Source organism: Priestia sp. FW507-14D1A, assembly GCF_058781295.1.
In genome coordinates this window covers 288,358-343,394 of the sequence record NZ_JBYSWQ010000004.1, presented here as the reverse complement: position 1 = coordinate 343,394, position 55,037 = coordinate 288,358, and the positions used below count along the sequence as shown (strand labels likewise).

Annotated in this window: 65 protein-coding genes and 1 riboswitch (2 of these 66 only partly in view); of the genes, 14 read left to right on the top strand and 51 right to left on the bottom strand. The window is 38.6% G+C overall.

Annotated elements, in window-relative coordinates; genetic code table 11:
• Positions 1 to 164: the beginning of a 3'-5' exonuclease KapD gene (gene kapD / locus AC3WJG_RS17405; RefSeq protein ID WP_013059607.1), read on the bottom strand. It extends 451 nt beyond the left edge of the window; only the first 164 of its 615 coding nucleotides appear in the window; its start codon is at positions 162 to 164; the stop codon falls past the left edge of the window.
• Positions 165 to 508: 344 nt separating this feature from the next.
• Complete coding sequence (locus AC3WJG_RS17400; protein ID WP_028409588.1) at positions 509 to 892, bottom strand: hotdog fold thioesterase; 384 nt, start codon at positions 890 to 892, stop codon at positions 509 to 511.
• Positions 893 to 998: 106 nt separating this feature from the next.
• Here AC3WJG_RS17400 and AC3WJG_RS17395 point away from each other — a divergent pair, with 106 nt between their 5' ends.
• The 3 genes from AC3WJG_RS17395 (at position 999) to AC3WJG_RS17385 (ending at position 2,388) form a co-directional block, all read left to right on the top strand.
• A complete protein-coding gene (locus tag AC3WJG_RS17395) occupies positions 999 to 1,367 on the top strand; it encodes a YuzC family spore coat inner layer protein (RefSeq protein ID WP_060745804.1) in 369 nt (122 codons plus the stop codon).
• Between the two features lie 176 nt (positions 1,368 to 1,543).
• A complete protein-coding gene (locus AC3WJG_RS17390) occupies positions 1,544 to 2,080 on the top strand; it encodes an HD domain-containing protein (protein WP_028409590.1) in 537 nt (178 codons plus the stop codon).
• A 116-nt stretch (positions 2,081 to 2,196) separates the two neighbouring features.
• Complete coding sequence (locus tag AC3WJG_RS17385) at positions 2,197 to 2,388, top strand: hypothetical protein (protein WP_013059611.1); 192 nt, start codon at positions 2,197 to 2,199, stop codon at positions 2,386 to 2,388.
• 51 nt (positions 2,389 to 2,439) lie between these two features.
• Here AC3WJG_RS17385 and AC3WJG_RS17380 read toward each other — a convergent pair whose 3' ends face one another.
• On the bottom strand, positions 2,440 to 3,759 hold the full coding sequence (locus AC3WJG_RS17380; protein ID WP_028409591.1) for a Na+/H+ antiporter family protein: 1,320 nt from the start codon (positions 3,757 to 3,759) through the stop codon (positions 2,440 to 2,442).
• Positions 3,760 to 4,025: 266 nt separating this feature from the next.
• On the bottom strand, positions 4,026 to 5,519 hold the full coding sequence (locus tag AC3WJG_RS17375) for a leucyl aminopeptidase (RefSeq protein ID WP_060745806.1): 1,494 nt from the start codon (positions 5,517 to 5,519) through the stop codon (positions 4,026 to 4,028).
• Between the two features lie 244 nt (positions 5,520 to 5,763).
• Between AC3WJG_RS17375 and AC3WJG_RS17370 the strand changes: the two genes are divergently transcribed.
• Entirely contained in the window at positions 5,764 to 6,240 is a 477-nt protein-coding gene (locus AC3WJG_RS17370) for a divergent PAP2 family protein (RefSeq protein ID WP_013085319.1), read from the top strand.
• A 42-nt stretch (positions 6,241 to 6,282) separates the two neighbouring features.
• Here the strand turns inward: AC3WJG_RS17370 and spsC are convergent, their stop codons facing one another.
• From spsC to AC3WJG_RS17355, 3 genes are all read right to left on the bottom strand, one after another.
• On the bottom strand, positions 6,283 to 6,930 hold the full coding sequence (gene spsC / locus AC3WJG_RS17365) for a stationary phase survival protein SpsC (RefSeq protein WP_028409593.1): 648 nt from the start codon (positions 6,928 to 6,930) through the stop codon (positions 6,283 to 6,285).
• An 81-nt stretch (positions 6,931 to 7,011) separates the two neighbouring features.
• The gene (locus AC3WJG_RS17360) at positions 7,012 to 7,335 is read right to left on the bottom strand and encodes a YuiB family protein (protein ID WP_028409594.1); all 324 of its coding nucleotides are present in this window, start codon (positions 7,333 to 7,335) and stop codon (positions 7,012 to 7,014) included.
• 123 nt (positions 7,336 to 7,458) lie between these two features.
• Positions 7,459 to 8,673, bottom strand: coding sequence for an NAD(P)/FAD-dependent oxidoreductase (locus AC3WJG_RS17355; RefSeq protein ID WP_025752690.1), 1,215 nt, complete (start codon positions 8,671 to 8,673; stop codon positions 7,459 to 7,461).
• Positions 8,674 to 9,165: 492 nt separating this feature from the next.
• Between AC3WJG_RS17355 and AC3WJG_RS17350 the strand changes: the two genes are divergently transcribed.
• Positions 9,166 to 10,158: an NAD(P)/FAD-dependent oxidoreductase gene (locus tag AC3WJG_RS17350; RefSeq protein ID WP_013085323.1), complete on the top strand. Its 993-nt coding sequence runs from the start codon at positions 9,166 to 9,168 to the stop codon at positions 10,156 to 10,158.
• Positions 10,159 to 10,186: 28 nt separating this feature from the next.
• Here the strand turns inward: AC3WJG_RS17350 and AC3WJG_RS17345 are convergent, their stop codons facing one another.
• The 4 genes from AC3WJG_RS17345 to AC3WJG_RS17330 form a co-directional block, all read right to left on the bottom strand.
• Positions 10,187 to 10,705 carry a hypothetical protein gene (locus AC3WJG_RS17345; protein WP_028412618.1) on the bottom strand — a complete coding sequence of 173 codons (519 nt, stop codon included), beginning with the start codon at positions 10,703 to 10,705 and terminating at the stop codon, positions 10,187 to 10,189.
• 149 nt (positions 10,706 to 10,854) lie between these two features.
• Positions 10,855 to 11,220 (bottom strand): HesB/IscA family protein, encoded by a 366-nt coding sequence (locus tag AC3WJG_RS17340; RefSeq protein WP_013059620.1) that lies wholly within the window; start codon positions 11,218 to 11,220, stop codon positions 10,855 to 10,857.
• Between the two features lie 75 nt (positions 11,221 to 11,295).
• Positions 11,296 to 12,150 (bottom strand): diaminopimelate epimerase, encoded by an 855-nt coding sequence (dapF, locus tag AC3WJG_RS17335; protein WP_028409596.1) that lies wholly within the window; start codon positions 12,148 to 12,150, stop codon positions 11,296 to 11,298.
• A gap of 301 nt (positions 12,151 to 12,451) precedes the next feature.
• Positions 12,452 to 12,691 (bottom strand): YuzB family protein, encoded by a 240-nt coding sequence (locus tag AC3WJG_RS17330; protein WP_492588430.1) that lies wholly within the window; start codon positions 12,689 to 12,691, stop codon positions 12,452 to 12,454.
• A gap of 382 nt (positions 12,692 to 13,073) precedes the next feature.
• Between AC3WJG_RS17330 and AC3WJG_RS17325 the strand changes: the two genes are divergently transcribed.
• The gene (locus AC3WJG_RS17325) at positions 13,074 to 14,138 is read left to right on the top strand and encodes an NAD(P)/FAD-dependent oxidoreductase (RefSeq protein ID WP_272801018.1); all 1,065 of its coding nucleotides are present in this window, start codon (positions 13,074 to 13,076) and stop codon (positions 14,136 to 14,138) included.
• Positions 14,139 to 14,181: 43 nt separating this feature from the next.
• On the opposite strand, the gene AC3WJG_RS17320 is transcribed toward AC3WJG_RS17325, so the two are convergent.
• On the bottom strand, positions 14,182 to 14,508 hold the full coding sequence (locus tag AC3WJG_RS17320; RefSeq protein WP_013059624.1) for a YuzD family protein: 327 nt from the start codon (positions 14,506 to 14,508) through the stop codon (positions 14,182 to 14,184).
• Between the two features lie 193 nt (positions 14,509 to 14,701).
• On the opposite strand from AC3WJG_RS17320, the gene AC3WJG_RS17315 reads away from it, so the two are divergent.
• Positions 14,702 to 14,932 carry a NifU family protein gene (locus AC3WJG_RS17315; protein WP_013059625.1) on the top strand — a complete coding sequence of 77 codons (231 nt, stop codon included), beginning with the start codon at positions 14,702 to 14,704 and terminating at the stop codon, positions 14,930 to 14,932.
• An 89-nt stretch (positions 14,933 to 15,021) separates the two neighbouring features.
• On the opposite strand, the gene thrB is transcribed toward AC3WJG_RS17315, so the two are convergent.
• The 5 genes from thrB to yutH all read right to left on the bottom strand — a co-directional run bounded on the left by thrB (position 15,022) and on the right by yutH (position 20,642).
• Complete coding sequence (gene thrB / locus AC3WJG_RS17310) at positions 15,022 to 15,936, bottom strand: homoserine kinase (protein ID WP_028409599.1); 915 nt, start codon at positions 15,934 to 15,936, stop codon at positions 15,022 to 15,024.
• On the bottom strand, positions 15,930 to 16,991 hold the full coding sequence (thrC, locus tag AC3WJG_RS17305; protein WP_028409600.1) for a threonine synthase: 1,062 nt from the start codon (positions 16,989 to 16,991) through the stop codon (positions 15,930 to 15,932). Before thrC ends, thrB begins: the two co-directional genes overlap by 7 nt.
• Complete coding sequence (locus tag AC3WJG_RS17300) at positions 16,991 to 18,292, bottom strand: homoserine dehydrogenase (RefSeq protein ID WP_013059628.1); 1,302 nt, start codon at positions 18,290 to 18,292, stop codon at positions 16,991 to 16,993. Before AC3WJG_RS17300 ends, thrC begins: the two co-directional genes overlap by 1 nt.
• 241 nt (positions 18,293 to 18,533) lie before the next feature.
• A complete protein-coding gene (locus AC3WJG_RS17295) occupies positions 18,534 to 19,523 on the bottom strand; it encodes a 2-hydroxyacid dehydrogenase (protein ID WP_060745809.1) in 990 nt (329 codons plus the stop codon).
• A 117-nt stretch (positions 19,524 to 19,640) separates the two neighbouring features.
• Positions 19,641 to 20,642: a spore coat putative kinase YutH gene (gene yutH / locus AC3WJG_RS17290; RefSeq protein WP_013059630.1), complete on the bottom strand. Its 1,002-nt coding sequence runs from the start codon at positions 20,640 to 20,642 to the stop codon at positions 19,641 to 19,643.
• Positions 20,643 to 20,818: 176 nt separating this feature from the next.
• Between yutH and AC3WJG_RS17285 the strand changes: the two genes are divergently transcribed.
• A complete protein-coding gene (locus tag AC3WJG_RS17285; protein WP_013059631.1) occupies positions 20,819 to 21,319 on the top strand; it encodes a phosphatidylglycerophosphatase A family protein in 501 nt (166 codons plus the stop codon).
• Positions 21,320 to 21,355: 36 nt separating this feature from the next.
• On the opposite strand, the gene AC3WJG_RS17280 is transcribed toward AC3WJG_RS17285, so the two are convergent.
• Positions 21,356 to 22,126, bottom strand: a complete 771-nt coding sequence (locus AC3WJG_RS17280) for a TIGR01457 family HAD-type hydrolase (protein WP_013059632.1) — start codon at positions 22,124 to 22,126, stop codon at positions 21,356 to 21,358.
• A gap of 74 nt (positions 22,127 to 22,200) precedes the next feature.
• Positions 22,201 to 22,638 carry a DUF86 domain-containing protein gene (locus AC3WJG_RS17275; protein WP_013085332.1) on the bottom strand — a complete coding sequence of 146 codons (438 nt, stop codon included), beginning with the start codon at positions 22,636 to 22,638 and terminating at the stop codon, positions 22,201 to 22,203.
• 162 nt (positions 22,639 to 22,800) lie between these two features.
• Between AC3WJG_RS17275 and AC3WJG_RS17270 the strand changes: the two genes are divergently transcribed.
• A complete protein-coding gene (locus AC3WJG_RS17270) occupies positions 22,801 to 23,067 on the top strand; it encodes a DUF3055 domain-containing protein (RefSeq protein WP_013059634.1) in 267 nt (88 codons plus the stop codon).
• 48 nt (positions 23,068 to 23,115) lie between these two features.
• Here AC3WJG_RS17270 and AC3WJG_RS17265 read toward each other — a convergent pair whose 3' ends face one another.
• The gene (locus tag AC3WJG_RS17265) at positions 23,116 to 23,391 is read right to left on the bottom strand and encodes a YutD family protein (protein WP_028409603.1); all 276 of its coding nucleotides are present in this window, start codon (positions 23,389 to 23,391) and stop codon (positions 23,116 to 23,118) included.
• A gap of 196 nt (positions 23,392 to 23,587) precedes the next feature.
• On the opposite strand from AC3WJG_RS17265, the gene AC3WJG_RS17260 reads away from it, so the two are divergent.
• Positions 23,588 to 24,229: a YhcN/YlaJ family sporulation lipoprotein gene (locus AC3WJG_RS17260; protein WP_013059636.1), complete on the top strand. Its 642-nt coding sequence runs from the start codon at positions 23,588 to 23,590 to the stop codon at positions 24,227 to 24,229.
• Between the two features lie 343 nt (positions 24,230 to 24,572).
• Here AC3WJG_RS17260 and lipA read toward each other — a convergent pair whose 3' ends face one another.
• A complete protein-coding gene (gene lipA, locus AC3WJG_RS17255) occupies positions 24,573 to 25,472 on the bottom strand; it encodes a lipoyl synthase (protein ID WP_028409605.1) in 900 nt (299 codons plus the stop codon).
• A 316-nt stretch (positions 25,473 to 25,788) separates the two neighbouring features.
• Between lipA and AC3WJG_RS17250 the strand changes: the two genes are divergently transcribed.
• On the top strand, positions 25,789 to 26,790 hold the full coding sequence (locus AC3WJG_RS17250; protein ID WP_050688958.1) for a M23 family metallopeptidase: 1,002 nt from the start codon (positions 25,789 to 25,791) through the stop codon (positions 26,788 to 26,790).
• Positions 26,791 to 26,820: 30 nt separating this feature from the next.
• Here the strand turns inward: AC3WJG_RS17250 and AC3WJG_RS17245 are convergent, their stop codons facing one another.
• The 22 genes from AC3WJG_RS17245 to AC3WJG_RS17140 all read right to left on the bottom strand — a co-directional run bounded on the left by AC3WJG_RS17245 (position 26,821) and on the right by AC3WJG_RS17140 (position 47,359).
• Positions 26,821 to 26,937, bottom strand: coding sequence for a methionine/alanine import family NSS transporter small subunit (locus AC3WJG_RS17245; protein ID WP_107918137.1), 117 nt, complete (start codon positions 26,935 to 26,937; stop codon positions 26,821 to 26,823).
• Positions 26,937 to 28,451 (bottom strand): sodium-dependent transporter, encoded by a 1,515-nt coding sequence (locus tag AC3WJG_RS17240; RefSeq protein ID WP_492588427.1) that lies wholly within the window; start codon positions 28,449 to 28,451, stop codon positions 26,937 to 26,939. The genes AC3WJG_RS17245 and AC3WJG_RS17240 overlap by 1 nt, the downstream gene beginning before the upstream one ends.
• A 248-nt stretch (positions 28,452 to 28,699) precedes the next feature.
• Complete coding sequence (gene yunB, locus AC3WJG_RS17235; protein WP_013059640.1) at positions 28,700 to 29,452, bottom strand: sporulation protein YunB; 753 nt, start codon at positions 29,450 to 29,452, stop codon at positions 28,700 to 28,702.
• An 89-nt stretch (positions 29,453 to 29,541) separates the two neighbouring features.
• Entirely contained in the window at positions 29,542 to 29,844 is a 303-nt protein-coding gene (locus AC3WJG_RS17230; RefSeq protein ID WP_028409608.1) for a YunC family protein, read from the bottom strand.
• A gap of 132 nt (positions 29,845 to 29,976) precedes the next feature.
• The gene (locus AC3WJG_RS17225) at positions 29,977 to 30,831 is read right to left on the bottom strand and encodes a DUF72 domain-containing protein (protein WP_098779264.1); all 855 of its coding nucleotides are present in this window, start codon (positions 30,829 to 30,831) and stop codon (positions 29,977 to 29,979) included.
• Positions 30,832 to 30,931: 100 nt separating this feature from the next.
• Positions 30,932 to 32,329 carry a Fe-S cluster assembly protein SufB gene (gene sufB / locus AC3WJG_RS17220; protein WP_016765826.1) on the bottom strand — a complete coding sequence of 466 codons (1,398 nt, stop codon included), beginning with the start codon at positions 32,327 to 32,329 and terminating at the stop codon, positions 30,932 to 30,934.
• Between the two features lie 45 nt (positions 32,330 to 32,374).
• On the bottom strand, positions 32,375 to 32,809 hold the full coding sequence (sufU, locus tag AC3WJG_RS17215; protein WP_013085338.1) for a Fe-S cluster assembly sulfur transfer protein SufU: 435 nt from the start codon (positions 32,807 to 32,809) through the stop codon (positions 32,375 to 32,377).
• On the bottom strand, positions 32,799 to 34,019 hold the full coding sequence (locus AC3WJG_RS17210; protein ID WP_013059645.1) for a cysteine desulfurase: 1,221 nt from the start codon (positions 34,017 to 34,019) through the stop codon (positions 32,799 to 32,801). The genes sufU and AC3WJG_RS17210 overlap by 11 nt, the downstream gene beginning before the upstream one ends.
• Complete coding sequence (sufD, locus tag AC3WJG_RS17205; RefSeq protein ID WP_014457887.1) at positions 34,019 to 35,326, bottom strand: Fe-S cluster assembly protein SufD; 1,308 nt, start codon at positions 35,324 to 35,326, stop codon at positions 34,019 to 34,021. The genes AC3WJG_RS17210 and sufD overlap by 1 nt, the downstream gene beginning before the upstream one ends.
• A 17-nt stretch (positions 35,327 to 35,343) precedes the next feature.
• Positions 35,344 to 36,129, bottom strand: coding sequence for a Fe-S cluster assembly ATPase SufC (gene sufC, locus AC3WJG_RS17200; RefSeq protein WP_013059647.1), 786 nt, complete (start codon positions 36,127 to 36,129; stop codon positions 35,344 to 35,346).
• A 239-nt stretch (positions 36,130 to 36,368) separates the two neighbouring features.
• The gene (locus AC3WJG_RS17195) at positions 36,369 to 36,734 is read right to left on the bottom strand and encodes a carboxymuconolactone decarboxylase family protein (RefSeq protein WP_013059648.1); all 366 of its coding nucleotides are present in this window, start codon (positions 36,732 to 36,734) and stop codon (positions 36,369 to 36,371) included.
• A 121-nt stretch (positions 36,735 to 36,855) separates the two neighbouring features.
• Positions 36,856 to 37,692 carry a MetQ/NlpA family ABC transporter substrate-binding protein gene (locus AC3WJG_RS17190; RefSeq protein ID WP_014457885.1) on the bottom strand — a complete coding sequence of 279 codons (837 nt, stop codon included), beginning with the start codon at positions 37,690 to 37,692 and terminating at the stop codon, positions 36,856 to 36,858.
• A 17-nt stretch (positions 37,693 to 37,709) separates the two neighbouring features.
• Positions 37,710 to 38,378: a methionine ABC transporter permease gene (locus AC3WJG_RS17185; RefSeq protein ID WP_013085342.1), complete on the bottom strand. Its 669-nt coding sequence runs from the start codon at positions 38,376 to 38,378 to the stop codon at positions 37,710 to 37,712.
• Positions 38,371 to 39,396, bottom strand: coding sequence for a methionine ABC transporter ATP-binding protein (locus AC3WJG_RS17180; RefSeq protein ID WP_013059651.1), 1,026 nt, complete (start codon positions 39,394 to 39,396; stop codon positions 38,371 to 38,373). The genes AC3WJG_RS17185 and AC3WJG_RS17180 overlap by 8 nt, the downstream gene beginning before the upstream one ends.
• 131 nt (positions 39,397 to 39,527) lie before the next feature.
• A riboswitch (SAM riboswitch) is annotated at positions 39,528 to 39,635 on the bottom strand.
• 180 nt (positions 39,636 to 39,815) lie between these two features.
• Positions 39,816 to 40,115, bottom strand: coding sequence for a thioredoxin family protein (locus tag AC3WJG_RS17175; RefSeq protein WP_328249046.1), 300 nt, complete (start codon positions 40,113 to 40,115; stop codon positions 39,816 to 39,818).
• Positions 40,116 to 40,129: 14 nt separating this feature from the next.
• On the bottom strand, positions 40,130 to 40,480 hold the full coding sequence (locus AC3WJG_RS17170; protein ID WP_013059653.1) for a toprim domain-containing protein: 351 nt from the start codon (positions 40,478 to 40,480) through the stop codon (positions 40,130 to 40,132).
• Between the two features lie 181 nt (positions 40,481 to 40,661).
• On the bottom strand, positions 40,662 to 40,907 hold the full coding sequence (locus tag AC3WJG_RS17165) for a YusG family protein (RefSeq protein WP_013059654.1): 246 nt from the start codon (positions 40,905 to 40,907) through the stop codon (positions 40,662 to 40,664).
• A 79-nt stretch (positions 40,908 to 40,986) separates the two neighbouring features.
• Positions 40,987 to 41,370: a glycine cleavage system protein GcvH gene (gene gcvH / locus AC3WJG_RS17160; protein ID WP_013059655.1), complete on the bottom strand. Its 384-nt coding sequence runs from the start codon at positions 41,368 to 41,370 to the stop codon at positions 40,987 to 40,989.
• A 135-nt stretch (positions 41,371 to 41,505) separates the two neighbouring features.
• Entirely contained in the window at positions 41,506 to 41,862 is a 357-nt protein-coding gene (locus AC3WJG_RS17155) for an arsenate reductase family protein (protein ID WP_028409609.1), read from the bottom strand.
• Positions 41,863 to 41,978: 116 nt separating this feature from the next.
• The gene (locus tag AC3WJG_RS17150) at positions 41,979 to 43,763 is read right to left on the bottom strand and encodes an acyl-CoA dehydrogenase FadE (protein WP_060745815.1); all 1,785 of its coding nucleotides are present in this window, start codon (positions 43,761 to 43,763) and stop codon (positions 41,979 to 41,981) included.
• A 23-nt stretch (positions 43,764 to 43,786) separates the two neighbouring features.
• Complete coding sequence (locus AC3WJG_RS17145) at positions 43,787 to 44,965, bottom strand: acetyl-CoA C-acetyltransferase (protein WP_028409611.1); 1,179 nt, start codon at positions 44,963 to 44,965, stop codon at positions 43,787 to 43,789.
• A 12-nt stretch (positions 44,966 to 44,977) separates the two neighbouring features.
• On the bottom strand, positions 44,978 to 47,359 hold the full coding sequence (locus AC3WJG_RS17140; RefSeq protein WP_176524082.1) for a 3-hydroxyacyl-CoA dehydrogenase/enoyl-CoA hydratase family protein: 2,382 nt from the start codon (positions 47,357 to 47,359) through the stop codon (positions 44,978 to 44,980).
• Positions 47,360 to 47,543: 184 nt separating this feature from the next.
• On the opposite strand from AC3WJG_RS17140, the gene AC3WJG_RS17135 reads away from it, so the two are divergent.
• The gene (locus AC3WJG_RS17135) at positions 47,544 to 47,693 is read left to right on the top strand and encodes a YuzL family protein (protein ID WP_013059660.1); all 150 of its coding nucleotides are present in this window, start codon (positions 47,544 to 47,546) and stop codon (positions 47,691 to 47,693) included.
• Positions 47,694 to 47,772: 79 nt separating this feature from the next.
• Here AC3WJG_RS17135 and AC3WJG_RS17130 read toward each other — a convergent pair whose 3' ends face one another.
• From AC3WJG_RS17130 to AC3WJG_RS17105, 6 genes are all read right to left on the bottom strand, one after another.
• Positions 47,773 to 48,690, bottom strand: a complete 918-nt coding sequence (locus AC3WJG_RS17130) for a proline dehydrogenase family protein (protein WP_028409613.1) — start codon at positions 48,688 to 48,690, stop codon at positions 47,773 to 47,775.
• 173 nt (positions 48,691 to 48,863) lie between these two features.
• Positions 48,864 to 49,121, bottom strand: coding sequence for a YusU family protein (locus AC3WJG_RS17125; RefSeq protein ID WP_028409614.1), 258 nt, complete (start codon positions 49,119 to 49,121; stop codon positions 48,864 to 48,866).
• A complete protein-coding gene (locus tag AC3WJG_RS17120) occupies positions 49,114 to 49,884 on the bottom strand; it encodes an IucA/IucC family C-terminal-domain containing protein (RefSeq protein WP_028409615.1) in 771 nt (256 codons plus the stop codon). The genes AC3WJG_RS17125 and AC3WJG_RS17120 overlap by 8 nt, the downstream gene beginning before the upstream one ends.
• Positions 49,874 to 50,701 carry an ABC transporter ATP-binding protein gene (locus AC3WJG_RS17115; RefSeq protein ID WP_013059664.1) on the bottom strand — a complete coding sequence of 276 codons (828 nt, stop codon included), beginning with the start codon at positions 50,699 to 50,701 and terminating at the stop codon, positions 49,874 to 49,876. The genes AC3WJG_RS17120 and AC3WJG_RS17115 overlap by 11 nt, the downstream gene beginning before the upstream one ends.
• A 26-nt stretch (positions 50,702 to 50,727) precedes the next feature.
• The gene (locus tag AC3WJG_RS17110) at positions 50,728 to 51,777 is read right to left on the bottom strand and encodes a FecCD family ABC transporter permease (protein WP_050688951.1); all 1,050 of its coding nucleotides are present in this window, start codon (positions 51,775 to 51,777) and stop codon (positions 50,728 to 50,730) included.
• Positions 51,774 to 52,778, bottom strand: a complete 1,005-nt coding sequence (locus tag AC3WJG_RS17105; protein ID WP_028409617.1) for a FecCD family ABC transporter permease — start codon at positions 52,776 to 52,778, stop codon at positions 51,774 to 51,776. The genes AC3WJG_RS17110 and AC3WJG_RS17105 overlap by 4 nt, the downstream gene beginning before the upstream one ends.
• 179 nt (positions 52,779 to 52,957) lie before the next feature.
• Between AC3WJG_RS17105 and AC3WJG_RS17100 the strand changes: the two genes are divergently transcribed.
• Positions 52,958 to 53,944, top strand: coding sequence for an ABC transporter substrate-binding protein (locus tag AC3WJG_RS17100; RefSeq protein WP_028409618.1), 987 nt, complete (start codon positions 52,958 to 52,960; stop codon positions 53,942 to 53,944).
• Between the two features lie 111 nt (positions 53,945 to 54,055).
• A complete protein-coding gene (locus AC3WJG_RS17095; RefSeq protein ID WP_337134475.1) occupies positions 54,056 to 54,229 on the top strand; it encodes a YozQ family protein in 174 nt (57 codons plus the stop codon).
• Between the two features lie 33 nt (positions 54,230 to 54,262).
• Here AC3WJG_RS17095 and AC3WJG_RS17090 read toward each other — a convergent pair whose 3' ends face one another.
• Complete coding sequence (locus AC3WJG_RS17090) at positions 54,263 to 54,400, bottom strand: hypothetical protein (RefSeq protein ID WP_014457868.1); 138 nt, start codon at positions 54,398 to 54,400, stop codon at positions 54,263 to 54,265.
• Between the two features lie 36 nt (positions 54,401 to 54,436).
• Positions 54,437 to 55,037: the end of an efflux RND transporter permease subunit gene (locus AC3WJG_RS17085; protein WP_028409619.1), read on the bottom strand. 2,510 nt of this gene lie beyond the right edge of the window; only the last 601 of its 3,111 coding nucleotides appear in the window; its start codon lies beyond the right edge, outside the window — the gene reads right to left on this strand; its stop codon occupies positions 54,437 to 54,439.

The following is a 55,037-nucleotide window of genomic DNA, read 5'->3' as shown; positions in this document are numbered from 1 at the left end:
TGTGTAGGCTGTACGTAAGAGGAGAAACGATCAATGATTTCTTGATTTTTAACAAACACCAAACCAACTTCAATGATTTCCGGAAAAAAGCCTTTTGGAAAACCCTTATACTCTGGCATTGTAAATTCAAAATCAATGAATAAATACTGAGAGTTCTTATCCAATATTATCACCCCTTTGTAAAATAAACCGCCCTACTATATTAATGCTATTATAGCACGATTGAACAATCGGAAGGTCTATTTTCTGTTCTTATTTTTAATATTATGAATATTCTAGTTGCTGAATAAAAAGAATACTTTACTACTACTATATTCTAGAGCATGTCTCTATGCGCAGGGTAACTGTCACGAATAGACATAATTTCGCTTATTTTTTTACCTATTTTTTTACTTTTTTATGTATTCGCTCTTCCACATTCTCTTTAAACTCTAACACGAGTGTGTGAGGTGGCTCCTTCTGACTCCAAAAGCATACCTCACACCTTCTAGACTAAGCATTCTTATATTTAGGCTTTAGGCAGAATAGCAAGGGTACATCTGGATATACAGATTAAATTCTCTTTTTCATCTTGAATTTTCACTTCCCAAACCGCTGTTTTTTTTCCTTTATGTAAAGGAACGCCTATAGCTGTAACGATTCCATCTTTTTTCCCTTTGATATGATTGGCATTAATTTCTAAGCCTACGCAAATTTCTTTTTCGAGATCGACACTTTTAATGGCACCTAGACTAGCCACAGTTTCAGCTAACGCCACCGATGCTCCTCCGTGTAAAAGCCCGAATGGCTGACGCGTTCGCTCATCAACAGGCATCGTCGCTTCCACTCTTTCTTCACTCGCACTAATAATCTCAATTCCTAATGCTTCTAACAGCGTATCTTTTGTTTTCATATCCATACCTCCCTTTGCATCTAGTATACAATAACGGTTTTGCTACAACATATACGAACCCTCTACATATACATAATAAAAATCCGTTTTCTAGGAGGATTCTTATATGAAATCATTTGCTCCCTTGTCTTACTATTGGCCATCGTACTACATGCCTCACCCTTATACATACAGGGTACCTAACTTACCTGAGGCGAACATCGCGACATTTCAGCAATCTCTTAAAGTTATTCCCTCTACCATGCAAAGCGCTACTATCTTTATTCAAAGAGCTAATACTTCGCCAAATTTAATAAAAAAAATAAAAGCTGCTGCTCAAGAATCCAAAATGAGTGAAGTAAAAAGACTCATTCTTTCCACTGGTGTTAAGACAAAAATCGATGTTTTTTATACTCCAGACTATATTAAAATTACGTTTATTCATCCCGATACCCAATTTGACTGCTGTCACGTATCGTTAAATATTAGATGGTAAAATACAAGGAAAAAAGTCTTATTTTCTTCAAAAAAAGATGTACATGTTGTTTCGTTACGAATATTATAATATATGCCATTTTTGTATGTAAAAACAAATTACACGATAATTGTATTTAGGATACAAATATGATATTGTATTTGGAAATATATTTTTTCTTTAGGAGGGATGACATGATGAGACATGTTACGCTAGTAGAAATTTTCACGCATCCTATCGCTCAAAAATATTTAACTCGATCTGGCGTTGCGCATGCTGTATCCGTCGCCTATCATGCGTTTCGTCTATCCGTACAGCATAATGTAAACCCAGATTTAGCTACAAAAGCAGCGCTGCTTCATGATATTGGCCACTACGAATGGTACACAAATGGTCAGTGGGATTATGAGAAGTATCGTCAAAATGATATTCACGCTATTAAAGGGGCTGAACGTGCACATAAATTACTCATTCGTTTAGGTGAGGAACCTCAGGCGGCAAAAGAAATTGCTTTAGCTATTTTACTACACACAGACTCATATTTGCCTGAAGGAACAATTCAACAACGCCCTCTTCAAAAAGTAGTCAAACTAGCTGATGAAGCTGATGAAGAGCCAGGCGGCAAACACCATTACCGTGAATTGGAATATAATCTGGCTGTAAAGAAAATTAAGGAGCTTGATAAGAAAGTGCTTGAACTTCTACATTCCAACCAATTTAAACAGTTAGGCTGACAGGATTAACTCCTTTCATAAGAGTTAATCCTTTTTATTATTTCTCCTCATAATTCCCTGCAAATTACTCATACTACTTATTGATTCTCATTTTTGGTTAGTTAGGAGGAAGAAGAATGTCTAAAAACGCTAGAGGTTACGTGCAAGATTCTTGCACATCATTAAATCAGGCAAAAGCAAGCCTTGAACAAGCTCTTCAAACGGTAGAGAAAGATTCAAATCGTGAACGTATTGAACAATCTCTTCAGGCTGTAGAGCAAGCATTAGGAGCTTGTGACAGCACTGCTTCTACTCTTTCTCAAGCATGAAAAAAGCAGCCGGTTTTGATCGGCTGCTTTTTGTCATTATAGGGCCTCTATTTACAGGATAACTGAGGCTATCCACCCAAAAATAATAAGTGGAATGTTATAGTGAAGAAAAGTTGGTACACACGTATCCCAAATATGATCATGCTGACGATCGACTGCTAATCCAGATGTGGGTCCAAGCGTACTGTCTGAAGCTGGTGAACCAGCGTCTCCAAGCGCTCCCGCTGTACCAACAATACAAATCGTTGCCATTGGACTCATACCAAGTTCTAAGCAAAGAGGAACAAAAATCGTCGCGATAATTGGAATGGTAGAGAAAGAAGAACCAATGCCCATTGTCACTAAAAGCCCGATGACAAGCATAAGAAATGCACCTAGCATTTGGTTGCCGCCAATAAGAGCAACAGAGCCTTTTACAAGCGCTTCTACATCTCCAGTTTCTTGAAGAACTTTTGCAAAACCAGAGGCAGACAGCATAACAAATCCGATGAAAGCCATCATTCTCATTCCGTTCGTTAATACTGGATCTGCTTCATTCCACTTCAAAGCCCCGCTGAAGTAAACGACAACAATCCCTGCAAGCGCTCCGAAAATCATAGAATCTACTAAGAGCTGCACAGTTAAAGCCGCTACAATCGCAAGTAGAGCTACTATAATTCCTCTTGTTGTGTAACCTGTACGCTCCTCTGTGCCTTGATCGATGTCAATGTCTTCATAACTGCGCGGCTTGCGGTACGAAATAAACACAGCAAACAATAAGCCCGCTACCATTCCTAAAGCTGGAAGAGCCATCGCCGTAGTAATATCTCCTTTATCAATTGTTAATCCACTTTCTTTGATGTTAGTAAATAAAATGTCGTGATAAATCTTACCGAATCCTGCCGGCAAATACATATAAGGTGTAACCAATCCAAATGTAATCACTGTTGCGACTAATCGGCGATCGATTTTCAACTGATTAAATACTTTTAATAGAGGTGGAATTAAAAGCGGAATAAATGCAATGTGAACCGGAATAACGTTTTGAGAAAAACATGAAATAATAAGGATGATCAATAAAATCAGTACTTTTGACAGTGACTTCTTTTTCGTTTCTCCTTCTTTCCCTACTATTTTTAACGCTAGCTGAACAACGGCATCAGGCAGCCCTGTCCGCGAAACAGCCATCGCAAATCCTCCAAGCAAAGCATAGCTTAATGCAACAGAAGCACTGTTTCCAAGACCATCTGTGTATATACTTACTGTATCTGTTAGGCTGATACCGCCAACAAGTCCTCCAATTAACGCTCCGACTGCTAAAGAAAAGACAACGTTGATACGCAATAAGCTCAAAATCAGCATCACGAGCACAGCTATTAATACTGCATTCATTTTGAAACCTCCATTTTTCTTTTCACTTTATCTCATTAAAACATTAGAGAGATAAACAACATGTTCATTATATTAGGTATAGAAAAAAAGTCAATCATCTTATTAAATAAACGTTTGTTTAACTTCTCTACACCCTTAACAATATAAGGATTTTTCTAAATAATCTTTTCTTACTAAAAAGAAAAAACATTATGTAAACATATTAAAAAAAGAAGCATCATCGATGCTCCTTTTTACTTTTTTTCTATAAATGCTATATTTTTTCATTAATTGACTTCAAATGAACAAACCATTGCAGCTAGTGTTCGCACCATCACGCCTGTTGCACCTGAAGGTCCTAACTCATGAGAAGCAGCGGATGTTGCAGTTCCAGCAATATCCAAGTGAACCCATGGTGTTTGCTCTGCAAACTCACCAATAAAGGTTCCTGCCATAATTGCGTGCCCCTCCCGTCCAGGAGAGTTATTTAAATCTGCTACCTTACTTCCCCGAACACGCTTTTTGTCTCGTTCTGTAATAGGCAGTTCCCAAATCGGTTCGCCTGTCTCAATGCTCGCTTTCGCTATTTGCTGCAACAAAGCGGAATCATTCGTCATTGCCCCAGTTGTATGTGTACCAAGAGCTACAATTACACCACCCGTTAATGTCGCCACGTCTACTAAATAATTTGCTCCGTGGTGTTTGGCATAGGAGATACCATCAGCTAACGCTAAACGCCCTTCAGCATCTGTATTCAGTACTTCTATTGTCTTTCCATTCATTGCTGTAATTACGTCATCTGGCTTAAAAGCACGCGCGCTAATAACGTTGTCAGTTGATGGAATGACAGCTACTACGTTTTGATGAGGTTTTAATTCTCCAATCGCTTCCATTGCACCAAGAACAGATGCAGCTCCGCCCATATCTGTTTTCATACCTACAATCCCGTCTTTAGATTTAATAGAGTAACCACCTGTGTCAAAAGTAATCCCTTTTCCTACCAACCCAATAACGTCTTCCCATTTTTCTTTTCCTTGATATTTTAGGACAATCATTTTAGGAGGCTCTGCGGAACCTTGATTGACTGCTAACAGTGCGCCCATTCCCAATGTTTCCATCTCTTCTTTTTCTAAAATTTCATATTCAAAACCATATGTATGTGCCATTTCTACTGCATAATTAGCTAAATCTGTAGCCGTTAGCATATTGCTTGGTAAGTTAACAAGGGTGCGCGCTGAGTTTGTTGCTTTTCCATACGTATATCCAACCAAAGCAGATTGTATAACGTCTTTATAAAAAGAAAGCAGTTCAATTTTCTCAAGCTGTTTGTCAGGTTCGTTTGATTTCTTTTTGTAGTTTTCAAACTCGTACATTGCAAGCTGTTGAGCTTCTCCTAACAAAGCTGCAGTTTCTTGCTCTGACCACGCTCCTGTATCAAATGTAGAAAGGGCGACCGATGCGTTTGAAATCTTCGCTTCTTTTAACTTTTTAAATAACAGCCCAAAGCTCTCTTTGAGCCCATTTTTAGTTAGCGCTTGCTTTCGTCCGAGTCCTACAAAATAAAGACGTTTTGCTCCTAATTTTCCTAGTGTATGAATCGTTGAAATACGTTTTTCTTGTACACGTATATCCCCTTCTTTAATCAAATGAATGAGCTGTCCACCTAAAGCTTCATCAATTTCTTTTAGAAGGCCTTCAAACTGTTGGTTTTGATTAAATAACCCGATTACCAGCGCTTCTGTTTGATGATCAACACCAAATGTTTCTACATGCGAAAACATAAAATTCCTCCTTTTACGTATAGAGATTTTATTTTTATTTATCATCTGCTTTGTTTAATCTATTCAGCAAGTGGAATATATATCATATTCACCACTGTTTTCATCTATATACATATGATAGCAGAAATACAATTTTTAATCACAGTTCAAAACCCTTAGTTTCACACATATACTTTCATCTACCGCTTTTTTCACCATACGGGTTTAGCTTTTCAGACATTTTAAGTTGAGGGAGGACGTCTCAATGGAGTTATTCTCAAATTTTCCACTTTGGAGTTCATTAATCGCTATTTTCTTTGCTCAATTTATTAAGATTCCCCTTTCTTTTGTAGCTACTAAGAAAATAGACGGCAGCTTATTTTTTAGTACGGGAGGCATGCCAAGCTCTCACTCCGCAGCAGTAACTTCCTTAGCAACTGCCATTGGGCTAGCAGAAGGTCTTAAATCTCCTATTTTTGCTCTCTCCGCTATTTTTGCCATTATTGTCATGTTCGATGCTAAAGGGGTAAGAAGACACGCAGGAGAGCAAGCAACGGTTTTAAATCGTTTGGTTGAAGACTTTCAGCGCGCGGTAAAAGAGGCAAAGCTGTGGACGACCAATGAAGAAGACGAAAAACAAGTGAAGCTAAAAGAGCTGCTTGGACATAAGCCTATTGAAGTTTTCTTTGGAGCCTTAACAGGGATAGCAGTTGCTTTTGTAACATATTATGTATGGCCATAAAACATAAGAAAACACATGAAGAGTTCTTCATGTGTTTCTCGTTTATTTTACCTGCTGGCGAAAAACTTGCATCGACTTCTTTTCATTCAGCATTGTTAACTCTTCTTCAGTTAAGCGGCCGTCCCCTGATTTCACTACATAGACGTTTAATTCTTTTTTACCCCATATGTTGTACACATCGGAAACAGTCTCAAAATATAAATCAAGATGATTGCCTTTAATAGCCCCACCTTTATCTGCTACCACTCCATAGCCATAGCCCGGAATAAACAAGATCGTGCCGATTGGGAATATGGTTAAATCAGCAGCGATGGTCGAATACAAGTCACGTTTTACTTTAACGCCCGAATATGTAATACCATACCCTGGATGATTGGGATTTTTCCCAGTTGATTCGTAACCAGCTGTGTAACCCGTAGCTAATACATTCTTAGTTGGATAACGCGACCAATCAAATGCTTCTTCAATCGTCAGACGCTCTTTGTCATTGCTAGCCGCTTCAGCTCTTAGTGGTTTTAGAAGTGATGGCAAGAGCCTTTCATTCATTAGAGGATGCCCTGTACTGTTTATAAAAGGCATATATTTGATGACTGTGGTTATTGGGACGCCAGTAATTGCTTCATATGTTGTAAACAGCGCTCCGACCAGTAGTAGGCACATAATGAATCGCTTTGCTATTTTTCCAATCATTGTGATTTCCACAACTCCTCTCACGAATCTATTTGTTTCCAACATAAAAACAAATTATTCGTTTGCGAGAAGAATTTACATTTAAAACATTTGGTACCCTCTTGTTCGTAAAGATTTAATGGTAATGCCTGAAGCTAGTGCACCTATAAAACCAGCCATTAAAATTGTAATGTCAGCTGTGGCTAAAGATAGCACTTTTGTCCCTAGCTGCTGAAAGGAGTAAGCGGGATGTTGAATGTAATCAACCGCTCTTACATCATCAATAATAAAAATAAAAATCACGGGATAAATAATGGCCATAATCCAAGACATACGAAGCAGCATATTTAATAAGAAACCGATTCCAAAAAACAAAACAAAAAACAACAAGATGGAGATAATTAGTACAGGCACACTCATTTCCATTGCTTTTCGCCTCCGTTACTCTTTATACTCTCAGTTTACTTAAGAGTAATGAAGGCGTCAATCACAGAAAAGTAAGTTAATACCAAAAAAAGCAAAAGGCTTAAAGACCTTTTGCTTTTTGTTTTAAAAGAAATTAAATTTTCCTTTTTTCAATACAAGACCTGCTCCGCCTTGAAGGAAAAGCGAGCGATTATCAACAACTTTTTTCATAAAAGATGCGCTTGAACCAAATAGTTTTCGACCATATACAACACCAATTGCGTCATCATGCCCTAACGAACATACCGTTCCTTTAATATCTGGTTTAAACTCACTTAATTCTTTTTGCCCTTTCATCAAACGGCTAATATTTTCAGCGCAGGTACCGCCTTGCTGCATAGCGATTTGAGCTGTTGGTGGATAAGGACGTTCTGTTTCAGGGTTAATCATTAGTGAACAATCTCCAATAACAAACACATCTTCGTGCCCTGGTGCCAGCAAGCTATTACTTACTTTTACACGTCCGCGCATGTTCTCAAATCCAGCTTTTTCAATCACATGACTGCCTCGAACACCTGCAGCCCATACAACTGTTGCTGATTTGATTTCTTCTACTTGGTCATCTTTTGATACAATAATTCCTTCTTCTGTACACTCTTTAATCGCTGTTCCGATCTTGAACTCGATTCCTTTTCGTTCTAGTTGTGTTACCGCATATTCTACAAGTTCTGGATCAAAACCTGGCAAAGCCGTAGGCGCTGCTTCTACACAAATAACGCGTACTTTTTCACGCGGAATATCAAACTCTTTGCAAAGCTGAGGGACTCGATTTGCTAATTCTCCCACAAATTCAATCCCAGTAAAGCCAGCACCCCCAACAATAATGGTCAGAAGTTCGTCTCTTTTTTCCACTTCATTGTTGTACGTCGCAAACACATAATCAATGTGCTCACGAATTTGACGTGCTGCATTAATGCTCGTAATGGTAAATGCATGTTCTTTTAAACCTTTAATTCCGAAAGTTTCTGCTTCATACCCTAAAGCAACAACTAAATAATCGTACGTTAGCTCACTGTTTTCAAGAAGAACACGCTTTTCATCTAACTTAATATCTACGACCGTGTCTTTGATAAATGTAACCTTATTTGTGTTAATTAAATTTTTAACAGGAACACGAGAGCGATCTTGATGAATTGTACCTGCTGATACTTCATGAAGCCATGTCGTTTCGTAATGGTAATCGTTTTTATTTACCAAAACAATTTCCGCATCACTAGCACCCAGTTTCTTTTGTAAATTAACAATTGTCATAATGCCGCCATATCCGGCACCCAAAATGACGATTTTAGGCTTTTTCATAGGAATGTCATCCACCTTTTTTAGTTATAGTCACAAGTATGTCTTACAAATATAATGATAAGAGCAATTTTATTTGGTTTGCTTTTTTATGTTAGTTTGAGCAAGAACGATCATCGCTATCCATTTATTATTCATATAAGAAAAACAATGTGAATCACTTCACGTTCTTTTTTAAAAAAATACATTTTTTCTTTTCAAAAAAATGTAAGCATAAGGCCTAGCTTGATTTACACAAACATCTTATGCTTTTTTAATCGGTTTTTCAACCCTTCACTTTGTATTTACAAGCTTTTAAATTTTCAATTACTTTCCTGTATACCCAGTTTTATATTTGACCAAAACGTGTGGTTATGTTAATGATTACAAATACTGATTTTTAAGTTGAGAAAGTTTCTCAAACATTCCAGCGTGTTTTAATGATATTTTATAATTTACTATGCTATCATAAAGTAGAATATGCATTGGCACAGAACAATCTAGAGGTGATTATAAATGAAAGAAGATAAACAAGTATATGATATTACCATCATCGGAGGCGGCCCTACAGGCTTATTTACAGCATTTTATGGCGGTATGCGTCAAGCGAGCGTAAAAATCATTGAAAGCTTACCACAGCTTGGTGGACAGCTTTCTGCTTTATATCCTGAAAAATATATTTATGACGTAGCTGGTTTTCCAAAAGTACGCGCTCAAGAATTAGTCAATAATCTAAAAGAGCAAATGGATCAATTTAAACCTGCAGTTGCGCTAGAGCAAGCTGTAGAAAAGGTAGAGAAACAAGCGGACGGTGTATTTCGATTAACTACTAATTCTGAAGTCCACTATTCAAAAACAATTATTATTACGGCTGGTAACGGTGCATTTAAGCCCCGTAAAATCGAGCTAGAAAACGCAGAACAGTTCGAGCAAACGAACCTTCATTATTTTGTGGATGATATGAATAAATTCAAAGGCCGCAAAGTATTAGTATGCGGGGGCGGGGATTCTGCTGTAGACTGGTCTCTTATGTTAGAGCCGATCGCAGAAAAAGTAACGTTAACGCATCGCCGAGACAAGTTTCGCGCTCATGAACACAGCGTAGAAAACTTGCATAATTCATCAGTTGATATTAAAACACCGTATGTACCGGTTGAATTTGTTGGAGATGACCGTATTACACAAGTTGTGTTAGAAAACACAAAAGGTGAAGAAAAGACAGTAGTAGACGTAGATGATGTTATTGTAAACTTTGGATTTGTTTCTTCTCTAGGTCCAATTAAAGAATGGGACTTAGATTTAGAGAAAAATGCAATTGTTGTTAACTCAAAGCAAGAAACAAACATTCCTGGCATCTATGCAGCAGGTGATGTCTGCACATATGATGGAAAAGTAAAACTCATCGTGGCAGGATTTGGCGAAGGTCCGACTGCCGTTAATAACGCTAAGGCATACATTGATCCAAAGGCTCGCTTACAGCCTATGCACAGTACGTCAATGTTCTCATAAAAAAAAGCAGGCTCTCGCCTGCTTTTTTTTATTGCTGGATTGGTGTAACCATTCGATGAATGATTTCACTCATCATTTCCGCATCACTGCTTATTAAACAGATTTCATAAAAGGAATGGTTTCCTTCTTGACTAGTTACGGTCATTCTGTAGGCCTTCAAACCTTCGAGCTTACTTAAATATTTTACTACCTCTGATTGACCGGCAATACGTTCAATCAGCAGAATATGCTCTCCTTCAACTGCTCCGTAGCTTTCAGCCAGAGAGGCAGTAGCATTTTCATAATAGCGAATGTAAGGTTCAGAATGGTTAAGAGGCGCAGAGGACGAGTTTTGATGACAGGCTTCACCTGAGGAAAAAGGCAAATGCTGAACGAATAAATGCGATTCACTGAAGTGAATACTTTTTGCATTCTTAGACTCCATTTTGCTACTTTCAAGTTTTAACCAGTTTATAAACCCCTTCCATAGAATAGGCAGGGTGTTTTTTTTGCGAAAACTTCCGTAACCTCCTACTTGTTCCGCGTCGTAACGAGTCGCATCTATCAAATCCGTTCATCTCCTCTTTTTTATTGAGTATAAAAAAGACTGATTATTCAGTCAACAGTTTTGACAGATGATGTAACATACAAAAATTCCTCACTAAAAAAGCTTTCTTCACCGGATGAGGTGAAGAAAGCTTCTTGATAAAAATATATTTAGCACTCTTCAGGAGCACCTGCGTTGCTTGCTGTACGGAAAGAAGAGCCGCAGCCGCATGCTGCAATGGCGTTTGGGTTATCAATTGTAAACCCTCCGCCTAGCATAGATTGCTTGTAATCAATTTTTACATCTTTTAAAATTGGAGCACTTTCGCTATCTACAAGAATTTTAATGCCATGTTGTTCAAACAGCGTATCGTTTTCATTTACTTCGTGAGCAAAACCCATGCCGTATGAAAGACCTGAACAGCCTCCTCCATTTACATTAACACGTAAATAGGCATTTTCTTCTTCATGTTCTTTCATCATATCTTTTATTTGAAAGCTTGCAGCTTCTGTAATTGTTAGGATATCTTGACTCATTTTTAAACAGACCTCCTTTTTTGTTTAGTATACGACGAAATGGCTGTGACGACAAATCGTCTGCTTCTTCATTTTTTAATAATAATACGTACCGTCACAAATCACATTGGCTGGACCTGTCATTAATACATTGCCTTTATTTTGCCAAACAATCGTTAAATCTCCTCCAGCGAGGTGTACGACGGTAGGGACATCTTTTTTCGTCTTCTCATTTAACACAGATGAAACAACGGCAGCGCATGCTCCTGTTCCACATGCTTGAGTGATACCCGAGCCTCTTTCCCACACACGAAAATTCAGCTCTCTTTCGTTCACTACCTCGACAAATTCAACGTTCACTCCTTCTGGAAAACGCGAATCTTTTTCAACCACGGGCCCTAATGTAGTAAGTGGCGCTTGTTCAATATCATTTACGTAAAAGACAACGTGAGGATTTCCCATTGATACAGCCGTCCCTTTTAACCGTTCTTTTCCAAATTCCATCTCTTCATTAACGACCTGGTCTTGGCTTGCTCCCGTCATTGGAATTTGTTCTCTAGCTAAAATAGGCGCTCCCATATCGATTGTCACTTCTGGAACTTCATTTCCCTGCGGATGCACCGTTGCTTCTACAACTCCAGAAAGCGTTTCGATAAAAAATCTTTCGCTTGTTACTAAATTATGTTCATATGCATATTTAGCTACACATCTTAAACCGTTTCCGCAGTTTTTTGCTTCCGAGCCGTCATTATTAAATACGCGCATTTTCACATCTGCACGTTCAGATGGACAAATAAGAATCATTCCATCCGATCCAATTCCCGTATAAACATTTGAGACTTTTACAGCAAGCGGTGCTAACTCTTGCTCTTCTATATGTTCTTCAAACATATTTACGTAGATATAGTTGTTGCCAAGTGCATGCATTTTTGTAAACTGAAATTTTTTCATATTATCACCCATTATTTTTTTATGTAGCTCTAGTATAAAGTGATTCTCTTTTGTACACAATAATATCATCCCCCGTTTTTTTAGCTCCTTAATCATAAAGATTAAGGGGTTTTTTATTTTGTCCTCCTTTGGAGTATTAAAAAACAAAAGAAGCATTATGATTGCAAAGAGAATGGTTGAAGCACAGATATTTGCGCAAAACGCATAAAAAAGCACGGCAAGACTAGCCGTGCTTACATCATCTATTCTATTAGCCTCATGTCCCTCTCCTGATAAAAAGAGATACGACAGCGGGGATAGTTTAAAACATTGGATTTTCTTCTAAATGAATGTAAATATTATCTACTAACTGTTCAGGTGTTTCCGCTGTAACAATCTCTCCGTTTACCAAGGCAAATAAAGATTGTGAACATTTCCCGCAATAACCTAAACATCCGTATTCAATAATATCTAGATTTGGATCTTTTTCAAGCTTTTCTAAAGCTGTTTGAGAACCACTGGTTAAATTGCTAACGCAAAATTCAATAATTGGCTGTATCACGTTTCTCACCTCTCTACTATTAGTTTATCCTATCTTCTTTCATTTTCAACGTCAACTTTGGAAATTTACGTCCATTTTGCGCACGCTTTTTAGCTTCACAGACTTTTTCAAAAAAACGTATAAATAAAGCTTTATTACAGGGATAGCTTGAAATTATGTTGAAACATATTGTGGTTTTTTATTAATTTAGTTATACTTTTATGTATAGAAAACCAAACGAGGTTATATTAAATTATTATTTAAGTAAAATATGTTATCTTATATAGCCTTTCATATCTTTTTGGCAACCATCCTTATTAACGGTAATTTGTACTCTCCTATTCTTAAAAGTAAGAATAATAGAGAGAAAACAAAAATGCATGAAGCTAAAGGGGAAATTCACATGAAGAACCTTGTCATACTGGGCGGCGGATACGGTGGTATGCGCGTTTTGCAGCGCCTTTTTCCGAATCAATTGCCTAACGATGTAGAAGTAACGCTTATTGACAAAGCACCTTATCACTCACTAAAAACTGAATTCTATGCACTTGCAGCTGGAACAATCTCTGATCAGCATGTTCGTGTTGCTTTTCCTGAACACCCTCGCTTAAAAATTCGCTACGGCTGTGTAAAACGCATAGACCTAAAAGAGAAATGCGTCTATGTAGATGATCAAATGATCGCTTACGATGACCTGATTGTAGGACTCGGATGCGAAGATAAATATCATGGAGTTCCCGGAGCTCTTGAGCATACATACAGCATTCAATCCATTGATGCTTCACGAGCAACTTATCAGACATTAAACAACTTGCCAGCTCACGCTACTGTTTCAATTGTAGGAGCTGGATTAAGCGGAGTAGAACTAGCAAGCGAGCTAAGAGAAAGCCGCCCGGATTTAAAAATCATCTTATTTGACCGCGGTAAATTAATTTTATCTGCTTTCCCAGAACGTTTAAGTAATTACGTTCAAACTTGGTTTACTTCAAACGGTGTTGAAATCGTAAATAGTGCTAATATTACAAAAGTAGAACCGAACATTCTTTATAATCATGATGAGCCCATTCAAAGCGATGCAATCGTGTGGACAGCAGGTATCCAGCCAAATAAAGTGGTACGCGATCTAGACGTAGACAAAGATCCTCAAGGACGCGTCGCATTAACGAAATACCATAACTTGCCTGACGATGAAAATGTCTACATTTTAGGTGATTGTGCAAGCCTACCGCATGCACCAAGCGCTCAGCTTGCAGAAGGTCAGGCTGAACAAATTGTCCAAGTACTTCTTCACCGCTGGAAAGGCGAAGCGCTTCCAGATGAATTGCCAACTATTAAATTAAAAGGCATACTTGGTTCATTAGGCAAAAAGCATGGATTTGGCTTAGTTGCCGAACGTCCAATTACGGGACGCGTAGCTCGATTATTAAAATCAGGTATTCTTTGGATGTATAAACACCATAGTGGATAAAATAAAAGCCGTTAGATGACTGACAATCTAACGGCTTTTTTCATTATGAAGCGCAGAAACCATACTTCTCCATTTCCTCAAATACGCGCTTTAATTTCGGATTGCCTTCCCCAACAATTTCTCCATTAATAACCACTACAGGATAGAATAAATCTTCTTCAATCACACGCTTGGCAAAGGCTGCTTTTTCCGGATCCGTATGCGGCTCGTTTATATCTACATATGTGATAGCAAACGGTTGGTTCGGATATTTGCGAGAAATCGCTGCCTCTAGCCAATCATAGGTGTCTTTTGAAGACGGCAGATTAACACAGCTTGCACAAACAATTTCAGCTCCATAAATACACACTTCTACCTCAGTTGATTGCATAGCACATCCCCCTTGAATCTTTACATACAAACTGTACGATTATTCACACTTTTACTTCATTATGAATACTATTTTACACAAAACTGATTCATTGCACATCTTTTTCGTTTAAGGTAACATTACGGTGTATACTCCGATAGATTTTTCATGAAAGACCGTTTATAATAAGAGTAGAAGAAAGGAGTCGATAGTTATGTCAGAAATGCACGAGCAAGTTCAAGAAGTATTAGAAAAACTTCGTCCGTTTTTACTTCGCGACGGTGGAGACTGTGAGCTAGTAGACGTAGAGGATGGTATTGTAAAGTTACGTCTTTTAGGCGCTTGCGGAAGCTGCCCAAGTTCAACAATCACGCTAAAAGCTGGTATCGAACGTGCCCTTTTAGAAGAAGTACCTGGTGTAGTTGAAGTAGAACAAGTATTCTAATCTCTTTGATTTTATTATAAAAGCAACCTCCCATTTTAGTGGGGCTTGCGAATGAAAAATCCTCATTCAAATGAATGAGGATTTTTTTATTAACTCGTTGTGACTTCAGCTTCTACAAATACACCTTTGCGATCAATTTGTAAAACATCTATTTCGCAGTTCGGCAGTAAAGCATACATATGTTCAGCAATCGTTTTTCCTTTTCCTTTTGGTGCTAAACATAATACACTCGGACCGGCTCCGCTTAGTGACACACCGTATGCGCCGAGAGCTTTTGCTTCTTTTCGCACAAGAGAAAGCTCTGGCACGAGTCTCATACGATAAGGTTCGTGATATAAATCTTTCTCCATAAATTCGCCTACTAGAGGTAAATCTTTATTTAACAGGGCCGCTACTAGCATGTTCCCGATTGCCCCAGCTTCTACTGCGTGGCGATAATTAATATCCGAAGGCAGCACATCACGAGCATCGGTTGTTTTTAATTCATATTCTGGAATAGCCATCACGATATCGACATCAAATTCAGGTATTTGAGCAATATATGTTTCATTTTCATGATGGTAACCAACAACGATGCCGCCGTAAATAGACGGGCTGACGTTATCAGGATGTCCTTCCATTAAGCTGCTGATGCGAAGCTTTTCTCTTTTTGATAAACGCAAGTCACACAGTACATTAGCCAGCTCGATTCCAGCTACGATAGCCGATGCGCTGCTTCCAAGTCCCCTTGCTAATGGAATGTTGCTCCAAACAGAGACCTTCGCACTTGGAAGAGCAATGTTAAATTGACGAGCCACGTCTTGTGCCACTTCATACATTAAGTTATCTGTACCTGTAGGAATACTTTGTACTTCTTTCGTTTCAGGGATAAAAATCCATTCGTCCTGACGCTCTACTGTTAATCTTAAGTAGCGAGATAAAGCCACTCCAATGGAATCAAATCCTGGCCCTAAATTAGCAGAGCTAGCTGGGACCGTAATGACAAAACGCTCATTTTCTAGCATGAAGCAACGACACCTTGGATATACTCAAATACCTTTTCTTCATCATTTGGTAAAACCACTGGCTTTACATTATGAGCATCGATTGCTACGTTTGGATCTTTTAATCCGTTACCTGTTAGTACAGCTACAACCGTTGAACCTTTGGCAATTTTACCAGAAGCTACATCTTTAAACACACCAGCTATTGAAGCGCAAGAACCTGGCTCTGCAAATACACCTTCTTTGCGTGCAATTGTACGATATGCTTCTAAGATTTGTTCATCTGTTACTTCATCAATTTTTCCGTTTGATTCTTTTGCTGCGTTTACAGCATAATCCCAGCTTGCTGGATTTCCGATTCGAATAGCCGTTGCAATTGTTTCTGGATTTTCGATAACTTGATTACGCACGATCGCCGCTGCACCTTCTGCTTCAAACCCGTGCATGTGAGGAAGAGACGTTTGGTGACGCTCACTGTATTCTTTGAAGCCTTTCCAGTAAGCTGTAATATTTCCTGCATTCCCCACTGGGATAGCTAAAACGTCAGGCGCTTTTCCAAGCTGTTCACAAATCTCGAAAGAAGCTGTTTTTTGCCCTTCAATACGGTATGGGTTTACAGAGTTCACAAGTGCAACCGGTGATGTTTCACTTAGCTTACGAACCATAGAAAGTGCTTGGTCAAAGTTTCCTTCAATTGCTACAATTTCTGCACCATACATAACTGCTTGAGCTAATTTCCCCATCGCAATTTTTCCATTTGGAATAACAACGATACAGCGCATGCCAGCGCGTGATGCATAAGCTGCTGCAGCTGCGGATGTGTTACCTGTAGATGCACAAATAACCGTATTGCTTCCTTCTTCTTTCGCTTTTGCTACAGCCATTACCATTCCGCGGTCTTTAAATGACCCCGTTGGATTTAACCCTTCTACTTTCACATGTAAATCAATGCCTAGCTCTTTTGATAAATGAGCAAGATGAATTAAAGGCGTATTTCCTTCATGTAGTGTAAGCATAGGTGTGTTCTCTGTTACAGGTAAAAACTCTTTATATTCAGCTAATAGACCTTTCCACATCATACTGTGCCAACTCCCTCTACGCGGTAACTGCTTTTTACATTTTCTACAATTGGTAAATCCCGAAGCTGCTGAAGGATTTCCTCATAATCTTTTTGAGATGTTTTGTGTGTAACAACAACAATCTCAGCTAATTCGCTTCCTTTCACAGGAAGTTGAATAATTTTTTCGAAGCTCACGCCACGCTCTGAAAATAGCGTTGTTAATTTTGCAAATGCTCCAACTTGATCTTTAACATGAATACGTAAGAAATGCTTCGAGAACATTTCATCTTCTGCTTTTAACTGTTTTGGATACTGAGGCGTTACCGCACTTTTACCATTCACACCTAAACGCATGTTTTTCATAACACCTACTAAATCTGATACGACAGCAGTGGCAGTTGGCAGGCTTCCTGCCCCCGGTCCATAAAACATCGTTTCTCCAACAGCTTCTCCGTATACATATACAGCATTGTACTCATCGCTTACTGAAGCAAGAGGATGTGTGTCTGCTAAAAGAGTTGGCTGAACACTAACTTCTACATTGTCGCCGTCACGATGTGCATATCCAATCAGTTTCATCGTATAGCCTAATTGTTTACTATATTGCAAGTCTTCTTCCGTTACTTCTGTAATACCTTGAACACGAACATCGTCCAAGTCAATTTTCATTGAAAATCCTAGTGTAGCCAAGATTGCCATTTTGCGAGCAGCATCTAAACCACCTACGTCAGAAGTTGGATCCGCTTCAGCATATCCTAAATCCTGCGCTTCTTTTAACACTTCATCATAAGCGCTTCCTTCTTTTGTCATTTTCGTTAAAATGAAGTTTGTTGTACCATTTACAATTCCCATCATTTTGGTAATACGATCAGACGCTAATCCATCTGCTAATCCACGAAGAATTGGTATACCGCCTGCTACACTTGCTTCATAAAATAAATCACAGTTATTTTCAGAAGCTACTGTTAACAATTCTGAGCCGTAAACAGCCATTAAATCTTTGTTTGCCGTTACAACATGCTTTTTATTACGAAGGGCTGTTAAGATATAATCTCTTGTTTCTTCAACGCCACCCATTACTTCAATGACAACGTCAATCTCCGCGTTATGTAAAACGTCTTCAACATTCGTTGTTAATTTATCTTCACTGATTTCTACGTCACGTTTCTTATCAATATCTTTGACTACTACTTTTTTAACTTCTACAGGACATCCGACTTGATGACTTAATTTATCCTGATGATTTTCAATAATTTTGACTACTCCGCTTCCTACCGTTCCTAACCCTAATAATCCTACTGAAATACTTTTTGTCATATTCCTCACCTCTGTGTTCTTTCTACGTATACATTTGTTCTCTTATAGAGGACATTATAGACCTTATTTTTCTTTTTTACAAGGTTTACTTGCCATCTTTTCTCGTAAACTCGTTAAAAAAATTGGTATATAAAGATAAATGTAAATTTTTAAAATATTTCATTTTATTATCATAACATGGCTCCCACTGTTTTTTAATAAAAAAAAGACAATTTCACCGAAATGAAATTGCCTTTTTCTGTTATGATTTTTTCGCAAACGCTTCTTTATTTACAATTGTAATAGGAGACTCGTTTGTAAGTACTGCTTTAATGTTTTTAACACATAAAGAAATCATTTCCGTGCGCGTTTCGATACTCGCACTGCCGATATGAGGAAGCCCGATAACATTAGGCAACTGAAGAAGAGGATGAGAAGCAGAAATAGGCTCTTGATCGAATACATCCAAGCCAGCTCCAGCAATTTCACCAGATTGAATCGCATGTAATAATGCTTGCTCATCAACCACCGCTCCTCTTGAAGCATTAATAAAAATCGCAGTTTTTTTCATCTGTTCAAATGCTGAAAGATTAAATAAATGTTTGGTTTCGTCCGTTAACGGTGTCAAACAAACAACAAAATCAGATCGTTCAAGCAGCTCATTTAACTCACAGTAAACTGCATCGAGCTTTTTTTCTGCTTGAAGGTTGCGGCTTCGATTGTGGTACAAGATTTCCATATCAAAACCTGTAGCACGTTTCGCAAGCGTCTCTCCAATTTTCCCCATTCCAACAATACCTAATGTTTTATGATGAACATCTCTGCCTGCTAACAAAAATGGACTCCAGCTTTTCCACTGATTTTCTTTCACATATTCAGCAGCTTCTACTAAACGTCTAGCTACACTCATTAATAAACCAAACGTTAAATCTGCTGTTGTATCAGATAAAACATCGGGCGTATTAGAAACGATAACTCCTCGTTCAGTTGCCGCTTCTACGTCAATATTATCGAATCCGACCGCCAAGTTAGCTACAAGCTTTAAATGAGGAGCTTGCGTAAGCAATTCACTGTCAATACGATCTGAAAGCATTGTTAATAGAGCATGTGCGCGCTTAGCTTTTTCACAAAGCAGCTCGTGAGGGACTGCCTCATCTTCTTTATCCCACATTTCCACATTCGCTACTGACTTTAAAGGTTCGATTAATTCATTCGGTATTTTTCTCGTAATAAATACAAACGGCTTGTCCATATGTACGCCACCTCTTTATCCTTTTTAAACTGCATGCACAAAAACAAAATAGAAAAACGGGTTTGGATTATCCAACACCTATTTTTCTATTTTATCATATTCTATAGTAATCGCTTTTTAATGAATCCATGTTAATTCAGGAATGTGATAACGAGACGTTGAAATACCCACCGACTGGTAAAAGCGCTTCAGAAAAGCTTCGTAGTGAGAAGAATGAGCCAATACTCCTTCAAGCTTCTCATAATACTTTTGTTTTTGCCGCTCATCTTGTACACTGTAGTATCCTTCAATGACCTCAAAATAATGAACGGGAAAAAGAAGTCTAGCATATAACAGTCTCCATGAAAAAGAAGAAAGTGGATTTACCTTTTCGTATTCACTTAAAAACTGATGCATGTGCCTTTCATCGACAGCGTATGTTAATAAATATTGTTCCCTTATATATTCAGCTATATCTCTGCTAGGATGGTCGAAGACCCAGTCTGCTGGGAGCTTGTAAACGTAGTCTTCCCCCCATGTTTTTTGCCCGAATCGATGGTGACAAATCGTCGCAGCGTCAACTGAACGAGGCAAATCGTCAATTTCCGTGTCTACTAGGTATTGAATAGCATTTTCCGTTAATCCTAGGTAATAAGGAAAAGTTTCTAAAAAACGTTTTTCCATCTCTTGATTAGGTAAAGCACGTAATCTTCCATACCAAAATTGCTCCATCTGGTCGAGACGCTTCTCCCACATGGACTTCCATTGCCCTAGCCGGTTTGCTTTTTCCACTTCATAAGGAAACAGCCTCCCTTTTTGATGAAAAACAGCTAGCTCATGCCCAGGTGAAAAATTGGGGTTTTTCTCTTCCGCAAGACAGCGGCAAATGATAAATTTTTCAGTTTCAGTTTCTGTAATCATTTCACCATTCAAATTAGGCATAAATGTTGCCACATGGCGATCACCTTGGCCCATCAGAAATTGACTCATTTGATATAGTTCATTTAACTCGTCTTGCTCCATTTGCTTTACATTAATGATTGTATATAAAATATCTCGATACTGAAAACCTTCAAATTTACCAACGGGCATAAATTCATTTGGACGTAATCCGTAATGCTCATAAATGGTTTGTATCATTTTAATCCCTCTCTTCATTCATTCAAGAAATTATATGATGGAAAACAACATTACTTGTCATAATATTTACGGAGGAATGAATAGATTAGAAATACACCATTTATAGTTATTTACTCCGGGTTAGTAGTATGAAACAACTTTAGACTTAAAAATATATAGAAAACAGGTGATGATACTTGGAGAAAAAACATACACAAAGTGAGTTAGAAAAAAAAGCAAGAGAATGGTTAATAGAACGCGGCGTGGCTCTTACAGACATTGCTGAACTGGTCTATTACTTGCAAAAAAAGTATCACCCAAACTTAACAATCGAAGACTGTTTATATAACGTTGAACGCGTCATTTCTAAACGAGAAGTTCAAAATGCTATTTTAACGGGTATTCAACTAGATGTCCTCACGGAAAAAAAAGTGATTGAGCCGCCTCTGTTAGATATTCTTGAGAAAGACGAAGGTTTATACGGTATCGACGAGATTTTAGCATTATCGATTGTAAATGTGTACGGATCAATCGGCTTTACCAATTACGGATATATTGATAAACAAAAACCGGGTATTCTAGAACGATTAAACGATAAATCGACTGGAGAGTGCCACACTTTCTTAGACGATTTAGTAGGCGCAATTGCCGCGGCTGCTTCTAGCCGGTTAGCGCACCGGGCTGCCAGTCAAGAATAGGTTAAAAAACAAAAAAAGCTGTCAATTGACAGCTTTTTAAATTCGCTCCATCCACTCTTTTAGTGAATCTACCGTATAAGTTGGCTTTTTCTCATATCCTTCTAGTAACTCTCTTGTTGTTACTCCTGTATGGACTAATAATGTATCTAAGCCTGCATTCATCCCTGCTAAAATATCTGTATCATAGTAATCACCAATCATGATTGTTTCTTCTTTTGGCGTACCGATGACTTCAAGGGCTTGCTCCATAATAATACTTTCTGGTTTGCCAATAAATACTGGATTTGTTTGAGTAGAAACCGTAATAACGGACGTGATAGATCCATTACCAGGCAGTAAGCCTCTTTCAGTAGGAATCGCAATATCTCCGTTCGTTGAAACAAAAAAGGCGCCGTTCCGAACGTTTAAACATGCTTTTGCTAATTTTTCATATGTAATTTCCTGATCCAAACCAACAACTACGAAATCCGTATCTTCCTCTTCAATGGTAAATCCTTTTTCAAGCAGCGCATGTCGGATTCCTTCTCCACCAATTACATAAGCTGAAGCGTTTGCTTTGCGTTCATGCAAATAATTAGCTGTTGCCTGGCTCGTTGTAAAAACTTGCTCTTCTGTTGCAGGAATGCCAAATGCCTCTAGCTTTTCAGCTACTTTATCGGGCGTTTTTGTTGAGTTGTTTGTTACAAATAAATAAGGAATTCCTTTTTCCTTTAATTTAATAACAAAATCACGCGCCTCGGCAATTAGCTCTGTTCCTTTGTACATTGTTCCGTCTAAATCAATCAAATATCCTTTATATTCCTTCATGTTGTGTGATCTCCTTTCAAGTCTCATACTTGAAATCATAGCTTATTTTTTATACAACTACAACTTGCTTGCCTTTAGTTACGAAAAGCAGACACAGGTCCTAACTCTGTCTCTAGATATGTCCTTACGCGCTCTGAAAATGCTGCCAGTACGTCTTTATGCTGCATCACTTTTTGATAAATATCCTGATGATTAACATCCACATATTCTTGAACAAGGCTTTTACGCAATTGAACAATCTCTTTTAATGGCGTTTCTTCCTCTTTTTTAACCACTTTCTCATCAACTAAAATGTCAATGATATCGTCGTAACTGCCTGGATCTCTCATAATAAACCCATCAATCATTGCATTTCCTACATCTAAAACGTTTTCAATTAAAAGATGTACAATTCTCTCTAATGCCTTTTTCTCTATTTCTGTGTTCCAGCTCGAATGCTCAGCAAACAAACGAACATGTTCATCAAAAAAAACAAGCGTGGCTTCTATTTTTTCACGATCTACAAAGTACATATTATTTCCTCCCTAGTTGTCAGCTCTCTATAAATCTTTTTTTATAAACAAACGGGGTTCCTGTTCTATTTTATCATGACCCATTATCCATTTGATAAATTCATTTTTGTTTTTGACCTTATTTGATATGATAAAAATACAACCTATGAAAGGAGTATACCTATGAGCGAACGCTTTTATCTATATGACGATGTTGTATCTACAAAGACCCGGTTTGTCAGCTTTATGGGCGAAAATCAACGATTTGATTTAGCTATTATCCAAACCGACCGTTATTATGGCAAACAAGTTGTTCTTGATATTCAAGGAGGACGCTTTGCCATCATTGGACAAGATGACCTTGAAGAACCAAACTATCTTGAAGAAGTATTTAAATTAAACAGTGAAGACGGTCAGGAACTTCGCGAATTTTTATATGAAATCATCTAAAAAAAAAGGCAGCGTGAAGGACAATTAGTGTCTTCGGCTTGCCTTTTTTTACTTATGGACTTTTTTTAAAACAAAATACGCACAGCCAAAATTACAATATTCATGTAAATAGTCTTGAAGCGTACTAATCTTCGTATCATACGTTGCCTTTTGATTTCGGTCATCAAAAAAGCCTCGCAGTCGAAGCTGATTGTATCCCCAATCTCCCACAATATAGTCATAGCGGCTCAGCACGTCAATAAAGCGACCTCTAAACGCCTCTTCATTAAATGCCTCACGCTCATCTCTTAATACTTCATAACAAATATTATTGATACAGACCATTGCTCACACCTCTTCTCTTAAAATTTACCATACCATAATTATGATGATGAAACCATCAATTAACATGAAATTTTTCACGTATAAGCAGCACTCTAATCCTGTAGGAGTTTTATCGGTATACCTACTGATTTTTTATGCTCCACATGAAGGTTCGCCGGTTTACCTGGCGCACGATATTTAACTACAGGAGGTGGAAATGGTGAAGAAATCTATTCTTGGAATCGCTTTGATAACAAGTATTTTAACCATTGGCTGTCAAAATAAAAACACAGCTGAAAATGAAAATTTATCACCAAACAACCCAGATGCCATTAATGTAAACGAGCCTAATCATTATTATAATCCAAATAATAATAGCGGCACAAATTATGGATATGTCCGATACACTAAAAACACAAATGAGCAAAATTCCAATATGAACCAAGTAGGAACATTTAATCGAGAGGAAGCAGCCGACAATATTAGTAAACTGAGCACCGCTATCCCAAATATTAAACAAGCCGCTACGCTAGTGACGGATAAAGATGTGCTTGTTGCTTATAAAACAGATGCTAAAAATAGGAATAACGCAGCCGATCAGGTAAAACGTACAGCTATGTCTGTAGTCCCTCGTTATTATCATGTATACGTCTCAGATAATCCGAAACAGATGGACCAAATCGAAAATATCAGTGAAATGAATACACAAACGAATGATGCTAGAAAACGAATCGATGCCGTTATTCAACAAATGCTAAAATCTCCCCAAGGGCGTAAAATGAACGGCGGAGAAGATGCAAATGGAAGAGAGAAAAACGAATTGAATGAACCGATGACGGACAAAGATATGGTGGAATAAACAAAAAAGTTGAGGTGTAACTAAAAGAATGTAATCGAAAGACGAAGAAATGAGACACATGAGCTGAACCGCTTGTGACACCGCAGTTGATTTCCGTGCAAGGCTTCGCTTTCCGCGGGCGGGCGCTGAGCCTCCTCGTCGCTTGCGCTCCTGTGGGGTCTCACCTGTTCCGCTGTTCCCGCAGGAGTCTTCGCCTTGCCCTCCAATCAACTGCTAGAAGGAACAAAACAGATAAATTTTACGTTAACCGTAACAAAAAAAAACGAATCACTAATCAAAAAGTTTGATTAGTGGTTCGTTTTTCACTTCAGCTAAACTACTTTTGTTCCAGCCTCTTTTTACCTTATTTGCTTTCTTGTGCTTTGTTTTTTGCAGCAGCGTTAACTTGCTCATCTGCATGGTAAGAAGAACGTACAAGAGGACCTGCTTCAACATGGCTGAATCCTTTTGATAATGCAATTTCTTTTAGCTCTTCAAATTCATTTGGATGGTAATATTTTTGAACTTTTATGTGCTTTTTAGTTGGCTGTAGATATTGGCCTAGCGTCATAATATCTACATTATTTGCACGCAAATCATCCATCGTTTCAATAATTTCTTCTTTTGTTTCTCCTAGACCAAGCATGATACTTGATTTCGTAGGAATATCCGGCTGCATTTCTTTTGCACGGCGAAGGAACTCAAGAGAACGATCATATTTAGCACGAGCACGAACACGAGGAGTAAGGCTGCGTACTGTTTCAATATTATGATTTAAAATATCAGGACGTGCGTCCATTACAATACGTAAGTTCTCTTCCACACCGCCCATATCAGAAGGCAATACTTCAATTGTTGTCAATGGATTTTTACGACGAATCGCACGAATTGTTTCAGCTAATACGCTTGCTCCTCCGTCTTTTAAATCATCGCGAGCTACTACTGTAATAACCGCATGTTTTAAGTTCATTAGCTGAACAGAATCCGCTACGCGTTCTGGCTCTTCTAAATCTAATTCTGTTGGTAAACCTGTCTTAACCGCGCAAAAACGACAGGCACGTGTACATACTTCTCCCAAAATCATAAAAGTTGCCGTACGACGAACAGCCCAACACTCATGAATATTCGGACATCTTGCTTCTTCACAAACTGTATGAAGGTTTTTCTCACGCATCATTTTCTTTAAGCCTGTGTAATTTTCGTTTGTGTTTAGCTTAATCTTCAGCCACTCGGGTTTGCGGACATGCTCTTCTTTTGTTGCCATATTATCAACTCCACCAATCTAGAAAATGTCTATAACCTATATGCTTAATTTTAACTACATATTAAAAACATAACTATATGTCACTTTATCATAAAAAAGTGAGATTCGACAAGTTGTCTGCTCTTTATTTTCCTCAGTTTTCTTCTATTTCCCATTCAAATGTGTGCGTTTTCATCCTCCGTATAATTTCCATTTATCTTCTGAATAAAATTCTTTAAAAAAGTTTTGAAGCGATTTCCATTAATTAATATTTATGAAATCTTTTTTCTCGCTGCAAACTAGTGTTACACACTATTTTTAGAAAGGGGGAAACACGATGCGCAAAACGATTATCTTACTTTTTATGTTCATGTCTATATTCACAGGATGGCACCACGTAACAGCTGAATCAGCAGCAGATCAAGAAAAAATACTTATTCAAAAGAGATTAGAGCTGTATAAACAAATGGAAGCCGCTACTACGATTCCTTGGTATTACTTTGCTGGGATTGACCAGTATGAACGAAATATTCGACGCTCTCATAAAGATATTCCAAGAGAAAAAGGCGCGATCGCCATTTATTATCCTCCAGAAAAATGGTCAGGTTCTTTAAATCCGAATTTGGAAGATACAAACCCACTTACGATTTCTCTACTGGGGGGAATGGGCAAAGATGGGAACGGAGACAAAAAAGCAGACCAATTTAATGATGAAGATATGCTTTTTACAATGGCAGATTATATTCGGACGTTCGGGGTGTCCGAAGACTATATTAAAATTGCGCTTTGGAACTATTATCACCGGGCTAAAGCAGTTGATATTATTTTAGGGAATGCCAAAATTTTTCGCCATTACGGTCGCATTGATTTAAAAGGTTCTTCATTTCCAGTGCCTCTCCGTGCGAACTACAGTTATCGCAGTACATGGGGAGATGCGCGCGGCTGGGGTGGCAAACGAATTCATGAAGGAACAGACATTTTTGCAGATTACGGAGTTCCAGTAAAATCCCCTTGCTATGGCATTATTGAGCTTAAAGGATGGAATAAATATGGAGGCTGGCGAATTGGTATTCGTGACCTTCACAATAACTATCACTATTTAGCTCATTTAAGCGGATTTGCAAAAAATTTAAAAGTAGGACAAATTGTAGAACCAGGAACACTCATTGGCGGAGTAGGAAGTTCTGGTTATGGACCTCCTGGAACTTCTGGGAAATTCCCTCCTCACTTGCACTATGGAATGTATAAAGATAACGGCAAAAATGAGTGGTCGTTTGATCCATATCCTCAGTTAAGAACGTGGGAACGAAATGATCGTTTAGAACTAAAGAAAAAATAAAAAAACAGGAAGCTGATGCTTCCTGTTTTTTTATCCTGATGCTTTACTTTCTTTTGCTTTTTTCACAGCATGAGCAATACTTGCGGCCAAGCCGCCCCATATGATGACCATCCCTACAACCATCATTGTCATCGAACTTCCATCCATTATTTAGAAACCCCCTTCTCTTTAACTGACAAACGCAGTGTCCCATCTTTCCATCGTGCAAAAGAAAAAGCAATTCCCAAAATAACAGCCAGAGCTGCCACACCCCAACCAAAAGGACCTACAAAAGTCGTTGCATACTGTTCGTAGTTTTCCGAAATATTTTTCCGGAAGTTATCAAACATCATGTATCCAAGCACAAGTGGCGTAACTACTCCTAAACATATTTTCCACCATGAACCGATTCGGATATCAGAAACTTCGTTTGCATGCTGCTGAAGGCTGCTCAACTTCTTAAATACCCAAGCAACTAATACAACTTCTACTAAGCCTGCTAGAGCAACTCCGAAGTTATTAATGAAATAGTCGACCACATCTAAGAAATAAAGTCCTCCTTGTGTTGCAAATAATAGCGAGCAAATTGAAGCGATTCCTCCACCTATTAATACAGATTTTGTACGTGAGATAGTAAATTTATCTTGAATGCCTGCTACAAAGGTTTCAATAATTGAAATAAGTGACGTTAATCCTGCTAATGTTAAGGAAGCAAAGAATAACATTCCAAACAGCTGTTTAAACGCTGGAAATTCATTAATAATTTGCGGGAAGACCACAAAGGCTAGTCCTACCCCTCCCTGAACTACTTTATCAATTGGAATACCTTGCTGAGTAGCCATAAAACCTAGTGCACTAAACACACCGATTCCTGCTAGTAATTCAAAAGCTGAATTACCAAATCCAGTAATGAACGCATTATTAGTTAAATCAGATTTCTTTGGAAGGTAACTGGAATAAGTGATCATAATAGCAAAACCAACAGATAAACTAAAGAAGATTTGACCATATGCTGCGATCCAAACCTTTCCATCTCCAATTGCGCTCCAGTTTGGTTTAAAGAAAGCATGCAGACCTTCCATTGCTCCGTCTAACGTGACTGCTCGAATGACAATGATTAAAAATAGAATAATTAGTGTTGGTAGAAAGATTTTGTTTGCGGCTTCAATTCCTTTTTTGATTCCTTTTAATAAGACACCTAATGTCACAATCCATACAAGTACAAGCGGAATTAAAACGTGTAATACGAGGCTTCCTGTTTGTCCTGGTGCTTCAGCTAACTTTAAGTAATCTCCATATAAAAACGCTTCCGTATCGTTTCCCCAGCTTAACTTAAATGAAAAGATAAAATACGACATCGCCCACGCGATAATGACGGAATAGTAAACCGAAATAAAAAAGGAAATAGCTACTTGCCACCAGCCTAGCCATTCAGCCTTAGGACTTAGTCTTGCTAATGATAAAGGAGAGGAACCTTTATATTTATGTCCAATAGCAAATTCCATGATTAAGATAGGAATTCCTGCCGTCAACAAAGCAAATAAATAGGGGAGAAAAAATGCCCCTCCTCCATTTTCATATGCAGTGGCTGGGAATATCCATATATTTCCTAGTCCAATTGCTGAACCTGCTGCTGCTAAAATAAACCCTGCTCTTGATCCCCACTGCGGCCTATTTTCCACTGTAATTCCCCCTTTTATTCTCTCCCTACTCTCTTTTTATCGTAGATCAACAAGAATTTTTATAATTTTTAGATTATTCATTCTATAACTTCCTATCTCAAATTATAGAAGGGAGAAGATAGTATGTCAAAATATTTTTTATAGAAAATTCAGATAAGTATTCCAATGAATAAAAGCAGATATGAAAGTATTTTTGAACTTCCGCACCTGCTTTTTAAATAACACTTTATCACGTTAATATAATATTGTTAATTTTTCTTCGGAAGTTCAATTGCCGGAGAAGACGAATTTCCACCGTTAAAATAATCAGGAACATTTCCAGGGATAACAGTCCCTCCTACAGGAATTGTAGCCGTAACGGTTGTTTTTCTCGTTGCAAACGGGATGATGATTTGCATGTTTACTTTTACTTTGATGGATACTTCAAGAAACGCATTATTTATTCCATATTCCTCGATTTTTCGCACTACGTCTGTTTGAACGTCACCAATAGCATGAAATTTAACCGGAATCAGCGGACCTAGATTTCCAAGCAGCGCATTATTAGTTGCTTGCCCAAGAGGAACTTGGTATACAATTCCTTGATTCCGAAGCTTTTCATTTTTTTCAATACGAATATCTGTTGGAAGTTCAAGTGCATCTAAATTCCCTTTTTCTGCCTCTTTTAAATTAGCTTGAACAAATGACGTAGTCTGAGCTCTAACCCGATTTACAAGCGCTGTGTCAATTTTAGCTACTTGACCGTTAGGTGTAGATTCAACTTTAATAACATCTACGTCCAGCTGATCAAGTACCTGTTTATTCACCGCTTTATTAATAACTAAAGTTGCAATCTCTTTTGTTTGTGCTTCAGCATATTTCATTAACGTCGGTTCAATCCCTCTATTAATTAGCCATAATCCTACCCCTGTGGAAAGCATAAAAAAAAGAAAGGTGAGCAACAGAACGTAGCGAAAAGGAAGCGGGCCTTTTCTTGTTAATTTCCGACGAAGTTTAACCAAAAAAAATCCCTCCTTACAAGCTATATGTATGCATGTATAAGGAGGTTCACGCTTCTTTTAAAAAGTTTTATCTTAAATTTTTCACTATATTAAAGCATTTTCAATAAAGCATCTTTGCCAATTGTTCCTTTAAAAATCCCTCTTTTTTCAGCTTCAAGCGTTACAGATTCAAGAGGCGCTTCAAGAAGCTGCTCAATTGTACGTACACCTACAGCTCTTCCAGCTATTATTTGACGATCAGCTAATTTATCATTTAATAGACCTACGTCTAGTGCTCCGCACATAATGTACCCTTTATCTGATGAAATGGTTAACAGAGTTGTTTTTGGAAGCAATACGGTAACTGCATTAAACGTATGACCTTCAATTACGATAGGCACTAAGGTGATCATAATAACTCACTCCTTTCTTAATCAATTTATGATGTTGAAAGAAAAAAAGTGAGGTTTTACATATACTTTTCTACCTATTTGACGTTTATATTCCTTCTTCCTTACTTATATAAACTTTTATAGGACTCAGTGCTAAAATTCATTAAAAAAATCTAATTGTTTAGGAGCTAAATTTTCATATTCAATATTTAATAAACTCATGAGCTGTTTGGCATTATGTACAGCATCTCCGGCGGAGTTATTATTAAATAACAGGTAAATGTCCTTCGTTTGTTTTTGCAGCTTTTCAAGACGTTCTTTCCACTCTAGGAGCTCTTTTTCATTGTAACGATACAAAAACCTTACTGCTCGCCAATTGCCTTCTGCGGGCTTGTTCCAACCGTGTACGTTTCGTCCGTGAAAACGGATAAGTGTTTTTTGTTTATCTGTAGCATGAATCACAATTGGAATAGATCCTTCTCCTGCCTGCGGTTCATCACAAATACCATGAATCCACTTCTCTTGTTCCATAAACGTTAACGTTTTATCATAGAAAAATGGCTTAAACCAAGATTGATTTCGAAACTCAAGCGCTACTGGCAAATCGCCAAACTTCTCGCGGCTATATCTCAAATAGGCTACATTTTCTTTTGTACAGTCAAACCAAGGTGGCATTTGAAATAAAATCATACCAAGCTTATTCGATGTTACGTAAGGCTTCACTGATTCTAAAAACGCATGAAACATTTCTTCTTTGCTATCAAACGGATTTCCTTCTCTCATATGGCCTGTCATACCTTGATAGGCTTTTACCACAAAACGAAAAGATTCCGGTGTATCGTTCACCCATTTTTCTACATTTGATGTTGGTTGAATTGCATAAAAAGATGAATCGACTTCAACAATTGGAAAATGGCCTGCATATACGGCAAGCTTGTCTCTTGAAGAAACACCCGCTTCATATAATGAATCATGATCTCCCCAGCCTGTGACTCCAATATAAATCATGCCATTCCTCCTCTATTTTCTTAGCTTCGCTTTTCTTTATTTTAATACAAACGATACAAAAAAACTCGTTTGCATAAACAGCAAACGAGTTTTTCTATTATTAACCGATTGAACCTTCCATTTCAAATTTGATTAGACGGTTCATTTCTACTGCATATTCCATTGGAAGCTCTTTTGTAAATGGCTCAATAAAGCCCATTACAATCATTTCTGTTGCTTCTTCTTCAGAAATACCGCGGCTCATTAGATAGAATAATTGTTCTTCAGATACTTTCGATACCTTCGCTTCATGCTCAAGTGAGATGTTATCGTTTAAAATCTCATTGTACGGAATTGTATCAGAAGTTGATTGATTATCCATAATTAGCGTATCACACTCAATGTTCGCACGTGCACCTTCTGCTTTACGGCCGAAGTGTACGATACCGCGGTATGTTACTTTACCGCCTTGTTTTGAAATTGATTTTGATACGATCGTTGAAGATGTGTTCGGTGCTAAGTGAATCATTTTTGCACCAGCATCTTGGTGCTGTCCTTTACCAGCAAGGGCAATAGATAATGTCATACCACGTGCGCCTTCACCTTTTAAGATAACAGCTGGATATTTCATTGTTAACTTAGAACCAATGTTTCCATCAATCCATTCCATTGTTGCGTTTGCTTCACAAACCGCGCGTTTTGTTACAAGGTTGTATACGTTGTTCGCCCAGTTTTGAATTGTTGTATAGCGGCAATACGCATCTTTTTTGATGATGATTTCTACAACGGCACTGTGAAGAGAGTTTGTTGTATAAACAGGTGCTGTACAGCCCTCTACATAGTGGACGTGTGAGCCTTCATCAGCAATAATTAACGTACGCTCAAACTGTCCCATATTTTCAGAGTTAATACGGAAATAAGCTTGTAATGGTGTATCTACTTTTATGCCTTTTGGTACGTAAATGAATGATCCACCAGACCAAACCGCCGAGTTAAGTGCAGAGAATTTGTTATCCGTTGGCGGGATAACTTTTCCAAAATGCTCACGGAAAATATCTTCGTTTTCTTTTAGCGCCGTATCCGTATCTTTAAATACGATACCTTGTGCTTCAAGATCTTCTTTCATATTGTGATAAACAACTTCAGATTCGTACTGAGCTGATACACCCGCAAGATACTTTTGCTCTGCTTCAGGAATACCAAGTTTATCAAACGTTTGTTTAATTTCTTCAGGAACTTCATCCCAAGAGCGTTCAGACTTCTCAGATGGTTTTACGTAGTACGTAATTTCATCAAAGTCTAAGCTTGCCATGTCTCCGCCCCACTGTGGCATTGGCATGTTGTAGAAGTGCTCTAGAGATTTCAAACGGAAGTCAAGCATCCATTGTGGTTCCTCTTTCATACGAGAAATTTCTTCTACGATTTCTTTTGTTAAACCGCGTTTAGAGCGGAAAATTGATACGTCTTTATCGGAAAATCCATATTTATAATCGCCGATTTCTGGCATTTTTTTAGCCATCTTTTATTACCCCCTACTTGATAGGATTGGGAATGAATGAAGGTCTTATTTTTGTTCGTTAAGACCTTTTTCCATCGCTTTCCACGCTAGTGTTGCACATTTAATACGCGCAGGAAATTTTGCTACACCTTGAAGTGCTTCAATATCTCCTAAATCTATACTATCATCATACTCTTTACCTTGCATCATGTCAGAGAAGATATGGGCCATTTTAAACGCTTTGTCTACTTCTTGACCTTTAATTGCTTGTGTCATCATTGAAGCTGATGACATTGAAATTGAACATCCTTCACCTTCGAACTTTGCATCCACCACTTTGCCGTCCTCTACTTTTAAAGAAAGTTCAATGCGGTCTCCACACGTCGGGTTATTCATATGAATGTTCACAGTATCTTCATTCAACGTTCCACGATTACGCGGATTTTTATAATGGTCCATAATTACTTGACGATAGAGAGTATCTAAATTATTAAAAGCCATTTGTAAAATACTCCTTCGTTTTTATTAATGATGACACCAATTTATCTACTTCTTCTTCCGTGTTATACAAATAGAAGCTTGCACGTGCAGTAGAAGATACGTTTAAATATTTCATCAGCGGCTGCGCACAGTGATGACCTGCACGAATCGCAATTCCATCAGCGTCTACTACTGTTGCAACGTCGTGCGGATGCACATCTTCAATATTAAACGTCACAACACCCGCTCGCTCTTTCGGTCCGTAAATCGTAATTCCATCTACTTGCGATAAGCGATCCAGTGCATACTGCGCTAACTTGTGCTCATGTGCTTGAATGTTATCTAAACCAACTTCTTCTAAGAAATCAATCGCTGCACCTAAACCAATTGCACCTGCAATGATTGGCGTACCTCCTTCAAATTTCCAAGGAAGCTCTTTCCACGTTGATTCGTATAGGTTTACGAAGTCAATCATTTCGCCGCCAAACTCGATTGGTTCCATTTTTTCAAGAAGCTCTTTCTTTCCATAAAGAGCGCCGATTCCAGTCGGTCCGCCCATTTTATGTCCAGAGAAAGCAAAGAAATCACAGTCTAAATCTTGTACATCCACCTTCATATGAGGCGTACTTTGCGCACCATCCACAACCATTACTGCACCGTTAGCATGTGCAATTTCTGCAATCTCTTTTACTGGGTTAATCGTGCCCAATACGTTAGATACTTGCATAATCGATACAATTTTGGTGTTGGATGTAATCGTGCTTTTTACCTCTTCTAGTGAAAGTGCATGATCTTCTGTTAATGAAATATATTTTAACGTTGCACCTGTTTCCTTGGCAACTTGCTGCCAAGGAATGATGTTGCTGTGATGCTCCATATAAGTAATCACAATTTCATCACCAGGTTTGAGATTAGCACGGCCATAGCTTGCAGCTACTGTATTAAGAGCTGTCGTTGTACCGCGCGTAAAGATAATCTCTTCCGTTGATTTTGCATTAATAAACTTACGAACCTTTTCACGAGCGCCTTCGTATCCGTCTGTTGCTCTTGTACCAAGCGTGTGAACACCTCGATGTACGTTTGAGTTATATTCTTTATAATACTTCTCAATTGCTTCAATTACAGCAAGCGGCTTTTGTGAAGTTGCTGCACTGTCTAAATAAACGAGTGGGCTGCCATTTACCTCTTGGTCTAAAATAGGAAATTGTTTACGAATATCAGAGATATTCATTATCGAACTTTCCTTTCAATTAAATCTGTTAATTGCTTTTTAACCGTTTCGATTGGCAACTCGTTTACAACTGGTGCTAAGAATCCGTGGATAACTAGACGTTCTGCTTCTGTTTGCGGAATACCGCGGCTCATTAAGTAGTAAAGCTGAATTGGATCTACGCGTCCAACAGATGCAGCGTGTCCTGCTGTTACATCGTCTTCATCAATTAGAAGAATTGGGTTTGCGTCTCCACGTGCTTTTTCACTTAACATTAACACACGAGATTCTTGCTCAGCGTTTGATTTAGACGCACCGTGTTCAATTTTACCGATACCGTTAAAAATTGAAGACGCGCTTTCTTTCATAACGCCGTGTTTTAAAATGTAGCCTTCAGAATGTTTTCCAAAATGTACGATACTTGTTGTTAAGTTTTGAGACTGCTCTCCACGTCCAACTGTTACCGTTTTTGTATCTCCATATGAACCATCGCCCATTAGATACGTTGTATTTTCTGAAACTGTATTTCCTTCACTCATTAAGCCTAAAGCCCACTCAATGCGACCGTCTTTGCCCGCTACGCCGCGGCGGTTTACATAAGTAGTTGTACCTTTAGCTAAGTAGTCAACAGCCCCAAATGTTACTTTTGCATTGCTGTTAGCAAATACTTCCGTCACGATATTGACAACACCGTTTGACTCTTCAGCAGTAGCAATGTAGTTTTCTACATATGTTACTGAGCTGTTGTCTTCAGCTACAACAATCACATGGTTGAATAAAGCAGCTTCTTCATCTTCACGGACAAATACAGCTTGAAGCGGCTCTTGTACTTCTACATTTTTAGGAACGTACACGAATACACCGCCGTTTAATAACGCTGCGTTTAATGCAGTTAAACGGTGCTCATCTACTTTAACTCCGTCTTTCATGAAGTACTTCTCAACAAGGTCGCTATGCTCTTTAGCAGCTGTTTGAATATCTGTGAAGATAACGCCTTGAGACTTTAGCTCTTCTGTTAATGTTGAATATGCAGCTGTTTGGTCACGCTGAACATATAGATTTTTAACAGCTTCTGTATCAATCAATGCTTTAACCACTTCTGGAAGCTCGTCTACAGATGAGATTGTGCTTGCCTGTGAAGTGTGCTTGTCAAATGCAGTAAAGTTCCATTTCGAAATGTTTGTTTTATCTGGCTTTGGAAGTGCAAGATCTTCTGCTTTCGCAAGAGCTTGTAAGCGAAGATCTAGCAGCCAACTTGGTTCATTAGCTTCTTTTGAAAAGCTGCTGATGTACTCTTGATCAAATGGTAATTTCGTATCAATAGTCATAGAGATCCTCCTAACTCTTAAGCTTCTTGCTCTACAGTTTCGTCTTCAATACCTAATTCTTGTTTGATCCAGTCATAACCTTCTGCCTCTAGACGCTGTGCTAATTCTGGTCCGCCTGATTTTACAACGCGACCTTGCATCATAACGTGAACTTTATCTGGTGTAATGTAGTTTAGTAAACGTTGGTAGTGAGTAATCATTAAGCAACCAAACTCGCTGCCGCGCAGTTCATTAATACCTTTTGATACAACTTTTAACGCATCGATATCTAAACCAGAGTCGATTTCATCTAAAATTGCAATTCCTGGTTGAAGCATCATTAATTGAAGAATTTCATTACGTTTCTTCTCACCGCCAGAGAAACCTTCGTTTAGGTAACGCTGAGCCATATCTTGATCCATTTCTAAGAAATCCATGTTTTTGTCTAATTGACGGATGAATTTCATTAGTGAAATTTCTTCTCCTTCTTCACGACGAGCATTAATTGCTGAACGTAAGAAGTCTGCATTTGTTACCCCGCTGATTTCACTTGGATATTGCATAGCTAGGAATAGACCTGCACGAGCGCGCTCATCTACTTCCATCTCAAGTACATCTTCGCCGTCTAGCGTGATGCTTCCTTGTGTAACCTCGTATTTAGGATGTCCCATGATTGCTGAAGATAATGTTGATTTACCAGTACCGTTTGGTCCCATGATTGCATGGATTTCGCCGCCCTTAACTTCTAAATTAACACCTTTTAAAATTTCTTTACCTTCAATTGCAACATGAAGATCTTTAATTGTTAAAGTTGACCCTGCCATATTAAAACCTCCAGTTATAGACGTATATAGTAAAAAACGATATACCTATATCTTTTTAATTATTCTCATTTTATTCTCATTACAATCTTATAACAAATGAAAACTTATAGCAACCTTTTGACCCAAAAGGTTTTAAACCATTATGTACGTTTTTCAAGACTAAATCCACTCATAAAAAAGTTGCCTTAAAAGACTCCATAGAGCCTTCTAAGACAAGCTTTTTTACTCACTTTATTTACTTAGTGCGTGTGACTAGTCAGTTCTGAAATACACTCTTGGACAAGCGTAACGGACTGACTCATCGCTGCGCCTCCGCCAAATGCTGCTGACACTCCGCATGCTTCTAAAATTTCTTGCTCAGTTGCGCCTTGATCGATGCAGCCTTTTGTATGATAAATCATACAGTACTCGTCTTGAGCTACTACGCTGATTCCTAGCGCGATTAACTGCTTTTCTTTTTTAGAAAGAGAACCTTCTCCAAAACATGCTTCAGTAAACGCATTAAACGTTTTTGTTACTTCCGGCAATTTTTCGCTAAATTTCCCAACACCCATTTTATAATCATGAAGTGCTTGCTCAGTTGAATGACGTGCTTCTTGCTGCATAACGTCAGCTCCCATCATCAGTAAAGTTTTCACGGTTAGTATGCGTGAGAAAAATAAGAGTTATTCGTTTTCCCGCATACAAAAAAGCACTTGCCCAGAGTGGGCAAGCGCTTTTCTTCTATTATTTATTTACCGGCAGTACTCCGCCTTTGTATTTTTCTTTAATGTAGTCTTGAATTTCTTTAGAGTGAAGAACTTTCACTAAAGCTTTCACTGTATCTTTATTTTCGTCGCCTTTGTGAACCGTAATGATGTTTGCATAAGGGTTATTTTCTTTGCTTTCCACTGCGATTGGATCTTTTACTGGATCTAAGCCAGCATCGATAGCATAGTTAGCATTGATAACAACAGCGTCACCTTCATTGTTTTTGTACATCTGAGGTAGCAATCCGCCTTCAACATCGGCTTTAAATTTTAAATTCTTCGGGTTTTCTACGATATCTTTAATTTGTGCATCTGTTTTCTTTACGCCTGGTTTTAATTTGATTACGCCAGCTTTTTCAAAAATTGATAAAATACGTCCTTGCTCTGCTACTGCATCACGCATAATAACTGTGCCGTTTTTCGGAAGATCTTTTAAGCTTTTATATTTTTTAGAGTAGATACCGATTGGTTCAATGTGAATGGCACCGGCACTTACAAAATCATACCCTTTTTCACCCTTGTGATCTTTTAGCACTGAATTCATATAAGGAACGTGCTGGAAGTAGTTTGCATCAATTTCATTGTTTGCAAGAGCTGTGTTCGGTAAGATGTAATCTTGGAATTTTTTAATTTCCAAGTCGATTCCTTGTTTTTCTAAAATCGGTTTTGCTTGTTCTAAAATTTCAGCATGGGGCGTATTAGATGCACCCACAACAATTTTCTTTTCATCTTTTGATCCATTGTTAGATCCACATGCAGCTAATCCTACTACTAGCGCAGATGTTAATGCTAAAGCCGAAAGCCATTTTTTCATAATAAATAATCCTCCCGTTATCTTTTATCAATTTTTGCAGTAATCGCATCTCCAATAAGTTGGATAATAAATACAATAATCAAAATTAAGATCGTAGCAGCTAGCGTTACATCATTATGACTGCGCTGGAATCCTTCTAAATATGCAAGATTCCCGAGACCTCCAGCTCCAATCACACCCGCCATTGCCGTATAACCGACTAACGCAATCGTCGTTACCGTCAAACCAGAAATTAAAGCTGGCAGCGATTCAGGTAACAGCACTTTAAAGATAATAGTGCTTGTTGTTGCTCCCATTGATTTAGCAGCTTCAATAACACCTTTATCAATTTCGCGCAGACCAATTTCTACAAGACGCGCATAAAATGGTGCTGCTCCAACAATTAAAGCAGGTAACGCTGCATTAGCGCCTAAAATACTTCCTACCAATGCTTTGGTAAATGGAATCAGTAAAACAATTAAAATAATGAATGGAATGGAACGAAAGATATTTACAACTGCTGACACAATGGCATATAAAGGTTTGTTTTGCCAAAGCTGTCCTTTGGACGTTAAAAATAAAAGCAAGCCCAATAAAATACCTAGAACAAACGTGGCTATAACTGAAATAGCCGTCATATATAGTGTTTCATTTGTCGCTTGAATAAAATCATCTAAAATAACGTTTGGAAATAGTTTCTCAAGCATTTGTCATTACCTCCACTTCTACCTGCTGCTCATGAATGTATGCAATGACTTTTTCAACTTCTGTTAATTCTCCGTCTAAATGAACGAACAACGTTCCGTATGAACCTGTTTGTGTATGAGAAATCTTTCCTTGCAAAATATTAATCGTTACATCAAACTGTTTTAAAATCGTTGTAATGAGCGGTTGCTCTGCTTTTCCGCCAACAAACGTCAGCTGAATAATTTGCCCGCTTGGATATAACTCCTGTACTTGTTCAATTGTTTCAAACGTTTCTTCTGGTTCAGAAATCTGTTGAACAAATCGCTTTGTAATCGGCTGCTTAGGTTTTCTGAATACTTCTAACACTTGCCCTTCTTCTACCACTGCCCCATTTTCCATAACAGCTACCCGATGACAAATTTTACGAATAACGTGCATTTCATGAGTAATGAGTACAATGGTTAACCCTAGCTTCTCATTAATATCTACTAACAGATCTAAAATAGAATCTGTCGTTTGAGGATCAAGCGCTGATGTTGCTTCATCACACAGCAATACTTTTGGGTTATTGGCTAGCGCTCTAGCAATACCAACACGCTGCTTTTGACCACCGCTAAGCTGTGATGGATAAGCATTTTCACGCCCTTCAAGCCCGACTAGCTTGATAAGCTCGTCTACTCGTTTCATTCTTTTTTCTTTTGAGATCCCTGCTATTTCTAACGGAAAGGCAATATTTTCTCGCACCGTACGCGACCACAAGATATTAAAGTGCTGAAACACCATACTAATTTCTTGTCTAGCTTTTCTGAGTTTTCCGCCTTTAATTTTTCCAATATCATTACCTGCTACTTCGACCGTTCCTGTCGTTGGTGTTTCTAACCCGTTTAGCAAGCGAATTAAAGAACTTTTACCTGCTCCGCTATAACCAATAATTCCGTAAATTTCACCTTGGTTAACGGTTAGATTCACATTATCAACAGCTGTTACTTGACCGCTTTTAGCCTGATAAATTTTTGTAACGTCTGTTAATGTAATCATATTTCTTCACCTTCTTTAGTAAAAACTTAATTATGTTAGGTTGCCCTATAGGATGAAAAAGCCGTAAAACAATTTTCCCCATTAAAAAAGCCTCTCTGCGCATGACAGAAAGGCTCGATATTTAATCCTTTCTCTCATCTTTCAAAGCGCATAGCTTTGCAGGAATTGGCACCATTTCAGTTAGTCTGACGGTTGCCGGGTTTCACAGGGCTCAGTCCCTCCACCTCTCTTGATAAGAGTTCGCAACAATTATTTTGTTTTTGGGAAATATTCATTCATTTATGAACATTCATGAGTGTGATTTTAGCATGTGTCAGATAGGCTGTCAACAGATTTTGTTCTTGGGATAATATCCCAAGATTTCAACAGCCCCAACGGTTTGCTCTCGTTCCATTTCTTCATTTTAAACAAACGTTTGATTATCGAAACTCTTCAAGTACGTGCTCGATGGAATGAAACGCATAGAGTTTTTTTACCATTTCGCCATTTTTCACTTCAATCAAACAAGGTACACTTTCAATTGAAAATACTTCTGCTTTTGAAGGCATATAATTTAAATTGCTCATTCCGATGGTCACACCAGGCAGCATTGCTTCTGCTACGGTTAACATTTTTTTTGCCAGCTGACATGTCCCGCAAAAAGGTGTATGGAAAAAGATAAACGCTCTTTGTCCTTCTTTTAACTGATCGTCAAGCTGTTTTTCGCTCCATTCTTGCATGTTGCTCATTCCTTTTATGTTAAAAATTCTGCATTAACATCGATATTGGCACTCAGTAATACTGTTGCTATGTGATGTCTAGGGGCGGCAGCAACCTCTCGGTACATTTTATCAATATATAGATGCTCTGCTTCCGGAAGCTCTCGTTTAAATTGTTTTCTTAGCTTATTCCCTGAATCATCAGAGTCAACGAGTATGTATACCTCTTTGTTAAACGTAAAGTCAATAATTTCATCCAGCTTTGATAAACTAATCGTACCGTTTGTACAGATAATTTCAATTGGTTCTCGAATGATATCTTGGATACGTTTTTTATCTGATTTTCCTTCGACAATAATTACTTTTTCAATTTCAATTAGCCCCATTTTCATCACCCATAATCGTCAGTTGTATAGTAACATCATTTCTTTATGCTATACAATATTCGTTAATGTATCACAGTTCACCTGTTTTTTAAAAGAAATTTGCAAGAAAGAACTGTTTTAAAAGGCATCTTAAGCCATATTGTTTCCATAAAACAAGAAAAACAGCGGCAGTTGCCACTGTTTAGCACCATCCTGCTTCTTCGTCGCAGTCTGTATATTTTTGCGTTTCACCTTGCTTTTGTACATCTGTATATTGGTAGAATTTATTATTTTCTTGCGAATACCCTTCTTCAAAGCGGTATTCATTGCCGCTTGTTCCGTAACTAACTTCACCAATTGGCTGCTTATCAACATATAATTTCATGCCGCCGTCATGAAATTTAGCTGTAACGCGATCTGTAACGTCCATTTTTTGTTTTTCAAACATAAAAAGACACTCCTTTAGTTTGTTTACTAATAGAGTGTCCAGTCAAAAACTTTTCATAAAGACAATTTATGGAGGAGTATTATCCTTCGTTTGTCATTTCTTCGTATTGCTCTGCTGTCATTAGCTTGTCTACTTGAGAAGCATCAGACGGTTTGATTGTAATCATCCATGCTTCTTCGTATGGAGATTCATTAACAAGTTCAGGGCTATCGCTTAAGTTATCGTTTACTGCTACAACTTCACCGCTAATTGGTGCGTAAAGCTCAGAAACTGTTTTTACTGATTCAACGCTGCCAAACGGCTCGTCAGCTTCTACTGTTGCTCCTACTTCTGGCAGTTCAACGAATACGATGTCGCCAAGCTCAGCTTGAGCGAAATGCGTAATACCTACGCGGACAACGTCTCCTTCTGTTTTTACCCATTCATGCTCTTCAGAATAACGCAAATCTTTTGGTGTACTCATCTTAATCCCTCCAAAATATGTATCGTAATTTGTTTATATAAAAAGCGCCTTCAACGTGGAGAACACTTTCTACAACCTAAAATAACTTCCTATTAACAGTGTAACGTAAAAGGTAAAAATTTTCTATTTGAAAACTTACTTCCACACGTCCTCAAACTGCTCTTCTTTGAAGCCAAGCGTTACTTTTTGTCCATCTGTTAGCAGCGGACGCTTAATTAACATGCCATCTGACGCAAGAATAGACAGCAGTTCGTCTTCACTCGCACTGCTTACTTTATCTTTAAGCCCTAATTCGCGATATTTTTTACCGCTTGTATTAAAGAATTTTTTTAATTCTAAGCCGCTGTTCTGATAATAAGATTGCAGCTGCTCTTTTGTTGGCGGGCTTTCTACAATATGAATTTCTTCATACGCTACTCCGTTATCATCCAGCCACTTCTTGGCTTTTCGGCACGTGCCACACTTTGGATATGAATAAAAAAATAATGACATTTCGTCAACCACCCTTTATTTTAAGCTTTTTTCGTATTTTAACACATCCTTTATCATTTACCTAGATAGAGGCTTCTTAAACAAAAAGGAGCTCGTAAAACGAGCTCCTTTTTCCCTTAAACTGTGAACTTCTCTACTTCTAGAAGCGTTTTTGCAATCTCGCGCTTTACGCTAATCACATTGATTGGTGTATAGCGCGTTAACTTGCGAAGAGACGAAAGCATGACTCTAAGCGTATCACCTTGTTCAACGCCAATTAACGTTTCTTTTGCATCTGCTTCAATTCGATTAAATGCTTCTTGGCAAAATACTTGTGTATATTTTACCTTCAAGCTGTTTTGATCTGCACCTGTTTTGGAAATCGCTTTTTCAGTACGTAAAACAGTGGATTCCATTGCATATACGTTACTAATCATATCGGAAATATTAACGAGAATTTCTTGTTCTTTCTCTAATTCTTTACCGTATTTCTGTGCAGCTAGACCTAAAAGCAAGAGCGCAATTTTCTTCCCATTTTGCACAAGCATTTTTTCTTGATCTAACGGCTCATTGCCTACTTCCTGCGGCATAAGCATCATCAATTCTTCTTGAAGCGTTTGTGCTTTTTGAAGCAGCGGAAGCTCTCCTTTTAGCGCTTTGCGTAAATACGTGCCTGGTACTAAGAGACGATTAATTTCATTTGTTCCTTCAAAAATACGGTTAATGCGGGAATCACGATACAGGCGCTCAATTTCATACTCACTCATAAAACCATAGCCTCCGTGAAGCTGCACCCCTTCATCTACGATGTAGTCAAGAGATTCCGTGGCAAACACTTTGTTTAATGAGCATTCAATGGCATATTCAGCAATGGAAGCGGCAATTTGTTTTCCGTCTTTTTGCTGTTCTTCTGAAAGCTGGCCCATATGGTCTTCAAAAAGTCCTACCGTACGATAGACGGAGCTTTCAGTTGCGTACAATTTAGAAGCCATTGTTGCTATTTTTTCTTGGGTTAATGAAAATTTAGCAATGGGCGTTTTAAACTGCTGACGCTGGTTAACATATTGAGACGTGATTTCTAACGCACGTTTCCCTGCTCCAACTGCTCCAACTCCAAGCTTGTAGCGCCCAATATTTAAAATGTTAAACGCAATCACATGCCCTTTGCCAACTTCACCTAACACGTTTTCTTTTGGAACAAGCGCATCTTCAAGAATCAACGTTCTGGTTGAGGAGCTTTTGATTCCCATTTTCTTCTCTTCCGGTCCAACCGAAACACCTGGAAATTCGCGTTCAACGATAAAAGCAGAAAATTTATCGCCGTCGATTTTCGCATACACCACGAACACATCAGCAAATCCGGCATTCGTAATCCACTGCTTTTCTCCATTTAACACATAGTGTGTGCCTTCTGCGTTAAGGCGAGCTGTTGTTCGAGCACCGAGGGCATCGGAACCAGAACCAGGTTCTGTTAACGCATATGCTGCTATTTTTTCCCCAACTGCTAAAGCAGGTAAATATGCTTGCTTTTGCTCTTCTGTTCCAAATAAGACGATTGGCAATGACCCAATTCCTACGTGAGCACCATGAGTGATGGAAAACCCGCCTGCTCGAGACATTTTTTCAGCAATTAAAGCCGAGGTAATTTTATCTAAACCGAGTCCACCGTATTCTTCCGGTACATCTGCACCAAGCAAGCCTAATTCACCAGCTTGTTTTAATAACTTTACAGAACGGTCAAACTCATGCTTTTCTAAATATTCCACTTGTGGAAGGACTTCATTTTCTACAAATTCATCTGTCGTCTTGGCAATCATCTTTTGTTCAGATGTATAATCCTCCGGCGTGTAGACGCGGCTTGCATCGCCTTCTTCAATTAAAAAGCTTCCACCTTTAATCATTTGTTTTGTTTTATTTGACATGTTCATATCCCCCTTTGAAATGATTATGCTAACAATTCAAATACACCAGCAGCTCCCATTCCTCCGCCAATACACATCGTGACAATTCCAAACTGCTCATTTCGACGCTGCATTTCGTGCATTAAGCTAAGAGTCAGCTTAGCTCCGGTACAGCCTAATGGATGACCTAAGGCAATAGCGCCTCCGTTTACATTTACTTTATCTTCATTAATATTTAATTCACGAATAACGCCAAGTGCTTGAGAAGCAAATGCTTCATTTAATTCAAACAATCCAATATCAGAAAGCTCCAGCCCTGCTAGTTTAAGAGCTTTAGGAATGGCAGCTATCGGGCCAATCCCCATTACTTCAGGCGGAACTCCTCCAACTGCAAATGAGCGAAACTTAAGCAAAGGCTTTAACCCTTCTGCTTCAGCTTGTTCTTTATCCATTAGAAAAACGGATGCAGCTCCGTCACTTGTCTGCGAAGAGTTTCCAGCTGTTACGGATCCTTTAACCGAAAAAGCTGGACGAAGTTTTCCTAATACGTCTGCAGTTGTGCCGGGACGAACTCCTTCATCTTGAGAGAACATCAGCTTTTGTTCACGGAGCTTATTGTTTTCATCCACTTTTCGAAGCGTCACTTCCACCGGAACAATTTCGTCGTTAAACTTCCCTTCTTGAAGTGCTTTTGCTGCTTTTTGATGGCTGCGTACAGCAAACGCATCCTGGTCTTCACGTGAAATGCCGTATTTCATCGCCACTTGTTCTGCTGTATGTCCCATGCCCATATAATATTCCGGCGCATTTTCAACCAGCTGAACATTCGGACGCGCTACGTTTCCAAACATCGGAACAAAACTCATTGATTCTGCTCCTCCAGCTAACACTGCTTTGGCTTGCCCTAGCATAATTCGTTCTGCACCGTAGGCAATACTTTGCAAACCTGACGAACAATAACGATTAATCGTTATTGCTGGCACCGTATAAGGCAAACCCGCAAGAGCGCCAATATTTCGAGCCATATTCAAACCTTGTTCTGCTTCAGGCATCGCACAACCAATAATTAAATCATCAATTGGTCCTTCGTATCCGCCTGCTCGGCGAAGAGTTTCTTTAACCGCGATGGCTCCCAAATCATCAGGTCTAACACTTGCCAGTGAACCTTTTTTTGCTTTTCCGACCGGTGTCCTAGCACCTGCTACAATAACTGCTTCTCTCATTTTTTCTCCCCCTTAATTACGCAGTGGTTTTCCTTTAACTAACATGTGCTGCATACGTTCTTGAGACTTCGCTTCACCAACAAGACTTAAAAATGCTTCTCTCTCTAAGTCCAGCAAATACTCTTCATCAACTTCCGAACCGAACGCTACACGTCCTCCGGCTAACACAAATGCTAACTTGCTAGCAATTTTATAATCATGTTCTGATATATATCCTGAATATTTCATGGATTGAGCTCCTAGCAGCAACGTTGCATATCCTGTTTCTCCAACCACAGGAATTTTAGTTCTTACAGGTGGTTTATAGCCCGTGTCATGTAAAGCAAGGACTGAGTTCTTCGCATCATTCAGCAAATGATCTCCGTTTACGCTGATGCCATCATGGCGATTTAAAAAGTTTAGCTGTCTAGCTTCTGCAGCAGAAGCAGATACTTTTGCAGTAGCAATTGTTTCAAATGTTTTATTGGCAATTTGCTGAAGATCGAGCGTTACACCGTTCGGTAAACCATTTAACTGTTTGATATAAAGCTCCTTATTACCTCCTCCACCAGGAATAAGTCCGACTCCTACTTCTACAAGGCCCATGTAAGTTTCAGCAGAAGCTTGGATTTTAGCTGACGGTAAGCAAATTTCTGCTCCGCCTCCAAGCGTCATCGCAAATGGAGCTGCAACAACCGGCTTTTCGTTGTATTTCACCTTCATCATTGCCTGTTGAAATTGTTTAATGACAAATTCAATTTCAAAATAATTGTCATCTTGTGCTTCCATTAAAATCATAGCTAAGTTAGCCCCAACGCAGAAATTTTTCCCTTGATTTCCTATGACCAGTCCTTTATAGTTCTTATTCACTTCTTCAAGAGACTGATTTAATAAGCTAATAATATCTAGCCCGATTGCATTGTTAGGAGAGGTGAACTGCAGGCACGCCACATCATCTCCTAAATCAATTAAACTCGCTCCGCTGTTTTCTAAAATGACATTATTTTGAGAACGTAAAGATGACAGGTGAATCACCTTTTTATTTTCTTTTACCGCTTTATACTCTTCATCTTCGTAGTAAAGCGTTTGACCTTCCATTTCTTTATAGAAGCTTGTAAATCCATTTTCCTGCATTTGTTTTACCCACTGCGGAACTGCTAAACCAGACTGCTCCATCTTCTCAATTGACTTTTCTAAACCAATTGCATCCCACGTCTCAAAAGGACCCATTTTCCAGCCAAATCCCCACTTCATAGCTTGATCAATGGCCACGATATCGTCGGCGATTTCATTTTTTAACTGTGCTGCATATACAAGAACGGGACTGATCACATTCCAAAGAAGCTGTCCGGCACGATCATCAGAATATATAAGCGCTTTCATTTTATTTTGCAGCCCTTTTGCCTGCTTGCTTAATTCGGTAGAAGCTGTTTTTAACTTCTTTCTCTCAACGTATTGAAGTGTACTAGGATCAAGTTCTAAAATTTCCTTGCCTTTCTTTAAAAAGAAGCCTTGCCCCGACTTGCTTCCGAGCCAGCCATTTTCCTGCATTTGTTTCATAAATAAAGGGACATCGAACACTTCTTTTTCTTTGCCTTCTACTTTGTCAAATACATTGTTAGCCACATGAATAAATGTGTCTAGTCCCACTACGTCTAGTGTTCGAAACGTTGCGCTTTTTGGTCTTCCAATTAAGGGGCCCGTCACAGAGTCAACTTCTCCCACGCTGTAATTACCTTTTAACATTTCTTGAACGGTCACAAGTAAACCGTACGTACCGATACGGTTGGCGATAAAGTTAGGCGTATCTTTTGCAATAACTACTCCTTTACCTAATACATCTTCACCAAACGTTTTCATATATTCAACAATTTCTGATTTTGTGTCATGAGTTGGAATGATTTCTAATAACTTTAAATAACGCGGTGGATTAAAAAAGTGCGTTCCTAAAAAATGCGCTTTAAAATCTTCTGAGCGTCCTTTAGCCATTTCGTGGATCGATATTCCTGAAGTGTTTGAACTTACAATACTTCCTTTTTTTCGTACACTGTCAATTTTTTCAAATAACTGCTGTTTAATATCAAGACGTTCCACTACTACTTCAATAATCCAATCACAGTCGCTTAACTGCTGTAAATGATCTTCAAGGTTTCCTGGCGTAATCAACGATAGTGATGACTTAGACGTTAAAGGCGCTGGTTTTTGCTTCGTTAATTTAGCTACAGCGGTTGTACTCAACCGATTTCTCACTTGCCTATCTTCAAGCGTTAGCTGTTTTTTTTCCTCGTCTGCTGTTAATGAAGTTGGAACCACGTCTAGCAAAAGCGTTGGAATTCCTACATTCGCTAAATGAGCTGCAATTCCAGAGCCCATAACTCCTGAACCTAAAACGGCGGCTTTTTTTATGTTCATAATTATCCCCACATCCCCTTTAATATATTGAATGAATGGTCATTCATTTTATGCGTAAAAAAAGAGAGTCACTGTTAATCTCTGTTTTTACTATAAAACATTTTTTAAATTTTCGCAATATATTCACAATATTATCTCTAACTATTTTTAATGTGTTTGGTTATCTTAATACACAGGAGGTGATTTTGTGAGCAAATTAAAGAAGGATCCATCGTCAGCAGGCGTAAGCGCAGCAAGCGTTAAAGGAAATGCTGGACCGGTTAATGAACCGCACGGCCGCGGCAAAAAGACATCTCAAAACCAACAGTACACAAAGCATAACACTCAAGGACATTAACCTCAAAATCGAACATGAGTAATCGAATCATGTTCGATTTTTGATTATTTCTTACTTTGTCATCACGACCATTTCATTATTATTTTTTTACGATTCCTTTTAAGACAAATGCGACATTTGCAGGTCTTTCTGCAAGGCGCCTCATAAAGTACCCATACCAGTCCGTTCCATAAGGAACGTACACTCTCATTTTATATTGTTCTGCTACGAGCTGAACTTGCCTTTCTGATCGAATCCCGTATAGCATCTGAAACTCAAACTGATTCATTGAAATTCCATGTTTTTTAACAAACTCTTTTGTATACTGAATGATTCGTTCATCGTGAGTAGCAACTGCTGTGTAGTGACCGTTTAATAAGTGAAGTCCAATGATGTTTTGAAAGTTTTCGTCCACGTCTTCTTTATCAGGAAACGCCACGTCTGCTGCTTCTTTGTATGCGCCTTTCACTAACCTTAATTTAGGAGCATACGCATCTAATTCACGGATGTCACTTTCTGTTCGATATAAGTATGCTTGAAGCACCGTCCCTACGTGTTCATACTCATTTTTTAATTGTTTAAATAGCTTAATCGTCTTGCTGCATCGCTTATAGTCCTCCATATCAATCGTCACAAATACGCTATGTTTTTCCGCTTCTTCAAGAATACGCCGCATATGATGAAGGGCCAAATCTTCTGAAATATCCAGTCCCATAGACGTTAATTTTAAAGAAATTTCTGAATCTAATCTTTCTTTGTGTATAAGGTGAATAGCCTTTATGCATTGAGCTGCAGCATGATCCACTTCAACTTCACTTTCCACAAACTCGCCAAGATAATCAACCGTTACTTTTAATCCCTGTTCATTTAGCTTTTTTATCACACTAACAGCTTCATCGATGGTTTCCCCTGCAACAAACCTTGCTGCTCCAAAACGTAAGCCATAGCGCTTAGCCAGCTTTGTTAACTTTTTGCTTTTTGATAACAATAAAAAAAAGTTTCTTATCGTTTGTTCCAAAGCAACCCCCCGCCTTCACTTGTCATACGCCTCACAAAATTTATTTAATTATCATTAATTTTACCATTTTTTAAACTAGATAGGCACCCTTTATTAACGTATGCACACAAAACCAAAAAGCGACCGGGAGCTTTTGGATAAAAAAACATCCATCAGCTTCGTGATGAATGTTTTTATTCTGGTTTTCGCTGTGACGCTCGATGCGCTTCATTCAGCTCTTTGATTTCCTTTACAATCTCGACCATTTCCGCTTTTGCTTCTGGATATAATTGATTCCAATGCTTGGTTAAAGGCGGCATGGATTTTGAGATATGGTTGTAAAGTGCCCACATTTTTACTTTTTCTTGTAGCTGCTCGTCACTTTCACCGACCATTAGTTCTGTATACTTTTCAATCAAACCGTCGAATTGCTCTTGAAAGGTTTTATTCATGCACAATCACTCCTTTCTTTGGTTTACAAATAACCGGACACGTTTGACAATAAGTCTCTTTAGCTCCTGTTTGGTAAGATAAACAGCACGTTTGCCGAACCCTTATCTCCTGCTTTTGCTTCTTTACATATGGAGGAGGTGAACTGTACCGAGAAAGCGGATTATGATGGTATGAACCAAAGTGATGACCCTCAGCTTCTTCCAACACGTATCGTAAATTCTTTTGCACTTGCACATTTTCTATTTCTTCATTTGCTAAAAGCAAATCATAAAGCCAGTGAATATAAACAGCTACGTTTTCCCACAGCGTCAGCTTCGAGATTTTTGTCACTTTATGCAGCGATGACCATATCGGCTCAATGTGATGAGCAAACAATTCATCAAGAAGTTCATCAAGAAGAATCTTCTGATTGTCCTCTGTTACTTCTTTCGTCTCAGTTTCTGAGATGAACACTTTTGGGAGCCACATTGTTTCAGCGTCTTCTGTATGCAACGAAACATTTTTAGTCGATGCATTTATCTTTTTTTGAAACACAATAAATGAATACAAAGCCGCCACCACAACAAAGCTATACCGCTTAGCTAACATGGAGGCAGCTGCTCTCAAGTTATCAGCCTCCATCGTCTGTTGAATCCATAGCAGCTGCATCCGCAGCGTGCTTTCATCCATGCAGCTGGAGGGAGACAACCTGTACAGCGAGTTATCTTTAAACGTACAGCGGAATTTTTCTGCTAACTCGCTTTGCTCTTTCTTATTGAGCATGCTGCGTTTCAACGCGCAGCTTATTCACAATACATCGTCCGCGCCCATGAGGAATACAAAGAGGCGTTCCAAATAACGGATCCACCGTCACTTCACAGTTCATATTAAAGACTCGCTGTACTAAATCGCAGTTAATGACTTCTTCTGGTCTTCCCTGTGCATAGATTTTTTTATCTTGAAGCGCCACAATATGATGAGCATAGCGGCAGGCTAAGTTTAAATCGTGCAGCACCATTACGATGGTACGATTTTCTTTTTCATTCAATTCAAATAACAAGTCCAAGATCTCAATTTGATGTGTCATATCTAAATACGTTGTCGGTTCATCAAGTAAAATAATATCCGTATCTTGTGCTAATGTCATGGCAATCCATGCGCGCTGACGCTGTCCTCCAGAAAGCGAATCAACTTGACGATCAGCCAAGTCTGCTAAACCTGTTGCCTCGAGTGCATTTTGTACTTTTTCTTCATCTTCTTGAGACCACTGACGGAACCAATTTTGATACGGATAGCGCCCTTGTTTAACAAGTTGCAGCACGGTCAACCCTTCAGGTGCAACAGGACCTTGTGGAAGAATTGCTAGCTGCTTTGCAATTTCCTTTGTCGGAAGAGAGGAAATTTTAGAGCCTTCTAGTAAAATAGAGCCGGCATGTGGCTTCAATAACCTTGCTAGTGAACGCAGCAGCGTAGATTTTCCGCATCCATTACTGCCGATAAAGACCGTAATCTCACCCTTTGGGATGGTAACGTCAAGCTCATCTATAATCATCGCTTCTCCATATGATAATGTTAGCGATTTTGTTTCTAACGAATGCATGCGAATCGCTCCTTCTACAAAGAATGCTATACGTTTCTTTGTTTGTATAGTAAATAAATGAAGTACGGTGCGCCAATTGCAGCTGTAAATACACCTGCTGGCACTTCGATTGGCAAGAAAAATGTTCGGCCAATTAAATCTGCTGCTGTGATTAAAATCGCTCCGATTAATGCCGATAGCGGTATTAAAGCGCCGAATGAAGAACCTACCAGCTTTCGGGCAATATGTGGAGCAAGCAATCCTACAAAGCTAATTCCGCCGGCAAATGCAACGGCGCTTCCTGTTAAAGCTGTACTCATCAGCAATAGTGCCAATCGATTTTTTTGAACGCGACTTCCAACGTTAGTCGCAATTTCTTCACCTAATTCTTGAACATTTAAATTTCGAATCATTAAAATCGTGATTATAACCAGCCCTATTGTAACAGGAACTAGTACGGAAACACTGGCCCAATTTGAACCATACACCGTTCCTGTGATCCAAATATTTGCCTGACTGGCGCGATAGATAGGACCCATAATCATAAACAGCGTGGTCATGGCTTTCGTTAACGCTGTTAATCCAATTCCTATTAATACTAGTGTAATAGGAGAGACGCCATTTTTCCAGGCAAACACATAAAGTAAAAGCGCCACTGCCACTGCACCTAAAAATGCGCTAACAGGCATCCAATTAATACTTACGGTTAACGAGTTGCTTTTATCACTAAATAGTGTCAAAAATAACACTACACCGACTGACGCTCCTCCTGTTAATCCAATTAAGTCTGGTGAAGCAAGCGGATTTCTCACAAGCCCCTGCAAGATAGCGCCTGCAATAGCTAGACAAATACCGGCACAAATGGCAACAATAATGCGTGGAAGTCTAAAAGATGTAACAACTAATCGTTCAAACTCCAATCCATGACCCGCTAAAATGTTAATCACACGAAGTGGATTAATAAATAAGTCACCCGTACCTGCACTCAATAAAAAGAGAGCAACAAGTGCAGCTGAAAATCCAATAATGATCAGAGCTGCTTTTATGTTAACCAAAAATGAAATTCTCTTTAAGCGAAGAGATAAGTATGTTTTCATGACGCCTTTGCCCCTTTCCTTGCCATATAGATAAAGAAAGGCGTACCAATAACAGCAGTCATGACTCCAACAGGGATTTCTTGAGGCATAATGACATACCTGGCTGCAACATCGGCTAATAAAATTAAGATGCCTCCGGCAACCGCACTATAGGGAAATACCCAACGATAATCTTGTCCTACAATTGCTCTTACAACATGAGGAACAATAATTCCGACAAAGCTAATCGGACCGGCTACTGCAACGGCTCCACCAGCTAAAATGGCAATAATGATGCCGCTTATAATTTTGACAAGAATCGTTCTTTGACCTAATCCTTTAGCTACATCTTCACCAATCGTTAAAATATTAATTTTTGAAGCGATAAAAAACGTGACAATGATTGCTGGTACTATATAAGGCAGTATGCCATACAGCATTTCCACCTTGCGTCCTTGCACAGATCCAGCCAGCCAAAAAAGAACTTGATCAAGCGAAGATTCATCTACAGCCAGCAGTCCTTGTGTTAAAGAAGAGAAAAAGGCTGCAATAGCCGCTCCTGCGAGCGTCAATTTAATAGGCGTTAATCCTTCTTTTCCGAGGGATCCAAGAAAATAGACAACCACTACGGTTAATGCCGCTCCTACAAATGCAATCCACGTAAAAGCTTGAAGTGAATTGACCGAAAAAATCATCACTGCAACAACAATAAAAAAGCTGGCCCCAGCGTTCACACCAATAATATCCGGTGAAGCAAGTGGGTTTTTCGTTAACGCCTGCATCATTGCTCCTGCAATTCCTAAACAAATACCTACCACAGCACCGATTATAGCGCGCGGCAATCGAATATTTTGAATAACTATGTGCTCATTCGAACCGTTAAACGCTTGAAAAGCTTCAAATGCTGTCTTGATACTTGTATCTGTGTATCCGAGTACGATACTTAATCCAATACAGATTAAAAGCAGCATGATTCCAATGATGAGCCCCATTACTTTCATTTGAACACTGCGTAGCATCATTTTCATTGCTCTCCTCTAAGATGATTCCTATATATATCTAACCTTTAGTTTAGGAAACATTGAAAAAAGTGTCAATGATTTTGAGAATCATTTTCAATTTTTAATTGACACCGCTTAAAAGTTAGAATATTATCTTAATTGTTAATGAAAATCATTATCACTTAAGAGGGGGAAGAGATGTGAATACATATTCTAAAGGCAAGTTGTCATATTTGTTATCCATTCTTACCATTATGACACTGCTTGTGCTGGCAGCCTGCGGTAATTCAAACAGCGCTGACGATGATAAAAAAGAAAAAACTGAGGGTTCTGGCGAAACTTATACAGTAAAACACGCAATGGATAAAACAGAGATTAAAGGAACACCTAAACGAGTTGTCGTTTTAACAAACGAAGGTACTGAGGCTCTTCTTGCAATGGGTGTAAAGCCTGTTGGTGCTGTTCAATCATGGTTAGGAAATCCGTGGTACGACCATATCAAAGGTCAGATGAAAGGCGTTAAAAGTGTGGGTACAGAAAGTGAGCCAAGCTTAGAAGCAATCGCTGCTTTAAAGCCTGACTTGATTATCGGAAATAAAATGCGCCAAGAAAAAGTATACGACCAGCTTAGTCAAATTGCTCCGACTGTATTTTCTGAAGAGCTGCGCGGAGACTGGAAATCAAACTTTAAGCTATATGCAAAAGCTGTAAATAAAGAAGAAAAAGGTAAAGAAGTATTAGCTGACTATGACAATCGCGTAGCAGATTTAAAAAAACGCCTTGGAGATCAGTTAAAACAAAAAATCTCAGTTGTACGCTTTACAGCTGGAGACGTTCGTATTTATCATAAAGATTCGTTCTCAGGCGTTATTTTAGATCAGCTTGGCTTCGCTCGCCCTGAATCTCAAGACAAAAATGATTTTGCTGAAATGAATGCAACAAAAGAACGTATTCCGGCAATGGACGGCGATCAGCTATTCTACTTCTCTTATGAAACGGGAGACGGTGAAGCAACAAAGCTTGAAAAAGAATGGATAAACGATCCGCTTTTCAAAAAGTTAAAAGTAGCTCAAGAAAATCATGTTCACAAAGTAGATGATGCTACTTGGAATACAGCAGGCGGTGTATTAGCAGCTAATATCGTACTTGATGATATTGAAAAAATCTTCTTAAATAAAAAACAATAATAATATGAAAAAAGAGCTTCGACGAATCGAAGCTCTTTTTTCATGTATAATGTATTTCCTTTCATCGCACACTAACCGTGGTCTCACTTTACTTAGATAGGAGTGGTGAAAATGAATTCAAAAAAACAGCCTAAAAAGCAGCCTAATACGAATGAAATGGCTGACCGTCAGTTCGAAACAGATGATTATAACCGACAAGATGCACTCTCACAAGGTCTAGCAGAAACACATGAGCAAGTAAGCGACGCCTATCAAGAAGGATCATTTGAAGATACAGATCGTTAATAAAAAAAGAGCTGACTCTAAGTCAGCTCTTTTTTATTTTGAATGCTGCCATGCTGTTTTAGGCAACGACATGGACATCCACTGCTGGCGCTTTGATTTATCAATCGTTACTTTCTTTGCTTTAATTCCTTGTTGAATCAGCTGTTTCATTAGTTTATCAATTGACTTCATCGCTATTCACCTCAAAAGCGGAAATTTGTTTTGCTTCTACTTTTTTACTTTTTTGCGCTTAAACTTCATAAAAAACTCATAGACAATTGGAACGATAATGAGCGTAAGCAGCGTAGAACTTGTTAGTCCTCCAATTACCGTAACCCCTAGCCCTTTTGAAATAAGGCCTCCACCTTCAAATCCAAAAGCTAATGGAAGCAGTGCACCAATCGTTGCAATAGCTGTCATTAAGATCGGGCGAAGACGTGTCATTCCAGCTTCTAGTAACGCTTCACGCGTCGACAGACCCTCTTGCTCTTTATGAATCACGCGGTCAATCAGAACAATTGCATTTGTTACCACAATTCCAATCAGCATAAGAGCTCCAATCATCGAAGAAATACTGATCGTTTCTCCAGAGATTAAAAGCGCCACTAGCGCACCAATAAGTGTAAACGGAAGTGAGAATAAGATAGCAAATGGTGCTAGCCCTCCACCAAATGTCAGTACTAGTACGAAGTACACGATACCGATGGCTGCGAGCATAGCAATTCCTAATTGACTAAATGAGTCATTGATTTGCTCTGATGCTCCGCCAAAGTTAATATCCATATCACTTGGTAAGTCAATTTTCTTCACTTCTTTTTGGACGTTAGAA

Excerpts from the sequence above, each read along its gene's own strand:
- AC3WJG_RS17115 (WP_013059664.1), bottom strand. The coding sequence starts at position 50,701 with ATGCATTCGTTAGAAACAAAATCGCTAACATTATCATATGGAGAAGCG.
- AC3WJG_RS17355 (WP_025752690.1), bottom strand. The coding sequence starts at position 8,673 with ATGAAAAAGCCTAAAATCGTCATTTTGGGTGCCGGATATGGCGGCATT.
- sufB (WP_016765826.1), bottom strand. The coding sequence starts at position 32,329 with ATGGCTAAAAAAATGCCAGAAATCGGCGATTATAAATATGGATTTTCC.
- AC3WJG_RS17380 (WP_028409591.1), bottom strand. The coding sequence starts at position 3,759 with ATGAATGCAGTATTAATAGCTGTGCTCGTGATGCTGATTTTGAGCTTA.
- AC3WJG_RS17095 (WP_337134475.1), top strand. The coding sequence starts at position 54,056 with ATGAATTCAAAAAAACAGCCTAAAAAGCAGCCTAATACGAATGAAATG.
- AC3WJG_RS17270 (WP_013059634.1), top strand. The coding sequence starts at position 22,801 with ATGAGCGAACGCTTTTATCTATATGACGATGTTGTATCTACAAAGACC.
- dapF (WP_028409596.1), bottom strand. The coding sequence starts at position 12,150 with ATGAAAAAATTTCAGTTTACAAAAATGCATGCACTTGGCAACAACTAT.
- AC3WJG_RS17260 (WP_013059636.1), top strand. The coding sequence starts at position 23,588 with ATGGTGAAGAAATCTATTCTTGGAATCGCTTTGATAACAAGTATTTTA.
- spsC (WP_028409593.1), bottom strand. The coding sequence starts at position 6,930 with ATGATTGGAAAAATAGCAAAGCGATTCATTATGTGCCTACTACTGGTC.
- AC3WJG_RS17090 (WP_014457868.1), bottom strand. The coding sequence starts at position 54,400 with ATGAAGTCAATTGATAAACTAATGAAACAGCTGATTCAACAAGGAATT.
- AC3WJG_RS17145 (WP_028409611.1), bottom strand. The coding sequence starts at position 44,965 with ATGAGAGAAGCAGTTATTGTAGCAGGTGCTAGGACACCGGTCGGAAAA.
- AC3WJG_RS17325 (WP_272801018.1), top strand. The coding sequence starts at position 13,074 with ATGAAGAACCTTGTCATACTGGGCGGCGGATACGGTGGTATGCGCGTT.
- AC3WJG_RS17340 (WP_013059620.1), bottom strand. The coding sequence starts at position 11,220 with ATGAGTCAAGATATCCTAACAATTACAGAAGCTGCAAGCTTTCAAATA.
- AC3WJG_RS17400 (WP_028409588.1), bottom strand. The coding sequence starts at position 892 with ATGAAAACAAAAGATACGCTGTTAGAAGCATTAGGAATTGAGATTATT.
- AC3WJG_RS17350 (WP_013085323.1), top strand. The coding sequence starts at position 9,166 with ATGAAAGAAGATAAACAAGTATATGATATTACCATCATCGGAGGCGGC.
- AC3WJG_RS17320 (WP_013059624.1), bottom strand. The coding sequence starts at position 14,508 with ATGCAATCAACTGAGGTAGAAGTGTGTATTTATGGAGCTGAAATTGTT.
- AC3WJG_RS17165 (WP_013059654.1), bottom strand. The coding sequence starts at position 40,907 with ATGTTTGAAAAACAAAAAATGGACGTTACAGATCGCGTTACAGCTAAA.
- AC3WJG_RS17195 (WP_013059648.1), bottom strand. The coding sequence starts at position 36,734 with ATGCAGCAAGAAGCACGTCATTCAACTGAGCAAGCACTTCATGATTAT.
- AC3WJG_RS17155 (WP_028409609.1), bottom strand. The coding sequence starts at position 41,862 with ATGTCATTATTTTTTTATTCATATCCAAAGTGTGGCACGTGCCGAAAA.
- gcvH (WP_013059655.1), bottom strand. The coding sequence starts at position 41,370 with ATGAGTACACCAAAAGATTTGCGTTATTCTGAAGAGCATGAATGGGTA.
- thrB (WP_028409599.1), bottom strand. The coding sequence starts at position 15,936 with ATGCTAGAAAATGAGCGTTTTGTCATTACGGTCCCAGCTAGCTCTGCT.
- AC3WJG_RS17230 (WP_028409608.1), bottom strand. The coding sequence starts at position 29,844 with ATGATCACCTTAGTGCCTATCGTAATTGAAGGTCATACGTTTAATGCA.
- AC3WJG_RS17225 (WP_098779264.1), bottom strand. The coding sequence starts at position 30,831 with ATGATTTATATTGGAGTCACAGGCTGGGGAGATCATGATTCATTATAT.
- AC3WJG_RS17180 (WP_013059651.1), bottom strand. The coding sequence starts at position 39,396 with ATGATTACATTAACAGACGTTACAAAAATTTATCAGGCTAAAAGCGGT.
- AC3WJG_RS17385 (WP_013059611.1), top strand. The coding sequence starts at position 2,197 with ATGTCTAAAAACGCTAGAGGTTACGTGCAAGATTCTTGCACATCATTA.
- AC3WJG_RS17370 (WP_013085319.1), top strand. The coding sequence starts at position 5,764 with ATGGAGTTATTCTCAAATTTTCCACTTTGGAGTTCATTAATCGCTATT.
- AC3WJG_RS17315 (WP_013059625.1), top strand. The coding sequence starts at position 14,702 with ATGTCAGAAATGCACGAGCAAGTTCAAGAAGTATTAGAAAAACTTCGT.
- AC3WJG_RS17120 (WP_028409615.1), bottom strand. The coding sequence starts at position 49,884 with ATGCTCAATAAGAAAGAGCAAAGCGAGTTAGCAGAAAAATTCCGCTGT.
- AC3WJG_RS17360 (WP_028409594.1), bottom strand. The coding sequence starts at position 7,335 with ATGGAAATGAGTGTGCCTGTACTAATTATCTCCATCTTGTTGTTTTTT.
- AC3WJG_RS17105 (WP_028409617.1), bottom strand. The coding sequence starts at position 52,778 with ATGATGCTACGCAGTGTTCAAATGAAAGTAATGGGGCTCATCATTGGA.
- sufD (WP_014457887.1), bottom strand. The coding sequence starts at position 35,326 with ATGACTATTGATACGAAATTACCATTTGATCAAGAGTACATCAGCAGC.
- AC3WJG_RS17210 (WP_013059645.1), bottom strand. The coding sequence starts at position 34,019 with ATGAATATCTCTGATATTCGTAAACAATTTCCTATTTTAGACCAAGAG.
- AC3WJG_RS17110 (WP_050688951.1), bottom strand. The coding sequence starts at position 51,777 with ATGAAAACATACTTATCTCTTCGCTTAAAGAGAATTTCATTTTTGGTT.
- AC3WJG_RS17185 (WP_013085342.1), bottom strand. The coding sequence starts at position 38,378 with ATGCTTGAGAAACTATTTCCAAACGTTATTTTAGATGATTTTATTCAA.
- AC3WJG_RS17265 (WP_028409603.1), bottom strand. The coding sequence starts at position 23,391 with ATGGTCTGTATCAATAATATTTGTTATGAAGTATTAAGAGATGAGCGT.
- AC3WJG_RS17275 (WP_013085332.1), bottom strand. The coding sequence starts at position 22,638 with ATGTACTTTGTAGATCGTGAAAAAATAGAAGCCACGCTTGTTTTTTTT.
- AC3WJG_RS17125 (WP_028409614.1), bottom strand. The coding sequence starts at position 49,121 with ATGAATAAAACCTTTCAAGAGCAATTCGACGGTTTGATTGAAAAGTAT.
- yutH (WP_013059630.1), bottom strand. The coding sequence starts at position 20,642 with ATGATACAAACCATTTATGAGCATTACGGATTACGTCCAAATGAATTT.
- AC3WJG_RS17190 (WP_014457885.1), bottom strand. The coding sequence starts at position 37,692 with ATGAAAAAATGGCTTTCGGCTTTAGCATTAACATCTGCGCTAGTAGTA.
- AC3WJG_RS17245 (WP_107918137.1), bottom strand. The coding sequence starts at position 26,937 with ATGGATGGAAGTTCGATGACAATGATGGTTGTAGGGATGGTCATCATA.
- AC3WJG_RS17375 (WP_060745806.1), bottom strand. The coding sequence starts at position 5,519 with ATGTTTTCGCATGTAGAAACATTTGGTGTTGATCATCAAACAGAAGCG.
- AC3WJG_RS17390 (WP_028409590.1), top strand. The coding sequence starts at position 1,544 with ATGAGACATGTTACGCTAGTAGAAATTTTCACGCATCCTATCGCTCAA.
- AC3WJG_RS17175 (WP_328249046.1), bottom strand. The coding sequence starts at position 40,115 with ATGCAAGAATGGAGCGAAAAACAGCTTGACGATCAGTTAAAAGAAGGA.
- AC3WJG_RS17295 (WP_060745809.1), bottom strand. The coding sequence starts at position 19,523 with ATGGACAAGCCGTTTGTATTTATTACGAGAAAAATACCGAATGAATTA.
- sufU (WP_013085338.1), bottom strand. The coding sequence starts at position 32,809 with ATGGCTTTTAATAATTTAGATACTCTCTATCGTCAAGTAATTATGGAC.
- AC3WJG_RS17150 (WP_060745815.1), bottom strand. The coding sequence starts at position 43,763 with ATGTCAAATAAAACAAAACAAATGATTAAAGGTGGAAGCTTTTTAATT.
- thrC (WP_028409600.1), bottom strand. The coding sequence starts at position 16,991 with ATGTGGAAAGGTCTATTAGCTGAATATAAAGAGTTTTTACCTGTAACA.
- AC3WJG_RS17280 (WP_013059632.1), bottom strand. The coding sequence starts at position 22,126 with ATGAAGGAATATAAAGGATATTTGATTGATTTAGACGGAACAATGTAC.
- AC3WJG_RS17170 (WP_013059653.1), bottom strand. The coding sequence starts at position 40,480 with ATGGGGCTAATTGAAATTGAAAAAGTAATTATTGTCGAAGGAAAATCA.
- AC3WJG_RS17395 (WP_060745804.1), top strand. The coding sequence starts at position 999 with ATGAAATCATTTGCTCCCTTGTCTTACTATTGGCCATCGTACTACATG.
- sufC (WP_013059647.1), bottom strand. The coding sequence starts at position 36,129 with ATGGCAGGGTCAACTTTAACAATTAAAGATCTTCATGTTGCAATTGAA.
- lipA (WP_028409605.1), bottom strand. The coding sequence starts at position 25,472 with ATGGCAACAAAAGAAGAGCATGTCCGCAAACCCGAGTGGCTGAAGATT.
- AC3WJG_RS17300 (WP_013059628.1), bottom strand. The coding sequence starts at position 18,292 with ATGACAAAAAGTATTTCAGTAGGATTATTAGGGTTAGGAACGGTAGGA.
- AC3WJG_RS17250 (WP_050688958.1), top strand. The coding sequence starts at position 25,789 with ATGCGCAAAACGATTATCTTACTTTTTATGTTCATGTCTATATTCACA.